This window comes from Mesorhizobium sp. LNHC232B00 (genome assembly GCF_000502435.1).
In the GTDB taxonomy this organism is placed as follows: Bacteria; Pseudomonadota; Alphaproteobacteria; order Rhizobiales; family Rhizobiaceae; genus Mesorhizobium; species Mesorhizobium opportunistum.
In genome coordinates this window covers 56,673-113,104 of sequence record NZ_AYWP01000008.1, presented here as the reverse complement: position 1 = coordinate 113,104, position 56,432 = coordinate 56,673, and the positions used below count along the sequence as shown (strand labels likewise).

At 64.2% G+C, this 56,432-nt stretch carries 54 protein-coding genes, 1 pseudogene and 1 riboswitch (2 of these 56 cut by a window edge); of the genes and pseudogenes, 17 read left to right on the top strand and 38 right to left on the bottom strand.

Annotated elements, in window-relative coordinates:
* The 6 genes from pheT to infC form a co-directional block, all read right to left on the bottom strand.
* Nucleotides 1-1,315: the 5' portion of a phenylalanine--tRNA ligase subunit beta gene (pheT, locus tag X743_RS156155; RefSeq protein ID WP_023765629.1), read on the bottom strand. It extends 1,094 nt beyond the left edge of the window; the window shows 1,315 of its 2,409 coding nt (coding positions 1-1,315); it begins with the start codon at nt 1,313-1,315; the stop codon falls past the left edge of the window.
* Between the two features lie 43 nt (nt 1,316-1,358).
* The gene (gene pheS, locus X743_RS156160) at nt 1,359-2,411 is read right to left on the bottom strand and encodes a phenylalanine--tRNA ligase subunit alpha (protein WP_032923031.1); all 1,053 of its coding nucleotides are present in this window, start codon (nt 2,409-2,411) and stop codon (nt 1,359-1,361) included.
* A 187-nt stretch (nt 2,412-2,598) separates the two neighbouring features.
* A complete protein-coding gene (rplT, locus tag X743_RS156165) occupies nt 2,599-3,000 on the bottom strand; it encodes a 50S ribosomal protein L20 (RefSeq protein WP_006201247.1) in 402 nt (133 codons plus the stop codon).
* A gap of 92 nt (nt 3,001-3,092) precedes the next feature.
* Nucleotides 3,093-3,296 (bottom strand): 50S ribosomal protein L35, encoded by a 204-nt coding sequence (gene rpmI / locus X743_RS156170; protein ID WP_006201248.1) that lies wholly within the window; start codon nt 3,294-3,296, stop codon nt 3,093-3,095.
* 182 nt (nt 3,297-3,478) lie between these two features.
* Nucleotides 3,479-4,105 (bottom strand): isoprenylcysteine carboxylmethyltransferase family protein, encoded by a 627-nt coding sequence (locus X743_RS156175; protein ID WP_023765627.1) that lies wholly within the window; start codon nt 4,103-4,105, stop codon nt 3,479-3,481.
* Nucleotides 4,106-4,261: 156 nt separating this feature from the next.
* Nucleotides 4,262-4,798 (bottom strand): translation initiation factor IF-3, encoded by a 537-nt coding sequence (gene infC, locus X743_RS156180; protein WP_010912915.1) that lies wholly within the window; start codon nt 4,796-4,798, stop codon nt 4,262-4,264.
* Between the two features lie 219 nt (nt 4,799-5,017).
* On the opposite strand from infC, the gene X743_RS156185 reads away from it, so the two are divergent.
* From X743_RS156185 to X743_RS156200, 4 genes are all read left to right on the top strand, one after another.
* Entirely contained in the window at nt 5,018-5,785 is a 768-nt protein-coding gene (locus X743_RS156185; RefSeq protein ID WP_023765626.1) for an alpha/beta hydrolase, read from the top strand.
* Nucleotides 5,786-5,790: 5 nt separating this feature from the next.
* On the top strand, nt 5,791-6,933 hold the full coding sequence (locus tag X743_RS156190) for a benzoate/H(+) symporter BenE family transporter (RefSeq protein ID WP_023765625.1): 1,143 nt from the start codon (nt 5,791-5,793) through the stop codon (nt 6,931-6,933).
* Between the two features lie 117 nt (nt 6,934-7,050).
* A complete protein-coding gene (locus X743_RS156195; RefSeq protein ID WP_023765624.1) occupies nt 7,051-7,533 on the top strand; it encodes a DUF2852 domain-containing protein in 483 nt (160 codons plus the stop codon).
* Nucleotides 7,534-7,631: 98 nt separating this feature from the next.
* Nucleotides 7,632-8,390 carry a M48 family metallopeptidase gene (locus tag X743_RS156200; RefSeq protein ID WP_023765623.1) on the top strand — a complete coding sequence of 253 codons (759 nt, stop codon included), beginning with the start codon at nt 7,632-7,634 and terminating at the stop codon, nt 8,388-8,390.
* A gap of 6 nt (nt 8,391-8,396) precedes the next feature.
* Here X743_RS156200 and X743_RS156205 read toward each other — a convergent pair whose 3' ends face one another.
* Complete coding sequence (locus X743_RS156205) at nt 8,397-8,615, bottom strand: hypothetical protein (protein WP_023765622.1); 219 nt, start codon at nt 8,613-8,615, stop codon at nt 8,397-8,399.
* A gap of 112 nt (nt 8,616-8,727) precedes the next feature.
* On the opposite strand from X743_RS156205, the gene X743_RS156210 reads away from it, so the two are divergent.
* The 6 genes from X743_RS156210 (at nt 8,728) to X743_RS156235 (ending at nt 14,386) form a co-directional block, all read left to right on the top strand.
* Nucleotides 8,728-9,387, top strand: coding sequence for a phosphoribosylanthranilate isomerase (locus tag X743_RS156210; RefSeq protein WP_023765621.1), 660 nt, complete (start codon nt 8,728-8,730; stop codon nt 9,385-9,387).
* A 28-nt stretch (nt 9,388-9,415) separates the two neighbouring features.
* Complete coding sequence (gene trpB / locus X743_RS156215; protein WP_023765620.1) at nt 9,416-10,666, top strand: tryptophan synthase subunit beta; 1,251 nt, start codon at nt 9,416-9,418, stop codon at nt 10,664-10,666.
* Between the two features lie 2 nt (nt 10,667-10,668).
* On the top strand, nt 10,669-11,508 hold the full coding sequence (gene trpA / locus X743_RS156220; protein ID WP_013891653.1) for a tryptophan synthase subunit alpha: 840 nt from the start codon (nt 10,669-10,671) through the stop codon (nt 11,506-11,508).
* A gap of 79 nt (nt 11,509-11,587) precedes the next feature.
* A complete protein-coding gene (gene accD / locus X743_RS156225; protein ID WP_013891652.1) occupies nt 11,588-12,514 on the top strand; it encodes an acetyl-CoA carboxylase, carboxyltransferase subunit beta in 927 nt (308 codons plus the stop codon).
* A gap of 119 nt (nt 12,515-12,633) precedes the next feature.
* Nucleotides 12,634-13,941: a folylpolyglutamate synthase/dihydrofolate synthase family protein gene (locus X743_RS156230; protein ID WP_023765619.1), complete on the top strand. Its 1,308-nt coding sequence runs from the start codon at nt 12,634-12,636 to the stop codon at nt 13,939-13,941.
* 25 nt (nt 13,942-13,966) lie between these two features.
* Nucleotides 13,967-14,386, top strand: a complete 420-nt coding sequence (locus tag X743_RS156235; protein ID WP_023765618.1) for a VOC family protein — start codon at nt 13,967-13,969, stop codon at nt 14,384-14,386.
* A gap of 21 nt (nt 14,387-14,407) precedes the next feature.
* Here X743_RS156235 and X743_RS156240 read toward each other — a convergent pair whose 3' ends face one another.
* From X743_RS156240 to X743_RS156300, 13 genes are all read right to left on the bottom strand, one after another.
* The gene (locus X743_RS156240; RefSeq protein WP_023765617.1) at nt 14,408-14,689 is read right to left on the bottom strand and encodes a cupin domain-containing protein; all 282 of its coding nucleotides are present in this window, start codon (nt 14,687-14,689) and stop codon (nt 14,408-14,410) included.
* A 132-nt stretch (nt 14,690-14,821) separates the two neighbouring features.
* Nucleotides 14,822-15,145: a thioredoxin gene (trxA, locus tag X743_RS156245; protein WP_013891648.1), complete on the bottom strand. Its 324-nt coding sequence runs from the start codon at nt 15,143-15,145 to the stop codon at nt 14,822-14,824.
* A 75-nt stretch (nt 15,146-15,220) separates the two neighbouring features.
* Nucleotides 15,221-18,721, bottom strand: a complete 3,501-nt coding sequence (gene addA, locus X743_RS156250) for a double-strand break repair helicase AddA (RefSeq protein WP_023765616.1) — start codon at nt 18,719-18,721, stop codon at nt 15,221-15,223.
* Nucleotides 18,718-21,852 carry a double-strand break repair protein AddB gene (gene addB, locus X743_RS156255; protein ID WP_023765615.1) on the bottom strand — a complete coding sequence of 1,045 codons (3,135 nt, stop codon included), beginning with the start codon at nt 21,850-21,852 and terminating at the stop codon, nt 18,718-18,720. Before addB ends, addA begins: the two co-directional genes overlap by 4 nt.
* Complete coding sequence (locus X743_RS156260) at nt 21,849-22,577, bottom strand: nucleotidyltransferase family protein (protein ID WP_023765614.1); 729 nt, start codon at nt 22,575-22,577, stop codon at nt 21,849-21,851. Before X743_RS156260 ends, addB begins: the two co-directional genes overlap by 4 nt.
* The gene (gene tsaE, locus X743_RS156265; protein ID WP_023765613.1) at nt 22,574-24,085 is read right to left on the bottom strand and encodes a tRNA (adenosine(37)-N6)-threonylcarbamoyltransferase complex ATPase subunit type 1 TsaE; all 1,512 of its coding nucleotides are present in this window, start codon (nt 24,083-24,085) and stop codon (nt 22,574-22,576) included. Before tsaE ends, X743_RS156260 begins: the two co-directional genes overlap by 4 nt.
* A gap of 9 nt (nt 24,086-24,094) precedes the next feature.
* Nucleotides 24,095-26,650, bottom strand: coding sequence for a PAS domain-containing sensor histidine kinase (locus X743_RS156270; protein ID WP_023765612.1), 2,556 nt, complete (start codon nt 26,648-26,650; stop codon nt 24,095-24,097).
* Nucleotides 26,651-26,849: 199 nt separating this feature from the next.
* Nucleotides 26,850-28,250 (bottom strand): adenosylhomocysteinase, encoded by a 1,401-nt coding sequence (gene ahcY, locus X743_RS156275; RefSeq protein ID WP_023765611.1) that lies wholly within the window; start codon nt 28,248-28,250, stop codon nt 26,850-26,852.
* 182 nt (nt 28,251-28,432) lie between these two features.
* Complete coding sequence (locus tag X743_RS156280; protein ID WP_013891641.1) at nt 28,433-28,729, bottom strand: HPr family phosphocarrier protein; 297 nt, start codon at nt 28,727-28,729, stop codon at nt 28,433-28,435.
* The gene (locus tag X743_RS156285; RefSeq protein WP_013891640.1) at nt 28,726-29,127 is read right to left on the bottom strand and encodes a PTS sugar transporter subunit IIA; all 402 of its coding nucleotides are present in this window, start codon (nt 29,125-29,127) and stop codon (nt 28,726-28,728) included. The genes X743_RS156280 and X743_RS156285 overlap by 4 nt, the downstream gene beginning before the upstream one ends.
* Before the next feature lie 164 nt (nt 29,128-29,291).
* Nucleotides 29,292-29,756, bottom strand: a complete 465-nt coding sequence (locus X743_RS156290; protein WP_023765610.1) for an HPr kinase — start codon at nt 29,754-29,756, stop codon at nt 29,292-29,294.
* A complete protein-coding gene (locus X743_RS156295; RefSeq protein ID WP_023765609.1) occupies nt 29,753-31,537 on the bottom strand; it encodes a sensor histidine kinase in 1,785 nt (594 codons plus the stop codon). Before X743_RS156295 ends, X743_RS156290 begins: the two co-directional genes overlap by 4 nt.
* 143 nt (nt 31,538-31,680) lie before the next feature.
* A complete protein-coding gene (locus X743_RS156300; RefSeq protein ID WP_010912942.1) occupies nt 31,681-32,382 on the bottom strand; it encodes a response regulator transcription factor in 702 nt (233 codons plus the stop codon).
* A gap of 343 nt (nt 32,383-32,725) precedes the next feature.
* Here X743_RS156300 and X743_RS156305 point away from each other — a divergent pair, with 343 nt between their 5' ends.
* Nucleotides 32,726-34,336 carry a phosphoenolpyruvate carboxykinase gene (locus X743_RS156305; RefSeq protein WP_023765608.1) on the top strand — a complete coding sequence of 537 codons (1,611 nt, stop codon included), beginning with the start codon at nt 32,726-32,728 and terminating at the stop codon, nt 34,334-34,336.
* A 95-nt stretch (nt 34,337-34,431) separates the two neighbouring features.
* The gene (arfB, locus tag X743_RS156310; RefSeq protein WP_023765607.1) at nt 34,432-34,869 is read left to right on the top strand and encodes an alternative ribosome rescue aminoacyl-tRNA hydrolase ArfB; all 438 of its coding nucleotides are present in this window, start codon (nt 34,432-34,434) and stop codon (nt 34,867-34,869) included.
* A gap of 74 nt (nt 34,870-34,943) precedes the next feature.
* Here the strand turns inward: arfB and X743_RS1000000173940 are convergent, their stop codons facing one another.
* Nucleotides 34,944-35,072, bottom strand: a complete 129-nt coding sequence (locus tag X743_RS1000000173940) for a hypothetical protein (protein WP_023765606.1) — start codon at nt 35,070-35,072, stop codon at nt 34,944-34,946.
* A 12-nt stretch (nt 35,073-35,084) separates the two neighbouring features.
* On the opposite strand from X743_RS1000000173940, the gene X743_RS156315 reads away from it, so the two are divergent.
* Nucleotides 35,085-35,714: an alpha-ketoglutarate-dependent dioxygenase AlkB gene (locus tag X743_RS156315; protein WP_023765605.1), complete on the top strand. Its 630-nt coding sequence runs from the start codon at nt 35,085-35,087 to the stop codon at nt 35,712-35,714.
* 72 nt (nt 35,715-35,786) lie between these two features.
* Here X743_RS156315 and X743_RS156320 read toward each other — a convergent pair whose 3' ends face one another.
* From X743_RS156320 to X743_RS156350, 7 genes are all read right to left on the bottom strand, one after another.
* On the bottom strand, nt 35,787-37,259 hold the full coding sequence (locus X743_RS156320; protein WP_023765604.1) for a nucleotidyltransferase family protein: 1,473 nt from the start codon (nt 37,257-37,259) through the stop codon (nt 35,787-35,789).
* Complete coding sequence (locus X743_RS156325; RefSeq protein ID WP_245264210.1) at nt 37,259-37,951, bottom strand: glycosyltransferase family A protein; 693 nt, start codon at nt 37,949-37,951, stop codon at nt 37,259-37,261. The genes X743_RS156320 and X743_RS156325 overlap by 1 nt, the downstream gene beginning before the upstream one ends.
* Nucleotides 37,936-38,688, bottom strand: a complete 753-nt coding sequence (locus tag X743_RS156330) for a glycosyltransferase family A protein (RefSeq protein ID WP_023765602.1) — start codon at nt 38,686-38,688, stop codon at nt 37,936-37,938. The genes X743_RS156325 and X743_RS156330 overlap by 16 nt, the downstream gene beginning before the upstream one ends.
* 54 nt (nt 38,689-38,742) lie before the next feature.
* Complete coding sequence (locus X743_RS156335; protein WP_023765601.1) at nt 38,743-39,792, bottom strand: hypothetical protein; 1,050 nt, start codon at nt 39,790-39,792, stop codon at nt 38,743-38,745.
* 52 nt (nt 39,793-39,844) lie between these two features.
* Entirely contained in the window at nt 39,845-40,276 is a 432-nt protein-coding gene (locus tag X743_RS156340) for a PqqD family protein (RefSeq protein ID WP_023765600.1), read from the bottom strand.
* Between the two features lie 147 nt (nt 40,277-40,423).
* Nucleotides 40,424-41,524: a hybrid-cluster NAD(P)-dependent oxidoreductase gene (locus tag X743_RS156345; RefSeq protein WP_023765599.1), complete on the bottom strand. Its 1,101-nt coding sequence runs from the start codon at nt 41,522-41,524 to the stop codon at nt 40,424-40,426.
* 57 nt (nt 41,525-41,581) lie between these two features.
* Complete coding sequence (locus X743_RS156350) at nt 41,582-42,829, bottom strand: aromatic ring-hydroxylating dioxygenase subunit alpha (RefSeq protein WP_023765598.1); 1,248 nt, start codon at nt 42,827-42,829, stop codon at nt 41,582-41,584.
* A 113-nt stretch (nt 42,830-42,942) separates the two neighbouring features.
* A riboswitch (cobalamin riboswitch) is annotated at nt 42,943-43,145 on the bottom strand.
* Between the two features lie 490 nt (nt 43,146-43,635).
* On the opposite strand from X743_RS156350, the gene X743_RS156355 reads away from it, so the two are divergent.
* From X743_RS156355 to X743_RS156365, 3 genes are all read left to right on the top strand, one after another.
* On the top strand, nt 43,636-43,851 hold the full coding sequence (locus X743_RS156355; protein ID WP_023765597.1) for a DUF680 domain-containing protein: 216 nt from the start codon (nt 43,636-43,638) through the stop codon (nt 43,849-43,851).
* A 78-nt stretch (nt 43,852-43,929) separates the two neighbouring features.
* Complete coding sequence (locus X743_RS156360) at nt 43,930-44,127, top strand: DUF680 domain-containing protein (protein WP_023765596.1); 198 nt, start codon at nt 43,930-43,932, stop codon at nt 44,125-44,127.
* A 65-nt stretch (nt 44,128-44,192) separates the two neighbouring features.
* Nucleotides 44,193-44,438 carry a DUF680 domain-containing protein gene (locus X743_RS156365; RefSeq protein ID WP_023765595.1) on the top strand — a complete coding sequence of 82 codons (246 nt, stop codon included), beginning with the start codon at nt 44,193-44,195 and terminating at the stop codon, nt 44,436-44,438.
* Nucleotides 44,439-44,509: 71 nt separating this feature from the next.
* Here the strand turns inward: X743_RS156365 and ugpC are convergent, their stop codons facing one another.
* The 5 genes from ugpC to X743_RS156390 all read right to left on the bottom strand — a co-directional run bounded on the left by ugpC (nt 44,510) and on the right by X743_RS156390 (nt 51,078).
* A complete protein-coding gene (gene ugpC / locus X743_RS156370; RefSeq protein ID WP_013891619.1) occupies nt 44,510-45,622 on the bottom strand; it encodes a sn-glycerol-3-phosphate ABC transporter ATP-binding protein UgpC in 1,113 nt (370 codons plus the stop codon).
* A gap of 26 nt (nt 45,623-45,648) precedes the next feature.
* Nucleotides 45,649-47,313, bottom strand: a complete 1,665-nt coding sequence (locus X743_RS156375; protein ID WP_031257703.1) for an alpha-glucosidase — start codon at nt 47,311-47,313, stop codon at nt 45,649-45,651.
* Nucleotides 47,314-47,317: 4 nt separating this feature from the next.
* Nucleotides 47,318-48,472 carry a carbohydrate ABC transporter permease gene (locus X743_RS156380; protein ID WP_023765593.1) on the bottom strand — a complete coding sequence of 385 codons (1,155 nt, stop codon included), beginning with the start codon at nt 48,470-48,472 and terminating at the stop codon, nt 47,318-47,320.
* 1 nt (nt 48,473) lies between these two features.
* Nucleotides 48,474-49,487 carry a sugar ABC transporter permease gene (locus tag X743_RS156385; protein WP_013891616.1) on the bottom strand — a complete coding sequence of 338 codons (1,014 nt, stop codon included), beginning with the start codon at nt 49,485-49,487 and terminating at the stop codon, nt 48,474-48,476.
* A 235-nt stretch (nt 49,488-49,722) separates the two neighbouring features.
* Nucleotides 49,723-51,078 (bottom strand): ABC transporter substrate-binding protein, encoded by a 1,356-nt coding sequence (locus tag X743_RS156390; RefSeq protein WP_023765592.1) that lies wholly within the window; start codon nt 51,076-51,078, stop codon nt 49,723-49,725.
* 360 nt (nt 51,079-51,438) lie between these two features.
* Here X743_RS156390 and X743_RS156395 point away from each other — a divergent pair, with 360 nt between their 5' ends.
* Nucleotides 51,439-52,461: a substrate-binding domain-containing protein gene (locus tag X743_RS156395; RefSeq protein WP_023765591.1), complete on the top strand. Its 1,023-nt coding sequence runs from the start codon at nt 51,439-51,441 to the stop codon at nt 52,459-52,461.
* A gap of 115 nt (nt 52,462-52,576) precedes the next feature.
* Here X743_RS156395 and X743_RS156400 read toward each other — a convergent pair whose 3' ends face one another.
* From X743_RS156400 to X743_RS156415, 5 genes and pseudogenes are all read right to left on the bottom strand, one after another.
* Nucleotides 52,577-54,031 (bottom strand): S8 family serine peptidase, encoded by a 1,455-nt coding sequence (locus X743_RS156400; RefSeq protein ID WP_023765590.1) that lies wholly within the window; start codon nt 54,029-54,031, stop codon nt 52,577-52,579.
* Nucleotides 54,021-54,699: pseudogene (locus X743_RS01000000168905) on the bottom strand (anti-sigma factor). Before X743_RS01000000168905 ends, X743_RS156400 begins: the two are co-directional and overlap by 11 nt.
* A complete protein-coding gene (locus tag X743_RS156405) occupies nt 54,696-55,262 on the bottom strand; it encodes a sigma-70 family RNA polymerase sigma factor (RefSeq protein ID WP_023765589.1) in 567 nt (188 codons plus the stop codon). The pseudogene X743_RS01000000168905 and the gene X743_RS156405 overlap by 4 nt, the downstream one beginning before the upstream one ends.
* A 167-nt stretch (nt 55,263-55,429) precedes the next feature.
* A complete protein-coding gene (locus tag X743_RS156410) occupies nt 55,430-56,269 on the bottom strand; it encodes an alkaline phosphatase family protein (protein ID WP_023765588.1) in 840 nt (279 codons plus the stop codon).
* Nucleotides 56,270-56,320: 51 nt separating this feature from the next.
* Nucleotides 56,321-56,432, bottom strand: the end of a protein-coding gene (locus X743_RS156415; RefSeq protein WP_023765587.1) for an ABC transporter ATP-binding protein. It continues 1,559 nt past the right edge of the window; only the last 112 of its 1,671 coding nucleotides appear in the window; its start codon lies beyond the right edge, outside the window — the gene reads right to left on this strand; it ends in the stop codon at nt 56,321-56,323.

Here is a 56,432-nt window from a genome sequence, read left to right as displayed (position 1 = left end):
CCGATCCGTCCGCCGTGAAACCGAGGCGCGAGAGAATGTCCAGGCTTTCCGTTCTCGGAACCTCGATCCCGGTCAGGCGCTTGATGTCCGACAGCGGGAAGGAGACCATCTTGGGCTGGTGGCCGGTGTAGCCGGCCACTTCGACCTCCGTCGGCGTGCCGCCGCAGAAATCGAGCACCAGTTTCGTTGCCAGCTCTAGGCCTGGCACCATGAATTCGGGATCGACACCGCGTTCGAAGCGATAGCGCGCATCGGTGATGATGCCGAGCGTGCGGCCGGTGCGGGCGGTGGTGATCGGTTCCCAAAGCGCGGATTCGATCAGCACGTCGGTGGTGTTCTCGTCGCAGCCGGAATGCTCGCCGCCCATGATGCCGGCGATCGATTCGACGCCATCGTCATCCGCGATCACGCACATCTCCGGCGTCAGCGTGTATTCGCGGCCGTCGAGCGCCAGCACCTTCTCGCCGTCGCGCGCGCGGCGCACGACCAGGTTGCCGGCGACCTTCCTGGCATCGAACACATGCAGCGGCCGGCCACGATCGAAGGTGACGTAATTGGTGATGTCGACCAGCGCGCTGATCGGCCGAAGGCCAATGGCGATCAGCCGCTGCTGCAGCCATTTCGGCGACGGGCCGTTCTTCACGCCCTTCACCAGCCTGAGCGCGAAGCCGGGACAGAGTTCCGGGGCCTCGATCGTCACCTTGACCGGACACATGCCGCTGCCGGCGTGGGGCATGATGGCGCCACCGACGAGACGGCCGAGCCCGCTTGCCGCCAGATCCCTGGCGATGCCGTAGACGCTGGTCGCATCAGGCCGGTTCGGCGTCAGATTGATCTCGATGACCGGATCGTCGAGATGCGCATAGGTCGCGAAGCTGGTGCCGACCGGCGCATCGGCGGGCAGGTCGATGATGCCGTTATGCTCGTCGGAAAGCTCCAGTTCGCGCTCGGAGCACATCATGCCGTGGCTTTCGACGCCCCGGATCTTGCCGACCGTCAGCGTTACGTCGATGCCGGGCACATAGGTGCCGGGCGCGGCAAAGGCGCCGATCAGGCCCGCGCGGGCGTTCGGCGCTCCACACACCACTTGCACCGGCGGCTTGCCGTCGCCGGTGTCGACGGTCAGCACCCGCAGCCGGTCGGCATCTGGGTGCTGCATCGCCGTCAGCACTTTGGCGATAACGAAGGGTTTCAGGCTCGATTTGTCGTCGACATGCTCGACTTCGAGGCCGATCGAGGTCAGCCGCTCGACGATCTCGGCGAGCGTGGCGTCGGTCTCGAGATGATCCTTGAGCCAGGAGAGGGTGAATTTCATGATGCTGTTCCGTAATAGCTGGCAGCAGGAATGTTCAGGGCTGTCACGCGCTCAGGCCTCCGAACAGTGTCGGCATGTCGAGCGGCCTGAAACCGTAATGCGACAGCCAGCGCACGTCGGCATCGAAGAAGGCGCGCAGGTCCGGCATGCCATATTTCAGCATGGCAATGCGGTCGATGCCCATGCCCCAGGCAAAACCCTGGTACTCGTCCGGATCGAGCCCGCCGGCGCGCAGCACGTTGGGGTGCACCATGCCGCAGCCGAGGATCTCCATCCAGTCGGAGCCTTCGCCGAAGCGCACTTCGCCGGGCCGCGAGCGGTCGCATTGGATGTCGACCTCGAGGCTAGGCTCGGTGAACGGGAAGAAGGACGGCCGGAAGCGCATCTTGACCGAGGGCACCTCGAAGAATGCCTTGCAGAACTCTTCCAGTACCCACTTCATGTTGGCGACATTGGCCGACTTGTCGATCACCAGACCCTCGACCTGATGGAACATCGGCGAGTGGGTGGCGTCGGAATCCTGCCGGTAGGTCTTGCCCGGAATGACGATGCGGATCGGCGGCTTCTGCTTCTCCATGGTGCGGATCTGCACCGGGGAGGTGTGGGTGCGCAAAAGCTTGCGCTCGCCCTTCTCGTCCGGCTGGAAGAAGAAGGTGTCGTGCATCTCGCGCGCCGGATGGCCTTCGGGGAAATTCAGCGCGGTGAAATTGTAATAGTCGGTCTCGATATCCGGCCCTTCGGCGATGGCGAAGCCGAGATCGCCGAAGATCGCCGCGATCTCGTCGATGACCTGGCTGATCGGATGGATACGGCCGCGCTCGGCCGGCGACTGCCGCACCGGCAGCGTCACGTCGACCTTCTCGGAAGCCAGCCGCGCGGCGATCGCCACGTCCTTCAGTTCAGCCTTGCGGGCCGTCAGAGCCTCAGTGACCCGGTTTTTGAGGCCGTTGATGGCAGGGCCCTTCACCTGGCGCTCCTCGGCGGTCATGGCGCCAAGCGTCTTCAGCATTTCGGACACGGTGCCCTTCTTGCCGAAGGCGGCAATACGCACGGCTTCGATGGCCGGCTCATCGGCGGCCGATGCGATGTCGGCCATCAGGGAATTTTCGAGCGTATCCAAGCCGGTAGTTACGTCGTTCACGGTCAAACTCGCTACGTTGGAAGTCAGCTTTAAAGTGAAAGTCACTTCTAAGTTGAAAGGTCAGGCATAAGAAAAACCCGCGCCAGCCGTGCCAGCGCGGGTTCCCCAAATCAGAATTGCGAATGCTTGGGAAGCGCTGGTCTTAGGCGACAGCGCTTTCAAAAGCGTTCGGCGTGGTGTTCTTCAGATATTCGAGCGCGACCTTGGCCTTGGCGACCAGCGCGGCGAAAGCCTGCGGCTCATGGATAGCCATGTCGGACAGGATCTTGCGATCGATCTCGATGCCGGCCTTGTTGAGGCCGTCGATGAAGCGGCCATAGGTCAGGCCGTGCTCGTGGGTCGCGGCGTTGATGCGCTGGATCCACAGCGCGCGGAACGAGCGCTTGCGGTTCTTGCGGTCGCGGTAAGCGTACTGCAGCGACTTTTCCACCGCCTGCTTGGCGATGCGGATGGTGTTCTTGCGGCGGCCGTAGAAGCCTTTGGCGGCTTTCAGGACCTTCTTGTGCTTGGCGTGCGAGGTGACGCCTCTCTTTACGCGTGCCATGTCATGATCTCCTTAAAAGCAATTCCAGGAAAGTGTGTTGCGGTTTTCCGTTCGGAATTGCGTAAAAACAAACGCTGTCCAGACCGAATGCCTCAGAGGCCGTTCGGCAGAAAATTCTTGATGACCTTCTTGCCATCCGGTTCAGCCAGAACCATCGTGCCGCGGGCATTTCGAATGAACTTGTTGGAACGCTTGATCATGCCGTGACGCTTGCCGGCCGCAGCCGACAGGACTTTACCCGTACCTGTGATCTTGAACCGCTTCTTGGCGGCCGACTTGGTCTTCATCTTGGGCATTTTGCTACTCCGTCTCGTTGGCGCACTATCGCGCTTCTTGTTCGCTTCGGGCCGACCAAAGCCCGAAAAGCAAATGAAACCGCCACGGCATGCCCTGCCGGGCGGTTTTCTTGAACGGCGGTCCTATACGTCAAAGCGGGCCTGTGTGCAACACCCACCGCGCCGCGCCTTTGCAGCCTCGGTCAGGGCAGCGTGAACCAGACCGGCAGCATGCCCGACTGCTGGGCGCCGTCGATCAGTTCGAACGCCGGCAGCGCAATGAGGAACACCAGGCCATCGAGCAGCGTGGTCAACAGCAGACGCGGCTTGAAGCTACCGGTATCGCCTTCCTGGTAGAGGGAAAGGTTCGGGAAGAAGCGCGGCACCCGCGCCAGATAGGCGGCATAGGGCGCACCGAGCGCTTCCTTGAGGAATTTCTCCTCGCGCAGGATGACGATGTGGAAGGCGCCCGCGCAGAGCAGCGCGAACAGGATGATGCCCGAGAACGAGCCGATCTGGGCGCCGACGCCGGCCGCCGCCACGGTCGAGAACACATAGAGCGGGTTGCGGGTCATCGAATAGGGTCCGCCCGTCACCACCTCGGACGATTTGCGCCCGCCTATATAGAGCGTCGCCCAGAGGCGGCCGACGATGCCGAGGAAGATCAGCAGCACGCCGAACATCTCGATTGTTTCATGCACCGGCGTGTCGGGTGGGAAGGTCGACTGGCCGAAAAGCAGCGCCAGAAACAGCACCACCACGAGCACGGCAAGCACGAGCCGGCGCATCTGCTGGTAATTGCCCAGCCCGTATTTGAGTTCGTTGTCCAAGGGGTGTCCGATCGTCGAGGAGCTTAGCCGGCGATCGCGGCTTTAGCCGAGAAACAGGCGTCCCGCCGATCGCCGGGACGCTCTGCAAGACAATTCAGGCGGATTTGGAGCGCTGGCCACGCCTGACTTTATCGTGATCTCAGATGTTCAGCACACCTAGCGCGGCGCCAGCACCATCATCATCTGGCGGCCTTCGAGCTTCGGCTCGGCTTCGACCTTGGCGATGGTCGCCACTTCTTCGCGCACCTTGTTCAGAAGCTGCATGCCGAGCTCCATATGCGCCATCTCGCGGCCACGGAAGCGCAGCGTCAGCTTGACCTTGTCGCCTTCCTCGAAGAAGCGGCGAACCGCCTTCATCTTGGTCTCGTAGTCGTGGCTGTCGATGTTCGGGCGCATCTTGATCTCCTTGATCTCGATGACCTTCTGATTCTTGCGCGCCTCGGCCGCCTTCTTCTGGTTGGCGTATTTCAACTTGCCGAGATCGAGGATTTTTACGACGGGCGGCACCGCATTGGGCGATATTTCGACGAGATCGAGCCCTGCCTCTTCGGCGAGCAGCAATGCGTCGTTGATGGAAACATCACCGCGGTTCTGGCCTTCTGCGTCGATAAGCTGGACCCGGGGAACCCGGATATCACGGTTGGAGCGCGGCCCATCCTTGGTCGGCGCCGCTGCTTTGAAAGGTCTGCGAATGGTCGTGGTCTCCTTGGCCGTTTCGTTCCGGGTTTTGTCGGTCTGATGTGTGGACGCGTCAATGTGGTGAGCGCGCGGGCGGAGTCAATAGCACAGCATTGACAGAAAATCACCCTGATCGCGGGCCTGCACCAAACAAAGAGCATCGTGAGCACTTTTCGCCACGCCTGTGGCTGTGTCACAAGAACCCCGCGCCGAACAGGGCCCGAGGAAAAAGCCATGACCGCCACGCCCCCAGCCTTTCTGGATGTCGATGGATCGCGCATAGCAGTGCGCCATTCGACGGGTTCCACGCCGGGCATTGTCTGGCTGGGCGGCTACAAGTCGGACATGCTGGGCACGAAGGCTGAGACCCTGTCGGACTGGGCCGCGAGCGAAGGCCGGGCTTTCCTGCGCCATGACTATTCGGGCCATGGCGAGTCCGGCGGCGCCTTTGCCGACGGCACGATTTCGACATGGCTGTCGCAGAGCCTTGCCGTGTTCCGGAACTTCGCCAGGGGCAACCAGATCCTGGTCGGCTCCTCGATGGGCGCCTGGATCGCGCTGCGCATGGTGCAGGAATTGCGCAAGGCGGGTGATGCAAGCGTCGTCGGTCTGGTGCTGCTGGCGCCGGCGCCGGATTTTACCGCCGAACTGATCGAACCGGTGCTGACCAAGGCGCAGAAACGCGACCTCGCAAAGAAGGGGTTCTTTGCCGAGCCGTCGGACTATTCCCAGGAACCCTACATCTACACGCGCGCCTTGATCGAGGACGGGCGCGACAACCGGGTGATGACCGGCCCGATCGACACCCATTGCCCGGTTCACATCCTGCAAGGCCTGGCCGATGCGGACGTGCCGTCGAGCCATGCGCTGAAGCTGGTCAGCCTGCTGCCGGCCGATGATGTGACGCTGTCGCTGATCCCCGACGGTGACCACCGCCTGTCGCGGCCGCAGGATCTCGACATGCTGGTGCGGTCGGTCAGTGACATGGCCAAGCGGGGCTGATGAGCATGCGCCTTTCCATCCCGATCTCAGCCTTTGTCGCGGCCATCGTCGGCTTTGGCGGCACACTGGCCATTGTCATAGCCGCCGCCCATGCGGTCGGCGCGACGCAAATCCAGACAGCGAGCTGGGTGACGACCATCTGCCTTGCCATGGCAATCGAGAGCCTGTGGCTGTCCTGGCGCACGAAAATGCCCGTCATCACCGCATGGTCGACGCCGGGCCTGGCGCTGATGGCGGCGTCGAGCGGTTTTTCGATCGGCGAGGCCGTCGCCGCCTTCATCGTCACCGCCATCCTGTTGATCGCCACCGGCCTGTTCAAGCCGTTGACGCAGCTGATCTCCAGGATACCGCCCTCGGTTGCCTCCGGCATGCTGGCCGGCATCGTCGTCACCTTCGCCCTCAACGCGGTCAAGACCGTTCCCGTCGACCCTTGGCTGATCCTGCCGCTGATCGCGGCCTTCTTCATCATCCGCCTGTTCAACCCGGCGCTGTCGGTGCTGGCGGTGCTGATCGGTGGCGGTCTCGCCGCCTTCTTGACCGGCCGTGTCGGCGGCCTGCCGACACCGGAATTGTCGACGCTGACGCTGATCGCGCCCGATTTCACCGCCAAGGCGATGATCGGCCTGGCGCTGCCGCTCTACCTCGTCACCATGGCCTCGCAGAACCTGTCGGGCCTCGCCGTGCTGCGCGCCGCCGGCTACCACCCCGAGCCCGGTCCGCTGATCGGCGTCACCGGCTTGTTTTCGCTGCTGTCGGCGCCGTTTGGCGGCTCGACCACCAATCTGGCGGCGATTTCGGCGGCGATCTGCACCGGGCCGGACGTTCACCCCGACCCAGCCGAGCGCTGGAAAACCGGGCCGTTCTATGCGCTCGCCTATCTCATCTTCGCGATTTTCGGCGCCTCGCTGGTGGCGATCTTCGCCGTCCTGCCGCAGAGCCTGATCGTGCTGGTGGCAGGGCTCGCGCTGATGGCGTCGCTCGCCAACGCGCTGGCCATCGCATTGAAGGACGAGGGGCAGCGCATGGCCGCCACGGTCACTTTCGTCGTCACCGCCTCGGGGCTGACGCTGTTCGGCGTCGGCGCCGCATTCTGGGGGCTGATTGCCGGCCTGGTCGTGCTTTTCCTCGATACGCTCAAAAAGCGATAATCATTTCAGACCTTTGTCCGGTTTTGGCGGACATTGTCTTGAATCGCCGTTTTTGCCTTCCCATTTCGATTCCACGCAGCCGGTCCTGGCTGTCTCCAACCGAAGGAATGGGAGAAAATGAACACATCTGCATTGATCCGCCCGGCCTGGACGCCGGCGACCATCGCCTTGATGGTGATCGGCTTCATGGTGTTCTGGCCGCTCGGCTTCGCCATGCTCGCCTACATCATCTGGGGCGACCGGCTCGACGGCTTCAAGCGTGACGTCAACCGCGCGACCGACGGCATCTTCGCCGGCTGCCGCCGTGGTTCCGACAAGGCCGCGCGCTGGGGTCACGGCTCCGCCCGCACCGGCAACGTCGCTTTCGACGACTGGCGCGAAAAGGAACTTGAGCGCTTGAACGAAGAGCGCCGCAAGCTCGACGAGATGCTGACGCAGTTCGACGAGTATGCCCGCGAATTGCGCCGCGCCAAGGACCAGGACGAGTTCGATCGCTTCATGGCGAACCGCAACAAGTCGACTGCCCCGACGAAGACCGATCCGAGCACCGGAACGACCCCCACCAAGCGTGGCAAAGGTTCGAACCTGCTCGACGACTGAAGCCTAGCGACAGGGCCAAGGTATGATGACGGCGTCGCGTGAGCGGCGCCGTTTCTTTTTTGTTCTATTCGTTTTCTCGAATCGCGTATCGTCCCGCCATGACCATCGGATTCTTTCGCAATCTGACGAAGCCCAAACCCACGCCCGCCGTGGAGCGGGAATATTGTGTCGCCGGCCGCACGCTGCCGCTCAAGATCGTCGAGAGCGCCAGGGCGCGGCGCCTGACGCTGCGCATCGATTCCGGCGGCCAGGGCCTGCGCATCACCGTCCCGCCGGGCCTGCGCCGAGGCGAGGTGGACCGGTTCCTCGAGCGCCACCAGGACTGGCTGGAGCAGCGGCTGGCCAAGGTGCCGACCCGGCCGCAGGTGCGGCCCGGCATCAGGATCCCGATACGCGGCGTGCCGCACCGCATCGTCCATGAGCCGTTGAAGCGCGGCACCGTCACGGTGTCGCGTGACGAGCGCGGCCCGCTGCTGATCGTGCATGGCGACCGGATCCACCTGCCGCGCCGCATTGCCGACTTCTTGAAGCGCGAGGCCAAGAAGGAGATCGAAAAACTGGTGGTCAAGCACACCGGGGCGCTCGGCAAGCGTGCCAAGGCGATCCGCTACAAGGACACCTCCAGCCGCTGGGGGTCATGCACCTCGGAGGGCAACCTGTCCTTCTCGTGGCGCATCATGATGGCCCCGCAGCCCGTCATAAACTATCTCGTCGCCCATGAGGTGGCGCATCTCAAGGAGATGAACCACGGCCCGAAATTCTGGAAATTGTGCGAGAAACTCTGCCCCGACACCGACCGCTGCAAGGATTGGCTGAAGCGCAATGGCGGAGCGCTGCAGGCGATCATGTTCGAGTAGGCTGCCTCAATCGTCGTTCGCCGCATTGAGCTCATCCGGCCGCAGCCCTTCGTCGCCATGATGCGGCCAGGGCAGGAAGTGGCGGTCGAAGGCGTCGCTGCCGAAATAGTCCAGTGCCCGGTGCGCCTCGGCGCCGTTGAAGGCGGCCTTGTCTATCAGGTGGGCGATGACCTCGCGCGCCTGCACGATCTTCTGCCTCAATTCGGCAACGGTTCTGTCGGCCATGATTGTGCTCCCGCCTGGCATTCACTCCATCCATAGGTAGTGCCTTTGGCGTTGCCGGCAAACAGCATGCTTTTTCTCGACTCTTGGCGCGTTTCATGCCAATTCCCGCGTCATGGCGCTCGACATCAAGATCTGCGGCTTGAAGACCGACCAGGCAATGGCCGCAGCCCTTGCCGGCGGTGCCAGCCATGTCGGCTTTATTTTCTTTGCCAAGAGCCCGCGCTATCTCGAACCGGCCGAGGCCGGTCGTCTGCGCGAAGCCGCGCGCGGCAAGGCCTTGGCCGTCGCCGTGACGGTTGACGCCGTCGACGCCTTCCTGGACGAGATCGTCGCCAAAATGCAGCCCGACATGCTGCAGCTGCACGGTTCGGAAACACCCGAGAGAGTGGCCGAGGTCAAGGCCCGCCATGGCCTGCCGGTGATAAAGGCACTGCCGCTCAGCGAGGCTGCCGATCTCGACCGGATAAGGCCTTTCATCGGCGTCGCCGACCGGTTCCTGTTCGACGCCAAGCCGCCAAAAGGTTCCGAGCTGCCGGGCGGCAACGGCATCACCTTCGACTGGCGCATTCTCGCCGGCCTTGACGCCGGCGTCGATTACATGCTTTCCGGGGGGCTCAACGCCGCCAACATCAGCGATGCTCTTCGCCTTGCCAATCCGCCCGCAATAGACATTTCCTCGGGCGTGGAAAGCGCGCCGGGCGTCAAGGATCCGGCGCTGATCGAACAGTTTTTCCGGGCCGTCAGGGCAGCACGCGACGATCGCGCCGCCTGAATAACTCTTTCAAACCAGGAGATCGGCGATGAACAAGCCGGCGACACCCAATTCCTTCCGCACCGGTCCCGACGAACAGGGCATGTTCGGCATCTTCGGCGGTCGTTTCGTTGCCGAAACGTTGATGCCATTGATCCTCGACCTCGAACGGCACTGGAACGAGGTCAAGAACGATCCGGAGTTCAGGGCTGAACTGACGGATCTTTCGACCCACTATGCCGGGCGGCCATCGAAACTCTATTTCGCCGAAGGCCTGACCAGGCATCTTCGCGAGGTTTCCGCGGCGAAGGGCCTCGGCGGCGGCGCAAAGGTCTATTTCAAGCGCGAGGACCTGAACCACACCGGTTCGCACAAGATCAACAACTGCCTCGGCCAGATCCTGCTCGCCAAGCGCATGGGCAAGAAGCGCATCATCGCCGAGACCGGCGCCGGCCAGCACGGCGTCGCGTCCGCCACCGTCGCCGCCCGCTTCGGCTTTCCCTGCGTCGTCTACATGGGCGCCACCGACGTCGCCCGCCAAAGCCCCAACGTCTTCCGCATGAAGCTGCTCGGCGCCGAAGTGCGGCCGGTGACAGCCGGTCACGGCACGCTGAAGGACGCCATGAACGAGGCCCTTCGCGATTGGGTGACCAATGTCGAGGATACCTACTACCTGATCGGCACCGCCGCCGGCCCGCATCCCTATCCGGAACTGGTGCGCGACTTCCAGTCGGTCATCGGCACGGAGGCGCGCGCGCAGATCCTCGAGCAGGAAGGCCGGTTGCCGGATACCATCATCGCGGCTGTCGGCGGCGGCTCCAATGCCATCGGCCTGTTCCATCCCTTCCTTGACGACAAGGAGGTCCGCATCATCGGCATCGAAGCCGGCGGGCGCGGCCTCGACGGCATCGAGCATTGCGCCTCGATGAACGCAGGCGCGCCGGGCGTGCTGCACGGCAACCGCACCTACCTCCTGCAGAATGCCGACGGCCAGATCATGGACGGCCATTCGATCTCGGCCGGCCTCGATTATCCCGGCGTCGGCCCCGAACATTCCTGGCTGCGCGACTCCGGCCGCGTCGACTATGTGCCGATCCTCGACGACGAGGCGCTGGAGGCCTTCAAGCTGACGACCCGCGTCGAAGGCATTATCCCGGCGCTGGAATCCGCCCACGCCATTGCCCACGCGGTGAAGATCGTGCCCGCCATGGACAAGGACCAGATCGTCATCGTCAACCTGTCCGGCCGTGGCGACAAGGACGTGCACACGGTTGCCTCGATGCTGGGCATGGAGATCTGATCATGGTGACCCGCATCGACCGCCGCATGGCAAAACTGAAAGCCGAGGGCCGCCCGGCGCTCGTCACCTATTTCATGGGCGGCGATCCCGACTACGACACCTCCTTGTCGATCATGAAGGCGCTGCCCAAGGCCGGCGCCGACGTCATCGAGCTCGGCATGCCGTTTTCCGATCCGATGGCCGACGGCCCGGCGATCCAGGCGGCAGGCCTGCGCGCGCTGAAAGGCGGCCAGACGCTGGTCAAGACGCTGAAGATGGCGTCGGACTTCCGCTCCGGTGACAATGAAACGCCGATCGTGCTGATGGGCTATTACAACCCGATCTACATCTACGGCGTCGACCGGTTCCTCAAGGACGCCATCGCCAGCGGCATCGATGGGCTGATCGTCGTCGACCTGCCGCCGGAAATGGACGAGGAACTCTGCATTCCGGCGCTGAAAGCCGGCATCAACTTCATCCGGCTGGCGACGCCGACCACCGACGACAAGCGCCTGCCCAAGGTGCTGCAGAACACGTCGGGTTTCGTCTACTACGTGTCGATGACCGGCATCACGGGCTCGGCGCTCGCCGACACCGGCAAGGTGGCGGCGGCGGTCCAGCGCATCAAGGGCCACACCGACCTGCCGGTCTGCGTCGGCTTCGGCGTCAAGACCGCCGAGCAGGCGCGCGTGATCGGCGCCAACGCCGATGGCGTCGTCGTCGGCACCGCGATCGTCAACGCGGTCGCCAACGTGCTGGGGCCGAAGGGCGAAAAGACCGCCGACCCGGCCGAGGCCGTCGCCACGCTGGTCAGCGGGCTGGCGCAAGGCGTGCGCTCGGCCCGCCTTGCTGCCGCCGAATAGTTTCCCTACCTCTGGTCTTGTGCATGTCGTTCTCCCGCGTGGCCTGCACTAACTCTTCGTCAGGACAGGAGCCGAAGCGATGAACTGGATCACCAATTACGTTCGCCCGAAGATCAATTCGATGCTCGGCCGGCGCACCGACATGCCCGAGAATCTCTGGATCAAGGATCCCGAGACCGGTGAGATGGTGTTCCACAAGGACCTGGAGTCCAATCAGTTCGTCATCCCGTCCTCCGGCCACCACATGAAGATCTCGGCCAAGGAGCGGCTGAAATACTTCCTCGATGACGGCAAGTACGAGCAGCTCGAAAACCCCAAGGTGGTGCAGGACCCGCTGAAGTTCCGCGACGAGAAGCGCTACACCGACCGGTTGAAGGACGCCAAGGCCAAGACCGGCCTGGAAGATGCGATCGTCAACGCGCTGGGCACCGTCGAGGGCCTGCCGGTGGTGGTGACGGTGCAGGACTTCGCCTTCATGGGCGGCTCGCTCGGCATGGCGGCGGGCGACGCCATCGTGCACGCTTTCGAGGTCGCCTTGCAGCGCAAGCGGCCGCTGATCCTGTTTGCCGCCTCCGGTGGCGCCCGCATGCAGGAAGGCATTTTGTCCCTCATGCAATTGCCGCGCACCACGGTCGGTGTGGACCGGCTGAAGGAAGCCGGCCTTCCCTACATCGTCGTGCTGACCAATCCGACCACCGGCGGCGTCACCGCTTCCTACGCCATGCTGGGCGACGTGCACATCGCCGAACCCGGCGCGCTGATCGGCTTTGCCGGGCCGCGCGTCATCGAACAGACCATCCGCGAAAAACTGCCGGACGGCTTCCAGCGCTCCGAATATCTGATGGAGCATGGCATGGTCGATATGGTGGTGTCGCGGCTGGAACTGCGCCAGACCATCTCACGGCTGCTGAAGATGCTGCTCAAGATGCCGGAAGAGCAAAAGCCGCTGCAGCCGGAAATCCTGCCGCCGGCGGTGGTCTCCGCCGAGGCACGGCCGCAGGCCTGACGCGACACGACACGCCGCGACCGTGATTGCACGAGGGCAGTCGCGCGCTGTAGCCTTCTGATTGCCATGGCCATTCCGGAATCGATTCTGGTTCTCGGGCCATGCTCGGGGAATCTGTCATGACGACGCTCGCCGCCGACCGCGAAATCGAAGCCCTGATGGCGCTTCACCCGAAAGGCTTCGACCTTTCGCTCGACCGCATCACGCGGCTCTTGGAGCGGCTTGGCAACCCGCAGGATCTGCTGCCGCCGGTCATCCATATCGCCGGTACCAACGGCAAGGGCTCCTGCGCCGCCTTCTCGCGGGCGCTGCTTGAGGCTTCCGGCCGTCTCGTCCACGTCCACACCTCGCCGCATCTGGTCAGCTGGCACGAGCGCTACCGGCTTGCCGCCGAGGGTGGCGGCAGGCTGGTCGACGACGATGTCTTCGCCGAGGCCATCGCCCGTGTCGCCAAGGCCAATGACGGCCAGAAGATCACCGTCTTCGAGATCCTCACCGCCGTCACCTTCATCCTGTTTTCCGAACACCCGGCCGAAGCCGCCATCATCGAGGTCGGCCTCGGCGGCCGCTTCGACGCCACCAATGTCGTGGAGAGGCCCGCCGTGTCGGTGATCATGCCGGTGTCGATGGACCATGAGGCCTATCTCGGCGACCGGGTCGAGCTGATCGCCGCCGAAAAGGCCGGCATCATGAAGCGCGGTTGCCCGGTGGTGATCGGCGCGCAGGAAAGCGAGACGGCGCTGCAGGTGCTGATCGAAACCGCCGAGCGGCTGGAATGCCCGACCTTCGTCTACGGCCAGGATTTCCTCGCCTTCGAGGAAAACGGCCGCATGGTCTATCAGGACGAGGACGGGCTGATGGACCTGCCGCTGCCGCGCCTGCCCGGGCGCCACCAGGTCGCCAACGCGGCGGCGGCGATCGCCGCGGTCAAGGCAGCCGGCTTCGAGATCAGCCACCGCGTCGTTCGGTCGGCAATATTTGTTGTAGATCGTGNGGCGCAGGGCCGGCTGGCGGAGCTGGCGCCAAGGGGCGCCGACATCTGGCTCGACGGCGGTCACAATCCGGGCGCCGGCGTGGTCGTTGCCGAGGCACTGGCCGAACAGGAAGAAAAGAACCCGCGTCCGCTGTTTCTCATCTCGGGCATGATCAACACCAAGGACCAGAGTGGCTATTTCCGTGCCTTCAAGGGCCTCGTCCGGCATGTCTACACCGTGCCGGTGAATACGAGCGATGCCGGCGTGCCGAATGACGAACTGGCGATCCGCGCCACGGAAGCCGGGTTGACGGCCGAGCCGATGAGTTCCGTCGCCAACGCGCTGATGCTGCTGCGCGACACCTGGGACGGCCCGCCGCCGCGTATCCTGATCGGCGGCTCGCTCTACCTGGCCGGCGCGGTGTTGGACGAGAACGGCACGCCACCGACCTGAGGCCATTCACTGCGAGGAGCCAGTCATGATCAAGGTCAAGCAGCTCGCCCATGTCTGCATCTTCGCGCATGACCTGGAAGCGACGCGGAGCTTCTATCGCGACGTGCTCGGCCTCGACACGCAGTTCAATTTTCTGCGCGACGGCAAGGTGTTCGGGTTCTATCTCAATTGCGGCGGCCGCAGCCATGTCGAGGTGTTCCAGAAGGATGGCACTGCATACAGCGAGCAGAACCAGATCAACCACTTATGCCTTGAGGTGGAAAACATCGACGCGGCGATTGCCCATATCAAGTCAAAGGGCATCGAGGTCACGGCCAAGAAACACGCATGCGACAGCACCTACCAATCCTGGATCCGCGATCCCGACGGGGTGAAGATCGAGCTGTTTGAATACACCGACGAAAGCGCGCAATTCGTCGGCGGCGACCGCATCGCCGACTGGTGATCGCTCAGCGGTGCGACCGGCTTATTTCAGCTCGACCTCGATAAACGCGTATTCGCCCTCATTGGCGTTGATGACGTCGTGTTCGACACCCTCCTTGCGGAAATAGGGCGAGCCCTTCTTCATTTCGGCGAAGGATTCGCCATCCTTGGTCACCAGTTTCACCTTGCCGTCCATCAGCGGCACCACGACATAGTCGTGGCCATGGCGGTGCCAGCCGGTGTTGTCGCCCGGCTGGAAGCGGTATTCGGTGACGATGACGCGCTCATTGTCGATGAAGACAGTGGCCTTGGCGGATCCGGTCATGACGTTCTCCCTGCTTCTGCTGCCAACAGAAGACATGGCGTGCCTGCACGCGAGGGCCAGTACACGTCACCGATGACGCCAACAAAAAGCCCGACACGAGGCCGGGCTTTTCAATCCGAATTTTTCCGGGGGTCAGGCCAGGCTGCCATTGATCCAGTGCGACAGCGCGGTCTTGGGCGCGGCACCAACCTTCATGTCGGCCACTTCGCCGCCCTTGAAGATCATCAGCGTCGGGATCGAGCGCACGCCGAACTGCGCGGCGAGTTCGGGGTTCTCGTCGATGTTGAGCTTGGCGATCTTCACTTTAGCGCCAAGTTCGGTGGCGATGTCTTCGAGCGCCGGGGCGATCATCTTGCAGGGACCGCACCATTCCGCCCAGAAATCGACCACCACCGGTACGTTGGCGTTTAGCACATCGGCCTGGAAATTGCTCTTGTCGACCTTGACCGTAGTCATGCGGAAAATCCTTTCGAAAGTTTTCGTCCCACCAAATGTGGTGGTTATCGCGCCCTTCTTCAAGCAGGTCTTGTGTCACGCTCCCGTGAGTCGGGCAAGGGCATCATCCATGGCCCTGGCCGGCAGTTCGATCAGCCGTGGCGCTTCGGTGAACAGCAAGGCCGCCTTGACCTCGCGCCCTGGATAAAGCGGCTGCAAGAGGGCGCGATAGAGCGCCAACTGCAGCAGATAGGCCGGCGGGACCTCCGCCAGGGAGGCGGGCGCAGGCCGGTTGGTCTTGTAGTCGACGATCGACACCGCGTCCGCTGTCACCGCCAGCCGGTCGATCTTGCCCGAAATCGAGCGCGTTTTACCCCTTACCTCCAGGCTGCCCATGATCGCGACCTCGGCGCGCGAGGATGGCGCAAACAGCTGGCCGAGATGGGGGTCGGCAAGGATGGCGGTGACCGACGCCAAGGCTTTTTCGCGCTCTGCCGGCGGCCATTCCGCACCCGTTCGCGCGAGGTAGCGTGCCGCCGCGCCCTCCCGTTGGTCCTCGGCAATGCCGGGCAGCATTTGCAGCAATTTATGCAGCGCGAGCCCGCGCAGCACGGCAAATCCTGGCTCGGCATCGGCATCGAGCACCGGCGAAGCTTTGTCGACCACCGTTTCCTTGCCTTCTTCGATCAGCGCCGAGGCGCCGGACGGTGACAGGGGGCGCGGCAGATCCTCGAAGGGCGGCAAGGGCCGAAACAGGTTCGCCGGCAAAGGGCCGAAAGCATCGGTCTGGCGCCTCTGTTCGACAGCGCTTGGCGCGACCGGGGGCAGCTCGGTGACATGGAAACGGTACACCGGCTCGCCGCCGGCAGGATGCGCACGCTGTTCGCTCTCCGGCGCCCCGATCAGCGCACGGCTGACGATCGAATGCCAGGTGCCGGTGTTCGGCGCCCGCTTGCCGTGATAGCCGCAGACGATCAGCCGGTCCTCGGCGCGGGTCATGCCGACATAGAGCAGCCGGCGGTATTCGTCGTCGGCGAGTTCGCGGGCCCGCGCCGCCGCCGCCTTCGAGAAGCCGTTCGCGACATCGCTGGCCGAACGCCAGAGATAACCCTTGCCGGCCCAGCCGGAGCCCTCGAACGGCATCAGGCGTGGCAAATGCTGGTCGCTGAACGGGGCGGAGCCACCGTCGACCAGGAACACGACAGGCGCTTCCAGGCCCTTGGCGGCATGCACGGTCATGACGCGGACCTCGTCGCGGGTCTGGTCCATCTCGCGCTTGATCTCGGGTCCGGCATTTTCCAGCGTCGACAGGAAGGCTTCCAGCCCGGGCAGGCCGGTTCGTTCCTCGGCAAGGCAGAAACTCAGGAACTCATCGAGAATGTCGCCGGCTTCCGGGCCGAGCCGGGCGATCATCTTGCGGCGCACGCCATCACGTGCCAGGAGGCCGGCATAAAATTCGAACACCGGCTCGAAGGCGGCCTCATCGGTCCAGATGTCGAGTTGGGCGACGACTAGCGCCAGCGCTTCGCTTTCGCCGGCATGCTGGCGCAGCGACGCGGCCAGCGACAGGCCGGGCGCTCGTTGCGCTGCCAGCGCAAAAAGCGTCTCCTCCGGCAGGTCGAAGATCGGGCTGCGCAGCACGGCGGCGAGCGACAAATCGTCCTGCGGCTGGATGAGGAGGCGGCCGAGCGCGATCAGATCCTTGACCGCGATGTGGCCGGGCAAGCTCAGCCGGTCGGCGCCGGCGACCGGAATGTCACGGCGCTTGAGCGCCCGGGTCAGCGCATGGACGAAGCTGTCGCGCTTGCGCACCAGCACCAGCACGTCGCCCGGCCGCAGCCGCTTGCCGCGGCCCTCGATGATCTCGCCGTTGCCGATCCAGCCGGCAATCGTGGCCGCGACATTCTCGGCAACCCGCACCGCCGGCGCGTGGGCGTGGTCGATCGCCTGCGTCCAATCATCGGGCTCGTCGACGATATCGGCACCGATCGACGGCCACACCTCGACATAGCCCGGCGCGTCGGTGCGGATCGCCTTGTGGCTCAGCGGGTCGGGATCGTGGCTGATGCCGCGCCGAACGACAGGATCGGCAAACACGCGGTCGACGGCGGAAAGCACATCGTCGGTCGAGCGGAACGACCAGGTCAGCTTGAGGTCGGCGAAAGACGCCTCGGCATCGCGCACCCGCCCGGCGAACAAGAGCCGGCTGTCGGCGAAGGAATCCGGGGCCGCACCCTGGAAGGAATAGATCGACTGCTTCTCGTCGCCGACGGCGAACACCGTGCGGTGGACACGGTCGCGGGCGCCGAAGCCGGCGAAAAATTCTTCCGCCAGCCGCTTCACCACCTCCCATTGATCCGGGCTGGTGTCCTGCGCCTCGTCGAGCAGGATGTGGTCGATGCCCTGGTCGAGCTTGTATTGCACCCACGGGCCGGCATCGGGCCGCGCCAGGAGGTTGACCGTGCGGGTGATCAAATCGTTGAAGTCGAGAAAGCCGCGGCCGCGCTTCAGCACCTCGTAGCGGGCGATCAGCCAGTCGGCGATGGTCAGCGCGGCAGCCGTGCCTTCCAGCATCCGGAACAGCGCCAGCCGGTCGACGGTCTCGATGATGGCGCTGGATGCCGACAGGTAACGCTCGGCCAGATCCGGCAGCCGGTCGGTCAGCGCTTTCTTGAAGGCCTTTGCCGGATCGTAGGGATCGCCATCGGTCTTGAGGAAGGCCCTTGCAAGCTGCTGCAGGCGGCGAACCGGATCGGTCTCGGCAAAGGCCTGGCGCGCATAGGGCAGGATGTTGTTCAGCACCGACCGGGCGTCGGTGGATTCGGCGGCCTGGGCAAAGCCGGTGAAATAGTCCGGCAGGAAGCCGGGCAGCGGCCAGGCCGAGGCCGCTATGCCCTCGGCGGTCTGGCCAGGGCGAAAATGGAATTCATCGAACAAGGGCTGGAAGCCGTCACGCCCGACCGCTTCGAGGAAAGGACGCAAGCCGTCGCGCTTGCGCACGATCTCGCCCAGCAAGGCATCGAGCCCGGCTTCGCCGCCGCGCTCCAGTACGGTTGCGAAGGCCTCGGTCAAATCCGCGTCACCGGCGGCCGAAATCATCTCCCGGCGCGCGGCGGCAAAGAGCGACGCTTCCATCTGGCTGTCCAGCATCTCGAAATGGGCCGGGATGTTGGCTTCCAGCGGGAACTGGTGGAGCACGGATTCGCAGAAGGCGTGGATGGTCTGGATCTTCAGCCCGCCCGGCGTCTCCAGCGCCTCGGCGAACAGGCGCCGGGCGCGGCGCATGGTGTCGCGGTCGGGCCGGCGGCCTTCCAGCGCTTCGATCCTGGCGGCGAGGTCCGGGTCGCCGAGGGATGTCCATTCCGACAGCGTCGAGAACACCCGGTTCGACATGTTGGCGGCCGCGGCGCGCGTGTAGGTCAGGCACAGGATCTTCGACGGATCGGTGCCGTTGAGCAGCAGCCGGATGACGCGCTGGGCCAGCACATGGGTCTTGCCGGAGCCGGCGTTGGCCGACACCCAGGCGGAGTTCTGGGGATCGGCTGCACGGGCCTGGCTGGTCGCGGTGTCGCTCGGGATGGGATAGGCCTTCTTCATGCCTCCCCTCCCTCGTCACCGGCATCGCCGCCGGCCGACCATTCGAGCACGCGGGCGAGGTGATCGTAGTCGCCATCGGTCTCGCCTTCGCGAAACGGCAGCGCCCGCGACAGATAGCCGGTCTTCGGGTCGGCATAATGGATCAGCAGCTTTTCCAGCCGTGCCCAGGCTTCTTCCGCCAGATCGGAAGCGGTTCGCGGCTGGCGATTGTGCTCGAGAATGGACTCTTCGAACACCTCGCCGTTGGGCTTCAGCCTGATGAAGGCCAATTGCGAGGGCTCGCATGCGCCCAGATCCTTGAAGGCCCCGCGCCTGAGCAGTGCGCCTTCGAGCGCCAGCTGCGGCGCCAGCAGCGTGTGTGCCTGTGCCTTGGAGGGCGAGGAGCCGGTCTTGTAGTCCAGTATGTCGGCCATGCCGCCGGCCAGCAGGTCGACGCGGTCGGCATAGCCGGACAGCGTCACGCCGGACTGGCCGACGACGGTTTTTCCGGCGCGTTCCTCGGCATGCCGCCGTATCACCGCGTCGGCGCGGGTGCGCTCCCATTCGACGATGTTGGCGGCGAGTTTTTCGAAGCGCGGCCACCACACCGCCTCGACATCGGGCGGCAGGGCGGCCTCGGCAAAACAGGCGCGCCCGGCAGCGATAAGGCCGGCAAGCGCGTCTGGCGCGCGCGGGTCGGCCACGCTGGAGGAGAACAGGTGGAGAATGGCGTGGAACAGCGTGCCGCGCTCGGCCGCACCGGGATCGCGGATGAGCGGCTCGAGCGGCATCAGGCCGAGGATCCGCCTGGCATAGACGGCGTAGGGGTCGCGGCGCAGGGTCTCGATCTCGGTGACGGAGAAGTGCGTCGGGCGCACCGACAGCGGCGGCTTGGGCTGCGGCCGTGGTGCGAAATCTTGCTTAGGCCCGGTATCCAGCGCACGCGCCCAAGCGAGCAGCTCGTCGCCTCGCCGGCGCAGTGTTGCCGCCTGGTCGTTGCCGATGAAGGTCAGCAGCCGCTGCAGCCAGCGTGATGGGACCGCCGGTGCGTCGCCGGAACGCGCCGAGCGCGCCAACAGCACTTGTCTCGCGCCCATCGCCATCTGGAAATCATGAGCGGCAAGGCCGATGCGCCGTTCGGGAGGCTCGAGGTCGATGCCGGTCTTCATCAGCCGCGACATGAAGCGGTCGCTCTCGGGCTTGCGCGGCCACACGCCTTCGTTGAGCCCCCCGATGACCAGCGTGTCGACATCCTGCAGGCGTGCTTCCAGCGCGCCCCAGATGGCGATGTTCCGGTCGGTGCCTTGTGCCGGCTTGACCGTTTCGGGTGCGATCAGCGCGTCCATCACGTCGGGCCACTCGTTCGCCGCGAACGACAGCGTTGCCGGAGCCGCGACCAGCCCGCGCAGCAATTCGGCGAGTTTTTCGCCGGCATCGCCGGCGTAGAGTTCGCCAAGCCCGCCATCGGCGGCACGGCCGAGATCCTCCAGCGCCATCACGCTGGCTTCGACCAGCGCGGCAAGGTCGGCGGTCGCCTGGCCGCGAAACGCTGCAAGCGGCGCCAGCGTTCGGTTGAGACGTTCGAGCAAATCCCGCGCGCTTTCAATGGCGCGCACGGTCAGCCGCGCAACCCAGAAGGGCGGCCGGCTGCCTTCGCCGAGGTTGGTGAGGCGGGCCTCGAACAAGTCCGGCAGCAAAGCGATGTCGGGGCGGCCGGTGCCGCCGCGCAGCGCCACCAGTTCGACCAGTTCCGCCGCATGGCGCACGTCGGCTCTCGGCAGACCCAGGCAGACCAGGGGATGCTTGAGCAGGGACAAGAGGCCGACCGGATCGCCTGGCCGGAACACCGCTTCGAGCGCCAGCCTGAGCAGGCTTGCCGCCGGGCTGTTGGCGAGCGGCGTGCCGCCGGAATCATCGGCGACGACGCCGAAGCGCTTGAGTTCGACCGAGACGCGTCGCGCCAGTGCACGGTCGCCGGTGACGAGAGCCGCCCTTTGGCCCGGTTCTTCGACCGCCTGCTTGAGCGCGACGGCGATGGCTACGGCCTCGTCGCGTTCGCTGGCGGCTTCGAGCAGCGTCACGTCCGCGAAGGCGCCGGCAATGTCTGGCGCCGAAAATGCGTTACGCGTCTCGGCCCACAATTCGGTGGTTTCGGCCGGCCGCAGCGCCTCGCCGACAAGGGCCGCGCGAAGCGCAAGCCGGGGTTCGGCCACGCCGATCTCGTCGACATCGCCGCGCAGCACGCCGATCTTGCCGATCAGCCTGGCCAAGCCATATTGCGGATGGCCGAGCACGGCCGGCCGCGCGCCGGGTGCGACAAGCGCCTGGAAGGACGCTTCGTCCAGCGTCCGGTCGAGCCCGGGCAGCATGATGGCGCCGCCGGGCAATCGGGCAATCGCGGCAAGCAGTTCAGCCGTCGCGGGTATCGAACCGGTCGACCCTGCGGCGATCACCGGCCCGGCGGGCGGATTGCGCCGCAGCCGCGCGGCTTCCGCCCTAATCAGCGCGCTGCGATGCGCGGCCGGATTGGAGCGGTCTTGCTCTTCGAGGAATTTCGGCCAGGCATCGGTGACGATGCCGAGGAACTCAAGCGTCACCTGCCACCATCCGGCAAGATTGCCGGTCACCAGGCCTTCAAGCTTCGCCCAGTCCGTGCCTTCCGTCTCGATCTCGTCCATCAGCCCCGCGAGATCGCGCGCCAGCCAGATCGCGTCGGCAGTCGAGGCCGGGATGACGATCTCCTCGGAGAAAAGTTTGGCCACATGGGCCGGCAGCCGGCGTTTCCAGGCGCGCACCAGCGGCGTCAGCAGCAACAGCCGTTCGGTCGCCCCGATCGGTGGCGCAAGATCGATTGCCGCCGACGGCTCTGCCTCGAAAGCGGCTTCGTCCTCGTCGAATTCGCCGAGCGGCCGGATGACCGGCAGGATCGCCGAACCGCCGCCGCCGCGCGCCTTCAGGCTGTCGACGAAGACGCCGCGCAAGGCCCGCGCCGCGCGGCGCGTCGGCACATAGATGGTGACGTCGGCCAAAGCGAGCGGATCGCCATCGAAGCGAAACCCTGGAACCAGTCGGCCGGCAAGCAGCGCCTCGGCCAGCGTCGGCAGGAACGGCGCACCGGAGGGAATGGAGAAAACGCGGCTTGGGCCGCTCATTGCGACTCGTATAGCGCGCCGGCGACTGCTGCTTCGGCGAGCGGGATGGCATCGGGCGTGCCGACGGTGATCCAATGACCGTGCATCGGCATGCCGAACAGGCGGCCGGCTGCAATGGCTTTGTCGAAATAGGCGTTGAGCGAATGCGGTTCGGTCGACGCATTCTTGAACAGACGCGGATGGATGATCGCCGCGCCGGCATAGATCAGGCCCGCCGGGTCTCCTTTCGAACGCCGCAAGGCGCCGTCTGGCGCCACGAGGAAGTCGGTGGAGCCGCAATGTCCGGTCGCCTGATGGAGATCCGCCAGCATCAGCAGAATATCCATTTTCGCCGCGTCCCATGCAAGGGCGAGGCGGCCGAGATTGAGCGGACCATGATCGATCCAGAACGTGTCGGCGTTGAGGATGTAGAAGGGCTGCGCGCCTAGTTGCGGCAGCGCCTTGACGATGCCGCCGGCAGAATCGAGCAGCCGCTCGCTTTCATCGGAGATGATGATGCGCGGCACATGGCGTTGAGCGACATGGGCGACGATCTGTTCGTGGAGATAGTGGACGTTGACCACGGCCTTGCCGACACCGGCGGCGGCCAGGCTGTCGAGACCCCAGTCGAGCAAGGTCTTGCCGGCGACCCGGACCAGCGGCTTGGGGATGGTGTCGGTGATCGGCCGCATGCGCTTGCCGAGCCCGGCGGCGAGTACGATCGCAGTGTCTGGTCTCGCTGTCACAGCGCACGTTCCTCCAGCAGCCCGTGCGCATCGTAGAACTCCCGCAGGCTGCCGAGCGCGGGGTGGGACAGTGCCCGGCGCAGATAGTCGCGGATGCGCGGCAGGTGCTTCAGATAATAGGGTTTGCCGTCGCGCTTTTCGAGCCGCACGAAAATGCCGAGGATCTTGGAATTGCGCTGCGCGGCCATGATTGCATAGGATTCCAGGAAGCTCGCCTCGTCGAAGGCGCCCGCCGCATGGCGCGCCGCGACGTAGGCATCGAGCGTCTTTCGCTCGATCGCGGGCGATATGGTGACGCGGGCATCCATGGCAAGCGACGCCAGATCATAGGCTGAAGGCCCGATCAGCGCATCTTGGAAATCGACGATGCCCAGCCGGTCATGGCCGGAGCGGTCGCCGCGCCAGATGATGTTGGGCGAATGGAAGTCGCGCAGCATCAGCGTGTATTCACTGGCCCGCAGCCGGTCGAAAAGCGCGTTCCACTCCCTGGTATAGCCGGCGCGCAAATCGTCGCTTGGCGGATTGCCCGATATCGCCGGCACGTACCAGTCGACCAGCAGGTCGGCCTCGATCATCATCGCGGCGCGGTCGAATGGCGGTACGGTATGGAACCTGCCCGGCCCGGCTTCTAGGCGATGCGGCCAGGTCTTGCCATGCATCATGGCCAGCAGTTCGGCGGCCGCCGCGTAGCGCTCCGCCAGCGGCGCGCCATCCCCGCCGAGAAACCCTTCCGAACCGAGATGTTCGATGAGCAGGAATCCTTGGTCCTGGTCCTCGGCATGGATTTCGGGAACGCTGATGCCGCCGGCCTTCAAGGCATGGTCGATGGCGACGAAGGCCGACACCGACTGGGCGGTGTGGGCGATCACCGCATAGGGCTTGCCGTCGCGCACCGGCGGGCCGAGCACCAGCCGCGGCGAGTTCATCAGCACCCGCGGCTCCTGGCCGGCAAGCGACACGATCTCATAGGAACGGGCAGAGGCATCGCCGATGAAATGGCGACGTTGTGCCTCGCCCCAGCCGGCGCTTTCCAGAAAACCGCGCATGGCCAGCGACCGTGCCGCGCGGTCGAAGGCCGCCCCTTGCCCCGACAATCGTGCCAGCCGGCCTTCGCCATGCTGGACAAGCTCGATCAACAGCGATGCCTTGGGCAGATAACCCTCTGCCCGTTCAGGCCATTCGACCAGGGCGGCCCCTTGCGTCAGCGCTTCGTCGAAACCGAGTTCGTCGAGTTCGGCCGCCGAGGACAGGCGGTAGAGATCGAAATGATGGACTGGAATGCGCGTGTCGTAGCTTTGCACCAGGGTGAAGGTCGGGCTCGGCACGTCGAGACCGGCATCGTCCGCCAGCGTCCGGATCAGGGCCCGCGCCAGCGTCGACTTGCCGGCGCCGAGATCGCCCTTGAGCGCCAGCACGTCGCCCGCGCGCAGCGCCAGCGCCAGGTCCTGGCCCAGCCGCGCCGTCTCTGTCTCGTCAGCGAGCAAACGCTCCAGTACCGGGGCCGTCATCGAAGCGCGCTACTCGGCCGCGGCGCGGATGCCGGGCATGTCGGGGAAAGTGCAGATGACGGTCGTGCCCTTGTCCTTGCCGGTTTCGATGCGGACGCCGCCGCCATGCAGCTCGACAAAGCTCTTGACGATCGACAGGCCGAGCCCGGCGCCGCGCCGGCGGCCGCCATTGGCGCGCGGCTCGAAGCGGCGGAACACCGAATCGAGCACATCGGGCGGCATGCCGGGCCCGTCGTCATGAACCGAGAATTCCACGCCGTCCGCCAGATGGCGGCAGGCGAGCCGGATGGTGCTGGCCTCCGGCGCATAGTTGGCGGCGTTGCTGAGCAGATTGTAGAGGATCTGGCGGATGCGGGTCTCGTCGCCGTGGAACGTCTTGGGCGCAGCCTTGGCATCGACCTCGAGCCGGATCGAATGTTCCTGCAACCGGTCGGCAACCAGTTCGGCGGCCGCTGCGATGGTGCGGTCGACATGCACCTCGGAAATGTCGAGCTGCATGATGCCGGCATCCACCGTCGCGAGGTCCAGTATGTCGTTGACGATGGTCAGCAGCACCGAGGACGAAGAACCGACATGCTCGACATATTCGCGCTGCTTTTGCGTCAAGGGCCCGGTCGTCGGCAGCGAGAGCAATTCGGTGAAGCCGATGATGTTGGTCAGCGGCGAACGCAGCTCGTAGGACACGTGCTGGACGAAGTCGTTCTTGAGCTGGTCGGACTTTTCCAGCGCCTCGTTCTTGTCCTTCAGCGCGCGTTCGACACGGACGCCGTCGGTGACGTCGACGAAGGTCATCATCACCTGCCCGTTGGGCAACGGGATCATGGCGTAGCGCAGCACGGTGCCGTTGTTGAGTTCGGTCTGGCCGTGGCGGTCGCGGCGTTCGTCGTCGAAGCCGGTGATGGCGGCGACGAAGCTGGGCCAGGGACTGTCCACCGCTTGCCGGTCGCAAAGATCGCGTATGGTGGAAACGTGCACATTCGGCTTGGTCGCTTCGGCATCCAGCCTCCACAGGGTGGCGAAGGCCGGGTTCGACAGCCGAAGCTTGCCATCGGGACCGAACACCGCCACGCCCTCGGCGAGATTGTCGAGCGTTTCGCCCTGGACACGCACGGCTGTCCGGTAGCGGCTTTCGAGATCCATTTTCTCGGTCAGGTTCTCGAACACCCAGGTCACGCCGCCCTTGGGTTGCGGGTTGGCCACGACGCGGATGGTCTTGCCGTCCGGCAGGTGCCACCAGTGCTCCTGCGATTCGACCGCGCGGTAGGCGCCAAGCAGGCCTTCCTTCCAGCGGCGCCATTCGGGCTGCTCGGCGATCTTGCCTTCGCTGCGCAGCCGGTCGAGCAAGAGGGCGTTGTCGGGTGCGCTGTGCAGGAAGCCGCTGTCCAGCCCCCACAATTTCTGGAAGGCCTGGTTGAAGAAGCGCAGTTTCTCGTCGGTGTCGAAGATGGCGACCGCGGTGTTGAGCTGGTCGAGCGTGTCGGCGTGGCTTCGCACGGTCCGCTCATACTCACCGCGAATGGACTCAATGGCGCTGGTGTCGCAGGCAAGGCCGGCCGAGCCGTCGGCGCTGGCGAAGTCGGTCACCGCGAACACCCGGCGGTCGCCTTCGATCACCGTGGAGAGCGACTGCTCGAAAACCGGATGCAGCTTGTGCTGGGCGTCGATCGCCTCACGCGCCTGGCCGCCGAGGAATTCCTTGGCGTCGCGCACGGCGGCTTCCGCGCTCTCGGCTTCGACCGCGTCGGCATAGGCGCGGTTGACCCATTTCAGGCGCCCATGCTCGTCGCGCAGCCACGCCGGCATTTTCAGCGCTTCGAGCAGGCCGATCATGGTGTCGTGGTCGGCGGCCAGCCGGTGGTTCTCGATCTTCAGCCGCGCCTGGCTGCGCTGTGTTTCGGAAAGCGACACAAACCGCACCAGAACGTGCGCCGCGCTCTTGCGGCCATGCACTTCGAGCGGGGCGCCGGCCTGCGATTCGATGACGAGGTCGAAGGGTCTGGCCTTTTCGCGCAACGCCGCGATGGCATGTTCGACCGCCGCCGCCGAGCGCGGCATCAGCCAGCGGCCGAAGGCGAGGAACGCCGCCCGTTCCTCCGGAGCGCCGCTTTCGACCGGCAATACCCCGACAAGCTCGGGTTTCTTGTTTTCCGAGGCCCAGACGATCACGCGCTGGTCGCGCAGATTGAGCAGCGCCTCCGAACGGCGCAGCGCCGCGTTGACGTCGGCGACGCGGCTTCTCAATTCGACATTCTCCGCCGAGGTGCGGGCGCGTTCGCGGATCAGCACGATAGCCGACAGAAATGCCGTGCCTGTCACGCCGACGAACACGGCAAGCTGCATCACCTCGATCGTGCTGATCGAAAGACCGGCCGTCGACACACCGGCAGCCTGGGCACGCGCCGCCGCGCCAAACAGCGGGCTGGCAAGCATGGAGCCGGCAAGCAGCAGCCCCGCGCGGCCACGCCATGAAAGACGTTCGCGCCGGGTTGCGGAGCCAGTGGTCCCCGAATCGTCATGGCCGCCGGAAACGGCCTGTCCCGCTCCGTGCGGGTATTGCCCCGGCATGTCTTGGTCCTCTCCGCCGACTGAATGCAAGACCGCCCTGATACGCGCCTCTCTTGATCCCCTCTCGGGCCGGAAGCGTCGCGAATCACCTGACAATAAACCCTCGCCGAATCGCCGTGAAGGCTGATCGCGCGCAAAAATAAAGCCGGGCGAAAGTCAATCGCCCGGCGTCAATATCTGGTAGTAAATTTAGCTTTGGTTAATAGCGGTAGTGTTCCGGCTTGAAAGGACCCTGCGGCGTGACGCCGATATAGGCGGCCTGTTCGCCCGACAGTTCGGTCAGGCGGGCGCCGAGCTTGTCGAGGTGCAAGCGCGCGACCTTCTCGTCGAGGTGCTTGGGCAGGACATAGACCTGGTTCTGGTACTGCTCGCCCTTGGTGAACAACTCGATCTGCGCCAGCACCTGGTTGGTGAAGGACGCCGACATGACGAAGCTCGGATGGCCGGTCGCGTTGCCGAGATTGAGCAGGCGGCCTTCCGACAAAAGGATCATACGCTTGCCGTCCGGGAAGGTGATCATGTCGACCTGCGGCTTGACGTTGGTCCACTTCAGGTTGCGCAGCGACGCCACCTGGATCTCATTGTCGAAATGGCCGATGTTGCCGACGATCACCATGTCCTTCATCGAGCGCATGTGGTCGAGGGTAACGACATCCTTGTTGCCGGTGGTGGTGATGACGATGTCGGCGGTTGGAGCCGCGTCTTCGAGCGTGACGACTTCAAAGCCGTCCATCGCCGCCTGCAGGGCGCAGATCGGATCGACCTCGGTGACCTTGACGCGGGCGCCGGCGCCCTTGAGCGAGGCCGACGAGCCCTTGCCCACGTCGCCATAGCCGCAGACGACCGCGACCTTGCCGGCCATCATCGTGTCGGTGCCGCGGCGGATACCGTCGACCAGCGATTCCTTGCAGCCATACTTGTTGTCGAACTTCGACTTGGTGACCGAGTCGTTGACGTTGATGGCCGGGAAGGGCAGCAGGCCCTTCTTCTGCAACTGGTAGAGCCGGTTGACGCCGGTGGTCGTCTCTTCGGTGACGCCGCGGATCGCCGCCTTCTGCTTGGTGAAGAAGCCGGGCGAAGCCTTCAGGCGCTTCTTGACCTGGGCATAGAAATATTCCTCTTCCTCGCTCTGCGGGTTGGACAGCACGTCCTCGCCGGCCTCGGCGCGGGCGCCGATCAGGATGTACATGGTGGCGTCGCCGCCATCATCGAGGATCATGTTGGAGAGGCCGCCATCGGTCCACTGGAAGATCCGGTCGGTGTAGTCCCAGTACTGCTCCAGGCTCTCGCCCTTGACGGCGAACACCGGAATGCCGGTTTCGGCGATGGCCGCGGCCGCGTGGTCCTGGGTCGAGAAGATGTTGCAGGACGCCCAGCGGATATCGGCGCCGAGCGCCTTCAGCGTCTCGATCAGCACCGCGGTCTGGATGGTCATGTGCAGCGAGCCGGTGATGCGCGCGCCCTTGAGCGGCTTCTTGGCGCCGAATTCCTCGCGGCAGGCCATCAGGCCCGGCATTTCGGTTTCGGCGATATCCAGTTCCTTGCGGCCCCAGCCGGCAAGCGAGATGTCGGCGACCACATAGTCCTTGCTACCCGTCATGGCAGTGCTCCGTGCGAAGTGTTGTGCGTGCGAATTGGTTGCGGATGCGCCCGCGTTGGTTGGCGCGTGGAAGGGCGCGAATTGCCGGCCTGACTAGCAGATCGGCGCCGAGACGACAATGGGATATAAAGAAATCTTTATCCCTGCATGTCCCTAGAGACTGCTTAGGCTGGGCCTTCGGGTCAGCTTTCCTCGCCGAAGCGGGAGGCGACGAGCTGCTCCAGCGCGTCCATGACCTCAAGCGCTTCCGGGCCGCTGGCGGTGACGCGGATCGAGTATCCAGGACTTGCCGCAAGCATCATCAGGCCCATGATCGACGTGCCGCCGACCTTGACGCCGTCCTTCTCGACATGGACCGAGGCGTCGAAACCGCTGGCGAGCTGGACGAACTTCGCCGAGGCGCGCGCATGCAGGCCGCGCTGGTTGACGATCGGAAACTCCCGGACAATCTGGTCTTTTTCCGGGGATAGTGCGTTCATTTGCTGCTCAGAAGCTGGCTGGCGACGTTGATGTATTTGCGGCCGGCGGCCTGCGCCTCGTCGAGCGCGGCGGCCATGTTGTCGCCCTTGCGGATCGATGACAGCTTGATCAGCATCGGCAGGTTCATGCCGGCGATCACTTCGGTGCGGCCGGACTCCATCACCGAGATGGCAAGGTTCGACGGCGTGCCGCCGAACATGTCGGTCAGCACGATCACGCCCGCCCCCGTGTCGACGCGGGCCACGGCGTCGATGATGTCGCGGCGACGCTGCTCCATATCGTCGTCGGCACCGATCGCCACGGTTTCGAAATTGTCTTGTGGCCCGACGACATGTTCGACGGCATGTCTGAACTCGGTGGCCAGTTGACCGTGCGTTACAAGCACGAGTCCGATCATTCTTTGGTGGCTCCCGTCATCGCCGCTTCACAGGCGCATTTTATGCTCGCCAGCCATTCCAGGCGGCGGGAGCGCTATCTTGTCGACGCGAGGCCCGTTGACAAGCCCAAAATTGCGCCGGCCCATGCCATTTTGACGCATTGCAGCAAAAAACCCGGGGCAGATCATAGAAAAGGCATGATCGACAGCCGCGCCATCACGGCGGGCAGGGCAGCCTGGACATTGCGCTCGGCAAGATCGATCCGCGGTACCGCGCAGCCGGCGATGTCTTCGCTGGCGTCCTCCTGGAAGCGGGCGATTTCACCAGCCGGTAGCAGGTGTACATGCAGGTCGACGACGCAGGCAGGTTCGAACGCCAGCGGCCGCGGCCCAAGTCCCGGCACCTCGGCGAGACCTTCTATGGTGGCGGGCGCGCGGCACACCAGCCGCCCCGCATGCGCCTCGACGAAAAGCTGATCGTCGCCGATGAGCCGTGAGAACAGGCCGCGCTGGCGGCAATGGTCGACCAGCGTCAGCGCCAGCGTCGTCTTGCCCGAACCCGAAGCCCCGCTGACGAGAATGCCGCGTTCGCCGATCAGCAAGCCCGTAGCGTGGATGTTTTCAGGCCGCACGACTGGACCAGCATTCACGCTTCGGCCGGCAGCGTCACGACGAAGCGCGCGCCCTTGATCTCGCCGGGCTTGGTGCCGGGGATGTTTTCGGCGGTCAGCGTGCCGCCATGGGCCTCGACGATCTGCCTGGAGATCGACAGGCCAAGGCCCGAATTCTGGCCAAACGCCTCTCCGGCCGGCCGGTCGGTGTAGAAGCGTTCGAAGATGCGGTCGATGTTGTCGGCGCGGATGCCGGGACCGTTGTCGTCGACGGTGAGGATGTTGAACTTGCCGGCACGCGCCAGCGACAGGCTGATATGGCCATGGTCCTCGGGAACGAAGGAGCGGGCGTTTTCGATCAGATTGGTGATGACTTGGCCGATGCGCAGATCGTGGCCGACGACGAAATAGCCTTTGACGCCCTGCGGCAGCTTGGCGACCTTGAACTCGATCTCGACTGCCTTCTTGTTGCGCGTTGCTTCGCGCGACACGGCGACGAGGTCGGTGATGAATTTCTTCAGGTCCACCGTCCCGGCGTCTTCGCGCGCGAGCTCGGCGTCGAGACGCGAGGCGTCGGAAATATCGGTGATGAGCCGGTCCAGCCGCCTGACGTCATGCTGGATGATCTCCATCAGCCGGCTACGCGAATTGTCGTTCTTGGCCAGCGGCAACGTTTCCACTGCGCTGCGCAGCGAGGTCAGCGGGTTCTTCAATTCATGTGAAACATCGGCGGCGAAGCTCTCGATCGCCTCGATGCGCGCATAGAGCGCGTTGGTCATGTCGCGCACGGCGATCGACAGGTTGCCGATCTCGTCCTGGCGGTCGGAGAAATCCGGGATCTCCTCGCGGCTCTTGACGCCGCGCCGGACCCGCACCGCCGCGGCAGACAGCCGGCGTAGCGGGTTGGCGATGGTGGAAGCCAAAAGCATCGACAGGATGGCGGTGACCAGAGCCGCGATGCCGAACACGCGCAGGATCGCCTTGCGCTCCGCGGCGACGATCTTGTCGATGTCGCCGCCTTCGGTCGACAGCATCAGCACGCCGAGGACGGCGCGGAAGCGCTGGATCGGCACCGCCACCGAAACGATCTGCTCACCCTGTTCCGAGACGCGCACGATGGTCGACGGGCTGCCGGTCAGCGCCTTGACCACTTCCGGGAAGGCAGCGCCATTGCCGCCCGGCTGCTCGCGATAGACCGGCAGGTCGGTGTTGCGGAAGAAGTCGAAGATGAACTTCTGGATGCGCTCGACGAGGTCGGGCTCCTCCTCCTCGACCGGCGGCAGGTCGTAGCGCAGGATCTGGCCGCGCGAATAGAGATGGCGCGAATCGAGCAGCAAATTGGCGTCGCGGTCATAGATTCGGGCCCGCGTTCGCGTCGGCGAGATCAGCCGCCGCAGCACCGGCGCGACGCGCTCCGGATTGATCGGGAAGTCGAGATTATCGAGCTGGTCCGAACCGGGCCCGAGGCTTTCGCCGGCCTGCAGCTCAAGCAGTTTCTCCGGGTCGATGCTGATCGAATCGGTCTCGACCGTCGCCGACGCCGCGATCGCGCCGGCGATGATCTCGCCCTGCGTCATCAGGCTTTCGACGCGGGCGTCGATCAACCCGTCGCGAAATGTGTTGAGGTAGAGGATGCCGGTGACCAGGACAGCCAGTCCGGCAAGGTTGAGGAACAGGATGCGCCGCGTCAGGCTGGAAAAGATGTGGTGGCCGAGGAAGCGGCGCATCGGCACCGTGATCTTCGAAACGAAGGACGGCATGATGCGCGACGGCCGCCTGGCGGCGCCCGTCGGCCTGCTTCGCTGTGCTTCCACTGCCATCGAATAGCAGCTCCCGCTTAATTAGTGAGTAGTGCGTAGGCAGTAGGGAATAGAGAAGTGGCTGAGATCGTGGCCATGTGTAAGTGGCCGCTCGCGCCATTCAAAAACGGACTACTGACTATTCCCTACTGCCTACTGCCTATTCACGCTTCGCGGAACCGGTATCCGACTCCGTAAAGGGTTTCGATCATCTCGAAGTCGTCGTCGACAGCCTTGAACTTCTTGCGCAGCCGCTTGATGTGGCTGTCGATCGTACGGTCATCGACATAGACCTGTTCATCATAGGCCGAATCCATCAGCGCATCACGGCTTTTTACCACACCGGGGCGCTGCGCCAGCGAATGCAGGATCAGGAATTCGGTGACGGTGAGCGTCACCGGCTCGCCTTTCCAGGTGCAGGTGTGGCGTTCCTGGTCCATGACCAGTTGGCCGCGCTCGAGCGAACGGGCCTGCTGGCTGGGCGCTTTTGCCGCGGCCTCGCGGGCGCTGGCTCGGCGCAGGACGGCCCGTACCCGCTCGACCAGCAGGCGCTGCGAGAACGGTTTGCGGATGAAGTCGTCGGCGCCCATCTTGAGGCCGAACAATTCATCGATCTCGTCGTCCTTGGAGGTCAGGAAGATCACCGGCAGGTCGGACTTCTGGCGCATCCGGCGCAGCAGCTCCATGCCGTCCATGCGCGGCATCTTGATGTCGAGGATGGCAAGATTTGGCGGGCGCGCCGCCAGGCCTTCCAGCGCGGACGCACCATCCGTATAGGTCTCGACGCGATATCCCTCGGATTCGAGGGCGATCGACACCGACGTCAGAATGTTGCGGTCGTCATCGACAAGCGCGATTGTTGCCATTTCAAGCGGCTCCCTCATGAGCTGTCCCTTCTTTAGTAGAGAAGGGGCTTTTGCAGGACAAATTAGGTACAAAATGTGGCATAGGCCTTGTCCGCTGTCACGCGCGGGGTGCCGCCGGCCACAATCCAACCTCGACATGGATTGGACGAACGAACATCGCCAATCCTTTGGGCAACCGTGAAACTTTTCGCATATATAAACGATTTAAACAACTTTCAAAATTTTTAAATCGATTAATGATTTGATATCATTTGGCTTTTCTGGTTCTGACCATATTAGCCTGCGCAGTGGGCATGCCGGAAATGCGCCGGCAAAGATGCGGAAAATCTAAGAAGGGACACCCATGTCGGAAGTCGGCACACGCAATCCTGCTTGCGCGATCGATCGTATCGGCCTGAAAACCTCTGGCGTGGTGCGCTACAATTTCGGTGCGGCGGCGCTTTACGAGGAATCGATCCGGCGCAATGAGGCCCGGCTGACCGCGCATGGCGCGCTGGTCGCCGAGACCGGCCAACACACAGGCCGTTCTCCCAAGGACAAGTTCGTGGTCCGCGACGCTGCCACCGAGCCGCATGTCTGGTGGGATAACAACAGGGCGATCTCGCCGGCGCAGTTCGAAACGCTGCTTGCCGATTTCCGCGCCCACGCCGCGGACAAGGATCTTTATGTACAGGACCTGGTCGGCGGCGCCGATGCCGAGCTGAAGCTGCCCACCAGGGTGATCACCGAATTCGCCTGGCACTCGCTGTTCATCCGCAATCTGCTGATCCGACCGGGCAAGACGGACCTCGAGCAGTTCGTGCCCGAGATGACGATCATCGACCTGCCGTCCTTCCGCGCCGATCCCGCCCGCCACGGCAGCCGCACCGAAACGGTGATCGCCGTCGATCTGACCCGCAAGATCGTGCTGATCGGCGGCACCTCCTATGCCGGCGAGATGAAGAAGTCGGTGTTCACCATGCTCAACTATCTGTTGCCGGAAAAAGGCGTGATGCCGATGCACTGCTCGGCCAATGAAGGTGCCGGCGGCGACGCCGCCATCTTCTTCGGCCTGTCGGGCACCGGCAAGACCACGTTGTCGGCCGATCCGTCGCGCACGCTGATCGGCGACGACGAGCATGGCTGGGGGCCGCACGGCATCTTCAATTTCGAAGGCGGCTGCTACGCCAAGACGATCAAGCTGTCGGCCGAAGCCGAGCCGGAGATCTTCGCCACCACGCAGCGCTTCGGCACCGTGCTGGAAAATGTCATCCTCGACGCCGATGGCGCGCCGGATTTCAACGACGGCCGGCTCACCGAGAACACGCGCTGCGCCTACCCGCTCGACTTCATCCCCAACGCCTCGAAGACCGGGCGCGCCAGCCATCCCAAGAACATCATCATGCTGACCGCCGACGCTTTCGGCGTGATGCCGCCGATCGCACGGCTGACGCCGGCGCAGGCGATGTATCACTTCCTGTCCGGCTATACCGCCAAGGTGGCCGGAACCGAAAAGGGCGTCACCGAGCCCGAGGCGACGTTCTCGACCTGCTTCGGTGCGCCGTTCATGCCGCGCCATCCCTCGGAATACGGCAATCTGCTACGCGAGCTCATTGCCCAACATGGCGCCGATTGCTGGCTGGTCAACACCGGCTGGACCGGTGGCGCCTACGGCACCGGCAAGCGCATGCCGATCAAGGCGACGCGCGCGCTGCTTGCCGCCGCTCTCGATGGCTCGTTGAAGGCAACCGAATTCCGCACCGACGCCAATTTCGGCTTCGAGGTGCCGGTGGCCGTGCCTGGCGTCGATAGCGCCATTCTCGATCCGCGCTCGACCTGGGCCGACAAGGCTGGCTATGACCGGCAGGCAGCAAGGCTGGTCGGCATGTTCGCCGTCAACTTCGAGAAATTCGAAAGCCATGTCGATGCCGTCGTACTGGGTGCGGCACCCCGTATGCAGGAAGCGGCGGAGTAATCGCCAACCCGCTCGACATCGTTGCGTTCAGTGTCGTGTAGGCCCGGTTTCGATCGGGCCTTTTCTTTTTCGGCCCGCCGCGCCATGACTGCGGCATGCCGATCGACGACGACATCATCATATCCGGCGAAGCCGTGATCCATTCGGGCGACCTGCACGAGGATTTCATCCGCTCGTCGGGTCCTGGCGGCCAGAACGTCAACAAGGTGGCCACGGCGGTGCAGCTGCGCTTCGATGCGCAAAACGCCGCGGGCCTGTCGGAACGCGTGCGGACCCGCACCATCAAGCTTGCCGGCCAGCGCGCCACCAAGGACGGCGTCATCGTCATCGAGGCCGGACGCTTCCGCACCCAGGAACAGAACCGCGCCGATGCGCGCGCAAGGCTGACCGCACTGGTCGCCAAGGCCGCCGAGCCGCCACCGCCGCCACGCAAGAAGACGCGGCCCTCGAAAGGCGCGGTGGAACGGCGGCTGAAGAGCAAGGCCGGACGCGGCACGATCAAGAAGCTGCGCGGCCGTGTAGAGAACGATTAAGCACCGCGAAAAGCTGATGCGAGGCAGCGAAATCGGGCGCCGCGCATCCCAAAGGATGCGCGGCGTTTTCGATTCTACCAACGGCGCTTCAGCGAAGCCGTGATGTTGCGGCCCTGGCCCATGTAGCAATAGCCGCTGCCGCAGGCTTTCGGGTCGCCGTTTGCGTTCGACAGTGGCATGTTGGAGCGACGAACCATCGCCATGCGAGGCAATCCATGCTCGTCCTGCCCAAGGGCGTCCGCCATATGCCGGCCTATTTGCCGCGCGCCGCCCAGGAGGCGCTGGTCGAGGATGTGAGAAGCATCGTCCAGCAGGCTCCGCTGTTCGTGCCGGCCATGCCGCGCACCGGCAAGGAAATGAGCGTGCGGATGACCAATTGCGGCCCGCTCGGCTGGGTCACCGACAAGGAACGAGGCTATCGCTACCAGCCGACGCATCCGGTGACCGGGATGCCGTGGCCGCCTATTCCGGACCGTCTGCTCGACCTGTGGCGGCAGGTCTCGGGCTATCGGCATCCGCCGGAAGCCTGCCTGGTCAATTTCTACACGGCCGAAGCGAAGATGGGCCTGCACCAGGACCGCGACGAGGTGGATTTCTCGGCGCCTGTCGTCTCCGTCTCGCTGGGCGACGATTGCCTGTTCAGGGTCGGCCAGACGACGCGTGACGGCGGCACCAAATCCTTCAGGTTGAAGAGCGGCGACGTCGTCGTGCTCGGCGGTGAGGGCCGTCTGGCCTTCCACGGCGTCGACCGCATCTACCCGTCGACCTCGGCATTGCTGAAAAACGGCGGGCGGATCAATTTGACATTGCGGCGGGTGACCAAGCCGGACGAGGGTGCCGCATGAGCCATACTGGAGGGGCTTCTGCCGCGGGACATCCTCGTTACCATGGAGCCAGGTGACGGCGCGGCGTTTCTGTCAGCGCAGCGGCGAAAATGTCGCCGAGATCAGCTGGAACGGCAGCGCGCCATAGGTGGCGACGGTCTCCGCATCATCCCACCGGCGAAATTGCCGGGAGGGTCGCGCCTCCAGCGTCATGGCCTGCCGTTCGCCGTCAAGCGTCACCTTGCCACGAAAACGCAGAACCCTTTCTCCACCGGATCGGCTGATGGCCATGGCGCGCAGGCGCGCGACATGGTCGTCATCGGCATTGATCTCCATCTCGATGCGGCGCCGGACCGGTGGCACACTGATCCTGACGGTGATGTCCAGCATCATGTCCCCCGCCGTTCGCGGACAGGGTATGGCCTGGGAGAACGCCGGTGGCGACGATGCATTCAGCGGTTCGGGGCGGCCCGGCTTGCTCCGCCAGGCTTTGGCGGGCGGTTCCTGCCGCAGGCGGCCGCTCTTGCGGCGAAGCCGCAATTGCTTGGCAAGGCCGCGTGACAGCCAGACCAGCCTGCCGAAATCGGTTCGTGGCTTGGCCTGCAGCACGCCGGACCAGCGCGAGGGGCCGGCGCTGTCGGCCATCTCCAGCACACGGGCCAGCACCCTGTCCGGCGCGGTCACGCCAATTTCAAGCGCGAGGTAGGAGAGCGCCACCGCCGCGGCAACGGCAAGGCCGCGCCTGGCCAAGACATCGAGGAACACGTCCCAGTCGACATCGCCGCCACGAATGGCCACCGCACAATCGACCAGCCAGTCGCTGTGCGTGTGGGCGTCGAGCCCGCCATGCGCGATGGCAAGCGCGATGCGGTCGGCGGGCGACGGCACCAACACGCCGACGCCGCTGAAAATGGCGGTATCCGCCCGTCGCCAGATGGCGATGTCGTCTTCATCGCTTTGCTGCGAACCGTCATAGGCAAGCTGGTGCAGGTCGATGTCGCCAAAATTGCCCTTGAAGAAGTTCATCGAGCGCAGCGAGGCCAGTCTTGTCCTCAGATATTGCGGGCTGACGCCGGTGGCGATCTGCCACTCGCGGTCGCGCAGCACGTCGAAGGCTGTTTGCATGTCCTGCGGCCGCACCAGTATGTCGATGTCGTGTGCCACCCGGCCGCGCTGCGCCGCCGCGTCGAGGGCAATTCGGCTGGCGCCCTTGATGAGCATCACGATGCATCCGGCATCCGCCATCGCCTTCAGTGCCGGTTCGGCTTCGCGCATCGCCATCCGCGACTTGGTCCACAGCATCTTCTGCAGGCCCACAAGCCGTGGGAAGGCGGTATGGCCAGCCAATTTCCTGCCGAATCGGTCCGAAATGGCGGCCAGCAGCCGGTGTTCGCGGAAGGAGACGAGGTCGATGTCGTTCACGGCCAACCAGTGCATCGCGCATTGGCTGGCCGCCTCCTCGTCATCGAGGAGTGCCGCCTTGAGCAACTGGTCGAGACCCCCGGTCGGCCAGGACCAGCCATAGTCGGGAAACCGGCGGGTGATGCGGCGGACAGCCTTGGCCATCAGCCGCCACCCGCTCTGCCTTGCGCGCGCCTTTTCATGGCCAGCCTTGCGACTTCGAGATAGCCGCGATCGCGCGCCGGGTCGCGTCCATAAGAGAGGCTGCCGGGCCTGATGCGGCGCAAGGCCAGCACGTCGTCGAGCATGGCGAGGACAAAGCCTGCCTCGCGAACCCGGGCGATCCAGTCGATCATCTCGCCGCGGCCACCTCGTGGGTCGACAATGGGGCCGACGGCCGTCACCACCTCCTGGCGGATCAACATCGTCGTGCGCGACCAGCCTGCCACGCTGGTCGTCTCTGGCAAATCGGGCCTGTCGCCGCGAAACGTCCGCCAGTGCGCGAAGACGCCCGCTGTCCCGGGATGGCGGTCGAGGCAGGCCCGCTGTTTTTCGATCTTGTCCGGCAGCCACAGGTCGTCGGCGTCGAGCGTCGCGACGAACGGCGTCGAGAGCGCGGCAAAACCCCTGGTGGTGGCGCTTCCGGGGCCCGCATTCTCTTGCCGCAGCACCGCCACCGGCAGGTTCATCGCCTCGATCACGGCAACCGTATCGTCGGTCGAACCGTCATCGACCACGATGATGGCTTCCGCCTTGACCGTCTGGGCCAGAACGGAGTCCAGCGCCGCGCCGATGGTTGCGGCCGCGTTGAAAGCCGGAATGACGACGCCGTAGCCCGCCATTACAGGAACCGCCACTGCGCGAGATCCTTGAAGTCGAAGATACCCTCGACCCGGCGCAAGCTGGGGTCGGCCTTGCGGCGCTTCATCGACTTATGGATGGCGCGCACGAACTCGCGAAAGGGCACGTCGGCTTCCTTGGTCATGTTGCCGGGATGACGCCTGTAATAGAGAGCTATCGTATCGGGCATGATGTATTTTGCCTGGCTCTCGAAGATGCGCAACAGATAGTCGGTGTCCTCCGCCTGCTTGAAGTCCTCGTCGAAGCCGCCGGTGCGCTCGATGAGGTCCCGTGCAAAGATCCCGGCTGACAGGTGGATCCCCCGCACGGTGACGGCTTGGCTGTCGGCGGCCGGCTCCAGCGTCTCGCCATCGATCTTGTCGACCAGCGTCATGCGCGAATAGGTCAGGTCGAGGCCAGGGTCCTCTTCGAAGCAGGCGATATCCGCCGCGAAGCGCCCTATCGGCGAGATGTCGTCGGAATCGAGAAACGACACCAGCCGCGTCTGCGGCAGCAATTGTTTCAGCCCGGCATTGCGCGCCTTGGTGACCCCGCCATTGGCCTGCTGGAAAAGACGAATGCATGGGGCCTGGTCGATCAACGACCGCACGACGGCCGCCGAGCCGTCGGTCGACCCATCGTCGATGACGATGATGTCGAGATCGACGTTTTCGCGTTGCCTGAGCAGCGAGCGCAGCGCGAGGCCAACGAGCTGTTCGCGATTGTAAAGGGGCATGATCACGCTCAGCTTCATATGTCGCCCCGGATCATGAATTCGTCGCCCGACTTGTCACATGAACCACCAATCTCACGCGCTGCTCTGCATGATGAAATCCGAAATCGTTCCGGCGATCTCCTGTGGGCGCGTCCCCAGCGAGAGCTGATAGCATGGCAGCTGCCGGGTGAGGTCGCTGAAAAAGCGAAACCCGCTCTCGCGCTCGCCAGGCATTTGCGAGATGCCGGACGGCGCTAGTGCAATCATTGCCTCCTTGCGCGACACGGGCATGATCGAACTTGCCTCGTCCCCGCTGATATGAGGCACCATCAACGCGATGATGTCCAGCCGCGCGGGTATTGGCCGTGCCGCGATGTCATCGATGCGGAACTGGTGCTTGCCTTGCCAGTTGAGCGGACCATAGGATTTCAGCCGATGTTCCAAGCCCAGCCGCTCGAAACCCGCGGGATCCTGCTTGAGCGTGGCAAACAACGGGTGCGCGGTCGGCCCGCCGGCAAGGTCGATCAGCACATAGTCGTCACCGACGCTGTCGAGCCCGTTGAGCAGGCCGGCGACGACCGTTCCCGATTTGCCGGCGCCGCCTGCTCCGGCGAGCAGAATTCCCTTGCCGCCGACACCCAGCGTGCCCGCATGGGCCAGCCGCATGCCGCGCGCCGCATATTCCCAATGCAGGAAGGGGCGGAGCGGCGCCCCCGGCTCCCAAGGCGGGAACCTGTCATCGGCGGTCATCAGTTGAACGCCCAGACGGCGATCGGGGTCGTAGAACTGCCAGAAATCCAGGTCGTGGAAATGGTTGCCGCGCAGTCCGGCTTCCGCCAGCCGGCTGGCGAAGGCATGCTCCGTGAAGGGTCCTTGGCCCCAACTGGCTGGCGCCGCGATGCCATCCACGCCGGGATGGGCGACGAAGATGCGGCAGGTGTTGGCAGCGGCCCCATTGCCCGGAGCAGCGACAAAGCCGTGAACGACGGCATTCGCCAACGCGCCGGCACTCAGATGTGCGGTCAGCTCCAGATGCGGCAGGCCCACCGTGCGCGTCTGCGGATAATGCGCGGCGCTGCTTTCGGCCTGCGCCAGCACATGACGTGCGTAGTCCGCCAGGTTCTCGAGAGTGACTTTCGGCATGGTTTGCCTGTTCCGACGCCGTCCAGCGACGAGAGTGCCTGACGCGCGTGCCTCAGTTGGCCTGCTTCACCGCGGGCCAACCGAGGGGTTCCTCGACCTCGTGGATGGGGTCAACGACGATGAGATCGGCAAGGTCGTCGTGGATATCGACCTTGAGGGGCTCGCTGGCACCCGCAAGCTGAGCCAGCAATTCGCTGGGAACCGGTCTTGCCGCGGCATCGGTCACGGCCGCCAGCAAGCCGAATTCGAGCAATTGTGAAACAAAGGCGTCAATCTCGGCGGCACCCAGCGCGCCGGTCGCCGTTGCGGCGCCGACCAGTTCGGAGGCAGGCACGCCGGACGACAGCGCATCCCAAAGCCTGCTGCCTGAATCCGAGAAGCCGAAATATTTGCCCGTCGTCAGGTCGAGAACGACGGCTTCGCCGTCGAAGGATTCAAAGACGATGTCCTTGCTCGCTATGGCATAGATGCCGGATTGTCGCATGTTTGCTCCCCGCCGAAGCAGGCCGCGCGGATGATCGCCGGCCCTCACGGTCAACCCTACCGTTGTAGAGGCGTCTAACCATTTGCAGGGTTTTTGGCAAGATGGCCCGCAGGCCCGGCGAGCGCGACCGCAGGCCCTGCCTGCTGGTTACGCCTCGATTTCCAGTGCCGACAGCGGCTTGGAGCAACAGGCCAGGATGAAGCCGTCGTCGATCTCATGATCGAGGATGCCGCCATTGTGGCTCATCTCGACATCGCCGGAGACCTTCTTCACCTTGCAGGTTCCGCACAGGCCGAATTCGCAGGCGGCGGGAATCCGCACGCCCGAAGCGCGCGCCGTCTGCAGCACCGTCTGGCCGGCGACGCATTCGGCGTCGACCTCCGAAAGCGAGAAGCGGATTGGCGTTGCCGCTTCGACCGGAACGACCGTGCCGCCTTCCGCGGGCGCCGCGAACGGCGCCGGGACCTCTTCCACGGCAGGGGCCGCAAAGCTCTCCTGATGGTATTGCGTCATGTCGAAGCCGGCGGCTTCAAGCATGCCGCGCACGGCGCGCATGAAGGGATCGGGGCCGCAGCAGAAGATTTCGCGCTCGCGGAAATCCGGCGCCAGCAATGGCAGCCGGATCGCGTCGATGCGGCCCATATGGCCGTACCAGCCCTCGCGGCTCGACCGCTCCTCGATCATGAAGCCGAGCGACAAGCCGGGCATATGGCCGCCGAGCAGTTCGAGCTCCTTGCGGAAGATGATCTCTTCCGCGCGCCGCGCGCAATTGACGAAGCCGACATCGGTCCAGGGCGCGCAGTCGTTCAGCCAGCGCAGCATCGACATCATCGGTGTCACGCCCGAACCGGCCGAGATGAACAGATATTTGGCCGCCGGATGGCTGTGCAGCGAGAAGTCGCCTGCCGGCCCATAGGCCTTGACGTGCGAGCCGGGCACCAGATGGTCGAACATCCAGCGCGTGCCGATGCTGCCGGCCTGCGCCTTTACCGTCACCGCGATCGAGAATGGCCGCGACGGTGACGATGACAGCGTGTAGGTGCGCATCAGCGGCCCGTCCGAAGTCGGCAGCTCCAGCGTCACGAACTGGCCCGGCTTGTAGCGGAACCAGGTCTGGTTGTCGGACCGGAAAGTGAAGGTTTTCACGTCGGGCGCCTCATCGCTGACGCCGATCACTTCCAGCACCTGGAGCCGGTCGTTCCACGGCGCCATCTGGTCGAGATGGCGATAGAGGCCGAGATCCGTCATCGCATTCATCCTCTGGTCCTTCTTGCCCGGCTCATGTCGTGTTTGGGCGACATGAGCTCACGCAACGCTGCGCAGCGCCGGCTTGCCGTCTTCGGCAAGGCGCGGACCGATGAAGCGGGCGTACCAGTCGACGAACTGGATGACGCCGCCCTCGTGCAACTCCGAATAGGGGCCGGGCTCATAGGCCGGCGACAGGATGCCGAAGGCGTTCTCCTCGACGATGCGGCGGTCCTGGTCGTTGGTCTCGGTCCACACATGGGTGAGTTCGGCGAGATCGTAGTCGACGCCCTCGACCGCATCCTTGTGGACCAGCCATTTGGTCGTCACGGCGGTTTCCGTGGCGCTGACCGGCAGCACGCGGAAGGTGACGGCATGGTCGATGAGGATATGGTTCCATGTCGTCGGGTAGTGATAGTGCATCAAGGTGCCGATGCGGTCGGCCGAGACGTTGTCGGAGAGGTTCTTCCTCACCGCCCGCTTGCCGTTCATCGTGTAGCTGACGGCATCGCGCAGCAGCGGCGCGCGGGTGGCGCGATACTGTCCGGCCGGATCGATGCGGAACTTGCTCGGCAGGCCGGCCGCCTCGCATTTCGCCCAGTGCGCCAGCATCTCCGGATCGCTGTCGGCGCCCTGCACGCCGGTCACGGTCGGTGCTTCCGGGAACGTCTTGCACAATTCCGGGTGATTGCCCGCGCAATGATAGCACTCGCGGTTGTTTTCCCAGACGAGCTTCCAATTGCCCTTCTCGATGATCGTGCTCTCGAAGGCGATCTTCGCCTCGCCGAGCCGGTGCGGCTTGAGGTAGGGTTCGATCATCGCCCGCATCGGCGCGAAGTCGGCCGGCTCCTTGCCCAGGCAGATGAAGATATAGCCGGCGACGCTTTCGCAGGCGACCGGCTTCAGCCCGAACTGGCTCTTGTCGAAACCCTCGGCCATCTGGCGGGCGAACAGCAGGCGGCCGTCCAACTCATAGGTCCACTGGTGATAGGGGCAGACCAGTTTGGCGGCCATGCCCTTGTCGGTGTTGCAGACGCGGCTGCCGCGGTGGCGGCAGGAATTGTGGAAGGCGTTGATCTTGCCCTGCTGATCGCGCACCAGCACGACCGGATAGTCGCCGATCTGCACGGTGATGAAGCTGCCTGGCTTGGGCAGCTCGCAATCATGGCCGATGAACAGCCAATCGCGATACCAGATCAGCTCCATGTCGAGCTTGAAGTAGTCCGGATCGGTGTAAAAGGGCTGTTCCAGCGAAAAGCCCTGTCTGCGGCTGTTCAAGAGCCTCAGCATGTCGTTGCGAGCATCCATGTCCTGTCCTCATATCCAAGGACTGAACTGGTGGTGATGGAGGAAGGATCGGACGCAGGCCGGCGCCAGCCGGGCATGCATCATCCGCCCCTTGACCGCCCACCGCGATCAGTCGAGTTCTAGCAATCTCGGGCTGGTTTCCGGGCTCTGGAGTCGTCCTTGCGGACCATCGCGACACCTTCCCAGGCTTTCGCCCAGTGGTCTCCCGTTGCGACTTGAACTCCACCACCGTTGCGGGGGCAGCGCCGGATTCTGACCGGCTTCCCAATTCTCCACTCCGTCGTCACGAAGCGGCACCTGAGATGGCGTGATCTAATCACGGCGCGCATCGCGGCGTCGGCATGAAAACGACATCGCATCCATGCGGCGCGACACGCATGCAAGATCGTCCCTACAAGGATCGCGACCGTTGAAACCGGCTCGTCGCCAGCACCCCAACGTTGTTTTTCGATCCTTGGCCGGAGCCAAAAAAAGGTTAACAGTTTCGAAAAGTGACTATTAGCGAAACCTAAAATCGAACCGAACGGTTCGTTTCTGTTGACGGTGCGTGCAGGACGTTGTGAACGCTGGGCCTCCGACACAGTTGGTGATAGCTCCCTTGATCCTTCTAACTGATTGATAAAAAAGCAAAAAAATTGATGTGGAAGCCGGTGGTACAATTTCAAGTGGTGGATTCATGGTCCACGCGGAACAACTTCGTGATTGGAAACGGCCATCTGGCTTTCCCAAATCGGGGCTGTCCGAACGACGCGATTTCATCCCAAGACACGCCGCTAGACGGACGGAAAAATACTGGAGTACCCAAAATGAAAAAGATTGTTCTCACTGCCGCCGCCCTTCTGGCCATTTCCGGCAGCGCCTTCGCTGGTAGCGACCATTATAGTTCGGACCATTACGGCTCGAATGCGACCCCTGCAGCCACTGCCGTCGACAGCTCGTACACCGCTTCGGTCAAGAAGTCGGAACCGGCTGCTCAGACGCCTGTCCAGGGTGCCGACCACAACCTTTTCGGTAACCGCTAACAGGCGACCGCCGGTTGACGGCTGCTTGCCCGCCGTCCTGGCGAACTCAAAAATTCATCAAAATTCAGGAGACTTGAAATGAAGAAGATCATTCTTGCTGCCGCCGCCGTTCTGGCCATTTCCGGCAGCGCTCTCGCCGGCAGCGACAACTATGGCGCCAACCAGCCTGCCGTGACTTCGACCGACAATTCGTACACGGCTTCGACCAAGAAGTCGGAACCGGCTGACCAGAAGCCTGTCGTCGGCGCCGACCACAACCTCTTCGGCAACAACTAAAGCCGACCCGGCAATGGCGGGTTTGCCCGCCATGCCGTGGAATTCGAGACTTCAGGAGACTTGAAATGAAGAAGATCATCCTTGCTGCCGCCGCCGTTCTGGCGATTTCCGGCAGTGCTTTCGCCGGCAGCGACAATTATGGCTCCAATGGCGCCAACCAGCCTGCCGTGACTTCGGCCGATGTGGACGCTTCGCATACCGGTTCGATCCGCGACAGCGGCTCGCCTGTCTACAAGCTGCTCAATTCGTCGGGCAACGTGCAGAAGCCGGCCCCTCAGAGCAACGACCGGGACCACGTCGGCAATCACTAACAGTCGAAGTCGGTTTTAAAAAAGAGCGGCGGGCAAGGCCCGCCGTTTTTTGTCGTTAGGCCGCTTTTAGCTCAAGCCGCCTTTGCTTCCGCCTCGTGCAGCGCGAAGGACCGCCCATCCGCGTCGAAGATATGCAGGTCCTCCGCATTGGCGCTCAGCCGCAATGTCGAGCCGCGCTTGACCTCGACATTGCCCGGCAGCTTTGTCACCAGCGGCAGGTCGGCGCGGCCGATGTCGACATAGACCAGCTGGACCTCGCCGAGCTGTTCGACATAATCCACCGTGCCTTCGAACAGATAGTCCGTGCCGCTGGCGATGATCAGATCCTCTGGCCGCACGCCGAAGCTTACCGCCGCGCCCTTTGCCGAAGCCGGTGTCGCGATCGGCACCGTTGCCTTGCGACCGCCGACATGGCTGACGATTGTCGGGTTTCCGGTCTTGTCGATGGTCGCCGGCAGGATGTTCATGGCCGGCGAGCCGATGAACTGGGCGACGAACAGATTTCCGGGCTTCTTGTAGAGCTCCATCGGCGTGCCGACCTGTTCGATATGGCCTTCCTTGAGCACGACGATGCGATCGGCCAGCGTCATGGCCTCGACCTGGTCATGGGTGACGTAGATCATGGTCGTGTTGGGCATCGATTCCTTGAGCTTGGCGATCTCGATGCGGGTGGCGACGCGGAGCGCCGCGTCAAGGTTCGACAGCGGCTCGTCGAACAGGAACACTTTCGGATTGCGCACGATGGCGCGGCCGATGGCGACGCGCTGGCGCTGGCCGCCCGACATCGCCTTGGGCAGCCGGTCGAGATATTTGGTCAGCTGCAGGATCTCCGCCGCCTGACGGACGCGCCGGTCGATCTCGGCCTTGTTCTCCTTGCCGATCTTCATCGAGAACGCCATGTTGTCGTAGACTGTCATGTGCGGATAGAGCGCGTAGGACTGGAACACCATGGCGATACCCCGCTTCGACGGCGGCACGTCGTTGACCACCTCGCCATCGATCTTGAGCTCGCCTGAGGTGATTTCCTCGAGCCCGGCTATGGAGCGCAGCAGGGTCGACTTGCCGCAGCCCGACGGACCCACGAAGACGATGAACTCGCCCGATTTGATATCGAGGTCGATGCCGTGGAGAATGTTGAGATTGCCGTAGGACTTCTTCACTTGCCTCAAATTGACATCGGCCATTGGTTCCTCCCAGTAATTCCTAAAATTCAGTCGATGCGTCCGAACCAGGCGCCGTAACCGCCGAGTTCGATCGAACCGGTGCTCGCCTGCCCGGAAAACCCGTGTCCCGGCAAAGGGTGCAGTGATCGGCCGCCAAGGTCAACCTTGGCCGGCTTGGCGCCAAGGTTGAAGACACAGACGATCTGCTCGTTGCCGGCCCGGCGGGTGAAGGCGACGGTGTCGCCCTGGCTTTCGATGAAGGCGATATCGCCCTTGGCGAGCGCGGGATGGGCGCGGCGGAAGGTGAGAAAGCGCCGGTAGTGCTCGAGCAGGGAAGTCTCGTCGCCCTGCTGCACATTGACGGCCTGCGACAGGTGCTTGGCCGGCACCGGCAACCAGGGTTTTGCCTGGGAAAAGCCGCCGTTCTTGGCGTTGCCATCCCACACCATGGGCGTGCGGCAGCCGTCGCGGCCCTTGAATTCCGGCCAGAAGCGGATGCCGTAGGGATCCTGCAGATCCTCGAAGCGCAGTTCGGCCTCGCCGAGGCCCAGCTCGTCGCCCTGGTAGATGCAGACCGAGCCGCGCAGCGACATCAGCAATGCCGAGATCACCTTGAGATAGGCGGTCGGATCTGCTTCGCCAGCCGCCCAGCGCGAGGCCGGGCGCATCACGTCATGGTTGGAGAACGCCCAGCACGACCAGCCGTCGGTGGCGACCTTGCCGAAGGTTTCCAGCACCGAGCGGACCTTGGCGGCGCTGATCTTTTCCGGCGCCAGGAAGTCGAAGGAATAGCACATATGCACGCGCTTGCCGCCGGCCGTATAGGCGGCCACCACGTCCAGCCCACGCTGCGAATCGCCGACTTCGCCGACAGCGGCGGTTGCCGGATACTCGTCGAGCAGGGCGCGGAAACGTTCGAGGAAACCGAGGTTCTCCGGCCGGCTCTTGTCGTAGATATGGTCCTGGTAGTTGTAGGGGTTGACCGCCGGTGCCGTCTGGTCGTTGCGCTCCTCGGGCGCCAGCGGTGGATTGTTTTCCAGGCCCTGGCTGTGGAAGTAGAAATTGATGGTGTCGAGCCTGAAGCCGTCGACGCCGCGCTCCAGCCAGAAACGGGTGACGTCGAGCAGGGCGTCCTGGACCTCGCGGCTGTGGAAGTTGAGATCGGGCTGCTCGGCCAGGAAATTATGCAGGTAATATTGCTGGCGGCTGGTGTCCCATTGCCAGGCCGATCCGCCGAAGATCGACAGCCAGTTGTTGGGCGGCGTGCCGTCGGGCTTGGCGTCCGCCCAGACATACCAGTCCGCCTTGGGATTGGTGCGGCTCGACCGGCTTTCCTTGAACCAGGGATGGATGTCTGCGGTGTGCGACAGCACCTCGTCGATCATCACCTTGAGACCCAGCCGGTGGGCTTCCGCCGTCAGCGCATCGAAATCGGCCAGCGTGCCGAACATCGGGTCGACATCGCAATAGTCCGAGACGTCGTAGCCGAAATCCTTCATCGGCGACGTGAAGAAAGGCGAAATCCAGATGGCGTCCGCACCGAGTGCGGCAATATAGGGCAGCCGCTGGATGATGCCCTTGAGGTCGCCAATGCCGTCGCCGTTCGAATCCTGGTAGCTGCGCGGATAGATCTGGTAGATCACCGCACCGCGCCACCAGTCGCGATCGATGGCGAGGTCAGGTTTCGAACTGGCTTTCAAAGCGGATTGCATGGTCTCAGCCTCCTTTCACCGAGCCGGCAAGCAGCCCGCGGACGAAATAGCGCTGCAGCGAGAAGAACACGATCAGCGGCACGATGATGGTCACGAATGCCGATGTCGTCAGGATCTCCCAATCGCCGCCGCGTGAACCAAGCAGCGCATTGAGCTTGGCCGTCAGCACGATCTGGTCTGCTTCCGTACCGAGGAAAACCATCGCCACCAGAAGATCGTTCCATACCCACAGGAACTGGAAGATGGCAAACGAGGCCAGCACCGGGAACGACAGCGGCAATACGATCTTGACGAAGATCTCGAAATCGCTGGCGCCGTCGATGCGCGCCGATTCCATGATTTCGCGCGGCAGGCCGGCTATGTAGCTGCGTAGGAGGTAGATGGCGAAGGGCAGGCCGAAGCCGGTATGCGCCAGCCAGATGCCGAGATAGGTTTTCGACGGCACGCCGAAGAACGAGCCGACGCCGTTGTAGAGTTTCAGCAGCGGGATCAGCGACATCTGCAGCGGCACCACCAGGAGGCCGATGATCACCGCGATCAGCAGCGCCCGGCCGGGAAAGCGCATCCAGGCCAGCGCATAGGCCGCGAAAGCCGCGATCAGGATCGGGATCACCGTCGCCGGGATGGTGACGGTCAGCGAGTTCATGAACGAGCGGCCGATGCCTTCTGAAAACAGCACGGACCGGTAGTTGTCGGTGGTGAATTTCGGCGGCGCCGACGAGGCGTAATAGAGGCGCTGGCCGCGGTCGCCCTCGAAAGCCTTGGGCGAGGTCATGACGAAGCTGCCGTCGGCATTGACCTGCAGGGTCACGCCGTCGCCGAGATCGGCCGATGTGCCGGCCGCATATTGCGTCGGTGCCGCCGACTTGACGCCGAAGGCGCTGATGTCGCGCTTGGCGCCGTCGCCGAAGATGTTGCCTTCCAGAACGAACTTGCCGTCCTTCTGGACCTGTGCCGAGGCGGGCGGCAGGCGGCCGGCCTCGGTCTGGGTGGAACTGGCGAACGAATTCCACCAGCCCGAAGCGATGATCTGGTCCTTGTCACGCAGTGAGGAGACCAGGATGCCGAGCGTTGGAATGGTCCAGATTGTCACGAAGACCAGCACCGCGATGTGAACGCCGAAGCGGCTGGCGAAGGAATTTCCGGTCGCGACGGCCATCTCAGTGTCCTCCCGTCTCTTTGTTGGCCTGGCGGATATTCCAGACCATGATCGGGATGACCGCGATCATGATGATGATGGCTATCGTTGCGCCGCGGCCGAAATCGCCGCCGCCGCGGAACATCCAGTCGAACATTAGATTGGCCAGCACCTGGCTGTTCCACTGGCCGTTGGTCATGGTCAGCACGATGTCGAACACCTTGAGCACGAGAATGGTGATCGTGGTCCAGACGACGGCGATGGTGCCCCAGATCTGCGGCACCATGATCTTCCAGAAGATCTGGAACGGGTTGGCGCCGTCGATGACGGCGGCTTCCAGCGTTTCCTCGGGAATGCCGCGCAGCGCCGACGACAGGATGACCATGGCAAAGCCGGTCTGGATCCAGATCAGGATCACCATCAGGAAGAAATTGTTCCAGAACGGCAGCGATATCCAGACCTGCGGTTGGCCGCCGAAATGCTGGATGATGGCATTGAGGATGCCGATCTGTACCTGGCCCTCGCCGCGATACTCGTAGATGAATTTCCAGATCACGCTGGCGCCGACGAAGGAGATCGCCAGCGGCAGGAAGATCAGGCTCTTGGCGATCGTGCCCCACCAGATCTTGTCGGTGAGCACGGCAATGATCAGGCCGAGGAAAGTGCAGGCGGCGGGCACCACGGCCAGCCACAAAACGTTGTTGAGGATCGAGTTGCGGAAGTCGCGGTCGCCGAACGCCCACTGATAGTTGGCCAGGCCGACAAAATTGACACCGCCGCGATCGAGGAACGACAGCCGTAGCGTCTCGATGACGGGATAGATCAGATAGATGGTCAGGATGATCATCGCCGGACCGACGAACAGCCACGGCCGCACCAGTCCCTGCCGGCGCAGATTGTCGATGGCCGCCGCGCCAGAGACGCCGCGCGACGGGAATATCAGGTCGACCAGTCTGTTGGCGCCCCAAAAATAGGCGACGCAGCCGCCGACGCCGATGATGATGACGAAAATAGCCGAGAAAATCTGAGCCGCCATGGGTCCCTCTCCCTGCGCATGATCGACCAGGCAATGCTGGCGATCGGATGCACCGACTTTCAGTCATTCGGAACAATTGAAACGCGAAGGTTTCCGGCGGAAGCCGCCGGTCGGACCGGGCCGAAGCCCGGGTCCAGCATTGGGAGGACGACATGCATGAAACGAAGACCTAAAGCGCGTCGCGTGAATCCGTCTCGACGCGACGCGTTTTTAGGCTGCGGTCACCGCCGGTTGCCTACTTGATCCCGTCCCAGCTCTTCTGGATGTCGGTGGCGACATCCTGGGCGGACTTGCCGCCGACCAGGTCGATCATGCCGGTCCAGAATGAGCCGGCGCCGATCTTGCCGGGCATCAGGTCGGATCCGTCGAAGCGCACTGTCGTCGCGCCGACCAGGATCTCGCCCTGCTTCTTCAGCGCGTCGCTGCCATAGGCGTCCTTGTTGGCTCCCTTGAACGGGGTCACGAAGCTCTTTTGCGCCATCCACAATTCATGCGCGAGCGGCATCTCCAGGAACTTGATGAACTCGTGGGATGCCTTGGAATCCTTGGTGATCATCACCAATGTTCCGGCCACTTCCAGCGGCGTGCCCAGTTCCGGCTTGGAAGCGTAAGGCGGATAGTTGAAGAAGTCCGCATCCTGGCCGAGCTTTACGCCCTCCGGGAAGAAGGAGGGGATGAACGATGCCTGGTGGTGCATGTAGCATTTCGGTGGCACGCTGAAGAGGCCCTTCGGGCTATCGCGGAAGTCCGTCGCGGCGACCGCCTTGGCGCCGCCGTCGACCATCTTGTCGTCGGTGGCGATCTTGCCGAAAATGTCGATGGCGTTGACCACCGCCGGATCGGTGAACGGAATCTCGTTCTTCACCCACTTGTCGTAGACTTCCGGCGGCTGCGTCCTCAGCATGATGTCCTCGACCCAGTCGGTCGCCGGCCATCCGGTGGCACCGCCGGAGCCAAGCCCGATGCACCAGGGCTTGCCGCCATCGGCAATGATCTTCTTTTCGAGCTCGGCCAGTTCCTCCTGCGTCTTCGGCACCTTGTAGCCGGCTTCCTCGAAATTATCGGGCGAGTACCAGACCAGACCCTTCACGTCGATCTTGTAGGGAAGCGCATAGAATCCTGGCTTGCCGTCCTTTCCTGCGAAAGTGCCGAGCTTGGCCCAGGAATCGCCAGCCGCGTAGTTCTCCTTGACCCATGCGGCAACGTCGTCGCCCAACGGGGTCAGCACGCCCTTGGAGGCAAGGTCCTGGATCAGGCCCGGCTGCGGCAGGATCGCGATGTTCGGCGGGCTGCCCGCCTGCGTGTCGATGACGATCTGCTGCTCGTAGTTTTCGGACGAGGAATATTTGATCTCGGCGCCAGTGGCTTCCGCGAAATAATCGAGTACCGAACGGGCAAGCGTCTCGTCCTCACCGCGCCACGGGCCAAAGATCGTCAGCGTCTCGCCCTTGAGGTCAACCTTCTTGAGTTCGTCGAAGTTGGCCCAGTGAAACCGCGCGTCCTCGCCTGGCTTGAACTTCAGTTCGGCATGCGCGGGCACGTTCAGGGCGAGCGTGGCGAACGCGGCACCCAGCAAAAGCATATTCTTCATCGGTATTCCCTCCCAGTGGGTCAAACACACCGGACGGAACCTCCATTCCGTCCGCCGACGCCGCAGGACTGTGACTCAGTCGCAAGGGAACCGCAACCTTTCGAAGAGTCTTCCAAAGCGCTTTGGCTTTGATGATCTCGCCATTGAATCGGTCCGGAGTCAAGAGGGTCATGCACTAATCGATTTAATTCGAAGCATTCAGGGTCAAAGAAGTGCGCTGCAGCATGCTTTTTTGGCGGTGCAGCAGCAATTTTTGTTTCAAACTCACCTCGGGCACGCTTATGGTCACCGTACCTTGGGCACACCTTTATGGTGCTTGGGTCGATTTAATCTAAAGCGCTTTGGGGATGGAGACCTCTCGTGAACCTCAAGCAGCTTGCGCATATGCTGGCGCTTTCGCAGACCACGGTTAGCCGGGCGCTGAACGGCTATCCGGAGGTCAACGAGGAAACGCGAAGGCGCGTCATGGACGCCGCCAAGCGCCACGGCTACCGCCCCAATCCGAGCGCGCGGCGGCTGGCGACCGGCAAGTCGGGCATGATCGGCTATGTCCTGCCGACAGGTGCCGCCGTCGACATCGATCCGCATTTCGTCGAATTCCTGTCCGGCCTTGGCGATTATGCGCGTTCGCACGAACTCGACCTCGTGCTGTCGCCGGCCGACGCGGACGACCAGGAGACGACCTATCGGCGCATTGTCGCCAACCGGCAGGTCGATGCCGTCTATATCTCCTCTCCCAAGCCGCAGGACAATCGGGTAGCGCTGGTCAACACGCTGGGCATTCCCTTCATCGTCCATGGCCGCAGCGAAGGCTTCGATTTCGACTATCCCTATCTCGACATCGACAATGAGGGCGCCTTCCACGAGGCGGCGCGGCTGCTGGTCCAGCTCGGCCACCGGCGGCTCGCGCTGATCAATGGCGACGACGGCGAGACCTTCGCCATCCATCGCGAGCGCGGCGTGCGTCGTGCGCTCGCGGCGAGCGGGCTGGCCTTGAGCGAACGCCATGTCTGCTCTCTGGTCATGACAGAGGAGAACGGCTATCGCGCCACCAGGCGCCTGCTGGAAGCAAGCGACGCGCCGACGGCAATCGTCTGCTCCAGCCTGATCATGGCGCTGGGCGTCGTGCGCGCGGTGCGCGACCTCGGTCTGAGCATTCCGGGCGACGTCTCCCTGATCGCCCATGACGATGTCTTTCCCTGGCTGCGGCCGGAGAATTTTTCGGTGCCGCTGTCGACGACGCGCTCGTCCATCCGTCTCGCCGGCGCCCGCGTCGCCGAGCGTCTGGCGGCGCGGATATCGGGACTGGAAGAGGGGGCGCGAGGCGAGATCTGGCCGGTGGACCTGGTGATCAGGGGATCGGTCGCCGGGGCGCCCGCGTAGGTCGTGCCGACGATTGGCGAAAGCGGCGAAGCGAGTAATCTCCCCACTTGCGGGGGAGATGTCCGGCAGGACAGAGGGGGGTGCTGTCCCGCCGACGTCACAGGTCTGAGGGAACCTATTCCTTCCCCGCCCCAGCCGCCTTGATATCCAGCAGCCCGTAACCAAAATCGTTGTCGCGCCCCTTGGGGCCGAGATCCCTGGCCGTTGCCGCCAAGGCCTTCTCGATGTCGTCGGCCGAGCGGTCGGGCGCGGCGTGGATCAGATTGGCGATGGCGCCGCTGACGATCGCCGCGGCGAACGAAGTGCCGGTGACGACATCCGAACCGGCGCCGCTCGGCGCCACCATCTCGACGCCGGGCGCCGAGATGAAGACATAGGCGCCGCGATTGGCCTGCGGCATCAGCCCGTCCTTGGCGTCGGTTGCGGTCACCGCGATGACGCCGTCGAAGGCGGCCGGGTAGCCATAGGGCGCCTTCGGCCCGTTGTTGCCGGCGGCGGCGACCAGCACGATGCCGAGCGCGCGAGCATTTCTGCAGGCGACGCCGAGCAGGTCGTTCTTCGGCCCGACGAAGCTCATGTTGATGATGCGCACGTCCTGTTCGGCTGCCCAGTCGAGTGCGGAGAGAATGACGTCCATGGTCGACTTGCCGCCTTCGAAGGCGCGCGCGTGGTAGATCCTGGCGCCCGGCGCCATGCCTTCCAGCGCACCGACACCGGCGATCAGCCCATCGACCGAGGTGCCGTGATCGCGCTTTTCGATCGGCACGTCGGGCATGGCGTCGAACTGCCCGGCGATCACCCCGGCCAGCGCCGGATTGGTGTCGTCGATGCCGGTATCGATCACCGCGACGCGGACATTCTCGCCGCTGGCCTGTTTGGAATCGAGCGCGATGCGCTCGAAGGCATAGTTGACGATGCCGGCCGCCTGCTGCAGCGAATAGATGTGGTTGGGCTCGCGCCGCTGCGTGCGGCCGTCGGCGGCCAGCTGCGCCAGCACGATGCCGACCGGACGGCCGTCGGGAATGCCGAAGCGCACCAAAGTGGTGCCGAGCAGTCGGGACTGGCGCTGCGAGCGCACCTCGAGGCCGAAGGAGGCGGCGATCTGCTGCACGGCGCCGGCATCGCCGTCGACGGTCACCAGCACCTCGTCGGGCACGAAATCGCCGGCCACCGCGCGCGGCGGCTGAACCGCGATGAGATCGGTCGGCGAGATGATCGGCCCGCCGGTCGGGATTCCAGCCTGTGTATCGGCGGGAACGGCCGGTGAGGTGCCCGGGTCCTGGCGTGGAGCGGGTGTCGGCAGGGGAGCCGAGCTTTCGGCAGGATTGGGGAAGAGGTCGACGATCAAAGCAGGCAGAAAGACCGCGCCGGATTGCTCGGCACCCGGACCGCCCTTTTCCCCGCCATTGTCCTTCGCGCAATCGGCTGCCGCCGCATTGGCCACGTTGCTGCAATCTATTTTCGTCCGGTCGGGATTGGCGGCGTTGGTCTGTGCCGACGCGGGCACGGCGGCGATTGTGATCGCCGCCGCAAGGATCGCCGCAAATCGAATGACCGCCTCAGCCGCCATCTGCCGGTTTCCTTCCTTCGATCACGGTGTCGGTGAAGGGCTGGGCGGCAATGAGGCCGATTTGCCTGGTGTAGTCGGTCGCATTGGCGGCGGGAATGCCGAGCCGGAACACGCCGTCGGCGGTCGGTCCGCCGATCACCTTCAGCCCGTTGCCGCCGAGGAAGCCCGAAATATCGGACACCTTGGCGTCCGGCTTGAACTTGACCAGCGCGAACGGCATCTTGGCCAGGTCGTCTTCCGCGCTGGCAATTTCGAAATTGCCGCCCTTGCCGCCGGGCTGTACGAGCGACTGCACCACGATCAGCGCCAACAGGACCGCGGCCGCCGCCCAAGCGACTCCGGCGGGCAGCGCCACGAAGCGGCCCCAGGCCTGCGCCAACCAGGACGAGCCTGCCGGCGCCCGCGCCGGTCCTGCCTCGGCGTCGAACGCCCTTGCGAAGCGGCTGAGCGCATCGGCCGGCGGGGGGNGGCGGGCGGATCGCCTCATTGGCCGCCGATGCGCCCGAGAATTCGGCCTCGGCCTCGCCAAGGGCGGCCAGTGCCGAGGGATCGCTGGCCAGCCATTCCTCGACGGCTTCAAGGTCCGAGCCTTCCAGCGAGCCGTTCAGGTAGAACGGCAGCAGCGTTTCCATTTCGTCGCGGCGCGACATCTTTTCAGCGGCGCTCATGGCCACCCCCTGTCGTAACCGGCGGCCTTGAGGGCCTCGCCGAGTTTCTTGCGGGCGTAGAACATCCGGGTCTTGACGGTCGCGACCGGGATGCCGAGCACCTCGCCGATCTCGGTCACCGACTGTCCGTGGTAATAGGCAAGGTCGATCACCGTGCGGTGCTCTTCGGGCAAGGCGTCGATGAGACGGCGCAAGGCGGCGGCCTTGTCCTCCTTCATGGTCACGACCTCGGGCGTGTCGGCGCTGTCGGGCACCGCGGCGGCGGCCTCGTCGTCGATCCAGTCTTCCTTTTTCTTGCGCAGCAGCGACAGCGCCTTGAACCGGGCGATGCCGAGCAGCCATGTCGAAACTTCGGAGCGACCCTCGAAGCCCGGCGCCTGGCGCCAAAGTTCGAGAAACACCTCGTTCGCGATATCGTCAGCCATCATTTCCGATCCCGTCTGGCGCACCACGAAGCGGTAGACCCGCGCGTGATGACGCATGAACAGCAGCCGCACGGCGGCACGGTCGCCCTTCGCGACCCGGTCGACAAGCGCGCGATCGGTGTCCGTCGCTGCCGTCATGGCCGGTCGAGCCGCCTGGCTCCTGTCTGCTCTGTCGCTGATCGGTCCAAAAAGGTTCATCCTCCGCCAAGGAATTTGCGGAGGCTAACCGAAGAAAGGGGAGGTTGCCAGTGGTGCGCTCTCTTCCTTCCCCCACAAGGGGGGAAGGGGGAAGGCGTTGCGCTACATCACCCCAAAAACGCCTTCGCCTTCATCGTCGCCGACACCGGCACGCCCAGACGGCTCAGCACCGTCGGCGCTAGCTGCAGTTGGTCGAGCAGCGTGTTCGCATCCGGCCCTTTCCCCAACCCGAAATAATACAGCGCGAAATCCTGCATCTCGTCGTCGTGGCCGCCGTGATGGCCGCGATCCGTCTGGCCGTGGTCGGCGGTCACCATCACCTCATAGCCGGCCGCGATCCAGCCCGGCAGGAACCCCGCCAGCATGGCGTCCATGGCATAGACGGCATGGTCCATCTCATGGCAGTCGTGGCCGAAGCGGTGGCCCATCGAGTCCAGCGTGCAGGTGTGCAGGATGCCGTAGTCGATGCCGTGGCGCTTGGTCAACATGGTCAGCGTCGCGAACAGATCGACATCGCTCGGCGTCATCTGGTTGCGCAGATTGTAGCCGGTCATGGTGTGGAACCGGCCATGCGTGATCGGCCCGCCTGGCTCGTCGAACTCCATGTCCTCGACCAGGTCGAACGGATAGGACCGGAAGAACTCCGACCAGTAGGAGTGGGTGACCGCACCGGTCTTGCCGCCGGCCTTGCTGACCTCGGAGAAGATATCGGGCTGCCCGACGCGGAACCGGTTCTCGTTGGAGAGGATGCCATGCACCTGCGGCGACACGCCAGTGTGGATCGAGGCATAGCAGCAGGCCGAGGTCGACGGCAGCACGGAACGCATCTTCCAGACGCGTGCCTCGCCCGATTGCACCCAACCCTCAAGATTGCCCATCAGCCGGCGCCAGTTGCGGTAGGGAACGCCATCGAGGACGATCAGCAGAAGCTTGGATTTGAGCGCCATGGGCGGCTCCATGCAGTCTTGTCGCAAGAGGATGACGGCAGTCGTAGGCCGCTAGTTCCCGGCGCTGGCCATGCGCCGTCCCTTGATCGCCTTTTCCAGCCAGCCGATCTCCATCTCGGGAACCGATGACAGCAAAAGGTCGGTATAGGCATCAAAGGGCGGC

Excerpts from the sequence above, each read along its gene's own strand:
- pheS (WP_032923031.1), bottom strand. The coding sequence starts at position 2,411 with ATGGCCGACATCGCATCGGCCGCCGATGAGCCGGCCATCGAAGCCGTG.
- rplT (WP_006201247.1), bottom strand. The coding sequence starts at position 3,000 with ATGGCACGCGTAAAGAGAGGCGTCACCTCGCACGCCAAGCACAAGAAG.
- rpmI (WP_006201248.1), bottom strand. The coding sequence starts at position 3,296 with ATGCCCAAGATGAAGACCAAGTCGGCCGCCAAGAAGCGGTTCAAGATC.
- X743_RS156185 (WP_023765626.1), top strand. The coding sequence starts at position 5,018 with ATGACCGCCACGCCCCCAGCCTTTCTGGATGTCGATGGATCGCGCATA.
- X743_RS156190 (WP_023765625.1), top strand. The coding sequence starts at position 5,791 with ATGCGCCTTTCCATCCCGATCTCAGCCTTTGTCGCGGCCATCGTCGGC.
- X743_RS156195 (WP_023765624.1), top strand. The coding sequence starts at position 7,051 with ATGAACACATCTGCATTGATCCGCCCGGCCTGGACGCCGGCGACCATC.
- X743_RS156200 (WP_023765623.1), top strand. The coding sequence starts at position 7,632 with ATGACCATCGGATTCTTTCGCAATCTGACGAAGCCCAAACCCACGCCC.
- X743_RS156205 (WP_023765622.1), bottom strand. The coding sequence starts at position 8,615 with ATGGCCGACAGAACCGTTGCCGAATTGAGGCAGAAGATCGTGCAGGCG.
- X743_RS156210 (WP_023765621.1), top strand. The coding sequence starts at position 8,728 with ATGGCGCTCGACATCAAGATCTGCGGCTTGAAGACCGACCAGGCAATG.
- trpB (WP_023765620.1), top strand. The coding sequence starts at position 9,416 with ATGAACAAGCCGGCGACACCCAATTCCTTCCGCACCGGTCCCGACGAA.
- trpA (WP_013891653.1), top strand. The coding sequence starts at position 10,669 with ATGGTGACCCGCATCGACCGCCGCATGGCAAAACTGAAAGCCGAGGGC.
- accD (WP_013891652.1), top strand. The coding sequence starts at position 11,588 with ATGAACTGGATCACCAATTACGTTCGCCCGAAGATCAATTCGATGCTC.
- X743_RS156235 (WP_023765618.1), top strand. The coding sequence starts at position 13,967 with ATGATCAAGGTCAAGCAGCTCGCCCATGTCTGCATCTTCGCGCATGAC.
- X743_RS156240 (WP_023765617.1), bottom strand. The coding sequence starts at position 14,689 with ATGACCGGATCCGCCAAGGCCACTGTCTTCATCGACAATGAGCGCGTC.
- trxA (WP_013891648.1), bottom strand. The coding sequence starts at position 15,145 with ATGACTACGGTCAAGGTCGACAAGAGCAATTTCCAGGCCGATGTGCTA.
- addA (WP_023765616.1), bottom strand. The coding sequence starts at position 18,721 with ATGAAGAAGGCCTATCCCATCCCGAGCGACACCGCGACCAGCCAGGCC.
- addB (WP_023765615.1), bottom strand. The coding sequence starts at position 21,852 with ATGAGCGGCCCAAGCCGCGTTTTCTCCATTCCCTCCGGTGCGCCGTTC.
- tsaE (WP_023765613.1), bottom strand. The coding sequence starts at position 24,085 with ATGACGGCCCCGGTACTGGAGCGTTTGCTCGCTGACGAGACAGAGACG.
- X743_RS156270 (WP_023765612.1), bottom strand. The coding sequence starts at position 26,650 with ATGCCGGGGCAATACCCGCACGGAGCGGGACAGGCCGTTTCCGGCGGC.
- ahcY (WP_023765611.1), bottom strand. The coding sequence starts at position 28,250 with ATGACGGGTAGCAAGGACTATGTGGTCGCCGACATCTCGCTTGCCGGC.
- X743_RS156280 (WP_013891641.1), bottom strand. The coding sequence starts at position 28,729 with ATGAACGCACTATCCCCGGAAAAAGACCAGATTGTCCGGGAGTTTCCG.
- X743_RS156285 (WP_013891640.1), bottom strand. The coding sequence starts at position 29,127 with ATGATCGGACTCGTGCTTGTAACGCACGGTCAACTGGCCACCGAGTTC.
- X743_RS156295 (WP_023765609.1), bottom strand. The coding sequence starts at position 31,537 with ATGGCAGTGGAAGCACAGCGAAGCAGGCCGACGGGCGCCGCCAGGCGG.
- X743_RS156300 (WP_010912942.1), bottom strand. The coding sequence starts at position 32,382 with ATGGCAACAATCGCGCTTGTCGATGACGACCGCAACATTCTGACGTCG.
- X743_RS156305 (WP_023765608.1), top strand. The coding sequence starts at position 32,726 with ATGTCGGAAGTCGGCACACGCAATCCTGCTTGCGCGATCGATCGTATC.
- arfB (WP_023765607.1), top strand. The coding sequence starts at position 34,432 with ATGCCGATCGACGACGACATCATCATATCCGGCGAAGCCGTGATCCAT.
- X743_RS1000000173940 (WP_023765606.1), bottom strand. The coding sequence starts at position 35,072 with ATGGCGATGGTTCGTCGCTCCAACATGCCACTGTCGAACGCAAACGGC.
- X743_RS156315 (WP_023765605.1), top strand. The coding sequence starts at position 35,085 with ATGCTCGTCCTGCCCAAGGGCGTCCGCCATATGCCGGCCTATTTGCCG.
- X743_RS156320 (WP_023765604.1), bottom strand. The coding sequence starts at position 37,259 with ATGGCCAAGGCTGTCCGCCGCATCACCCGCCGGTTTCCCGACTATGGC.
- X743_RS156330 (WP_023765602.1), bottom strand. The coding sequence starts at position 38,688 with ATGAAGCTGAGCGTGATCATGCCCCTTTACAATCGCGAACAGCTCGTT.
- X743_RS156335 (WP_023765601.1), bottom strand. The coding sequence starts at position 39,792 with ATGCCGAAAGTCACTCTCGAGAACCTGGCGGACTACGCACGTCATGTG.
- X743_RS156340 (WP_023765600.1), bottom strand. The coding sequence starts at position 40,276 with ATGCGACAATCCGGCATCTATGCCATAGCGAGCAAGGACATCGTCTTT.
- X743_RS156345 (WP_023765599.1), bottom strand. The coding sequence starts at position 41,524 with ATGACGGATCTCGGCCTCTATCGCCATCTCGACCAGATGGCGCCGTGG.
- X743_RS156350 (WP_023765598.1), bottom strand. The coding sequence starts at position 42,829 with ATGGATGCTCGCAACGACATGCTGAGGCTCTTGAACAGCCGCAGACAG.
- X743_RS156355 (WP_023765597.1), top strand. The coding sequence starts at position 43,636 with ATGAAAAAGATTGTTCTCACTGCCGCCGCCCTTCTGGCCATTTCCGGC.
- X743_RS156360 (WP_023765596.1), top strand. The coding sequence starts at position 43,930 with ATGAAGAAGATCATTCTTGCTGCCGCCGCCGTTCTGGCCATTTCCGGC.
- X743_RS156365 (WP_023765595.1), top strand. The coding sequence starts at position 44,193 with ATGAAGAAGATCATCCTTGCTGCCGCCGCCGTTCTGGCGATTTCCGGC.
- ugpC (WP_013891619.1), bottom strand. The coding sequence starts at position 45,622 with ATGGCCGATGTCAATTTGAGGCAAGTGAAGAAGTCCTACGGCAATCTC.
- X743_RS156375 (WP_031257703.1), bottom strand. The coding sequence starts at position 47,313 with ATGCAATCCGCTTTGAAAGCCAGTTCGAAACCTGACCTCGCCATCGAT.
- X743_RS156380 (WP_023765593.1), bottom strand. The coding sequence starts at position 48,472 with ATGGCCGTCGCGACCGGAAATTCCTTCGCCAGCCGCTTCGGCGTTCAC.
- X743_RS156385 (WP_013891616.1), bottom strand. The coding sequence starts at position 49,487 with ATGGCGGCTCAGATTTTCTCGGCTATTTTCGTCATCATCATCGGCGTC.
- X743_RS156390 (WP_023765592.1), bottom strand. The coding sequence starts at position 51,078 with ATGAAGAATATGCTTTTGCTGGGTGCCGCGTTCGCCACGCTCGCCCTG.
- X743_RS156400 (WP_023765590.1), bottom strand. The coding sequence starts at position 54,031 with ATGGCGGCTGAGGCGGTCATTCGATTTGCGGCGATCCTTGCGGCGGCG.
- X743_RS156405 (WP_023765589.1), bottom strand. The coding sequence starts at position 55,262 with ATGACGGCAGCGACGGACACCGATCGCGCGCTTGTCGACCGGGTCGCG.
- X743_RS156410 (WP_023765588.1), bottom strand. The coding sequence starts at position 56,269 with ATGGCGCTCAAATCCAAGCTTCTGCTGATCGTCCTCGATGGCGTTCCC.